This is a genomic window from Nostoc sp. ChiVER01 (assembly GCF_034531155.1).
Taxonomy (GTDB): Bacteria; Cyanobacteriota; Cyanobacteriia; order Cyanobacteriales; family Nostocaceae; genus Nostoc.
In genome coordinates, this window is sequence record NZ_JAVRBS010000029.1 from 1 (window position 1) to 57,671 (window position 57,671).

The following is a 57,671-nucleotide window of genomic DNA, read 5'->3' on the forward strand; positions in this document are numbered from 1 at the left end:
AGCTCTTTTTGAAGCATATCTTGAGCTAAAAGTTCATTTTATGATTCAAATCACAGATGCGATCGTGCGGGCTGACCTCTGCATCGAAGCGATTCGCTTGGGGCAACTGATGCGGCAATTGCTGGCACCCCAACCCCCATCTGAAGTCACAGCACTGGTGGCGCTGATGTTATTGCACGATTCGCGGCGCAATGCGCGTCTAGATGAGGCAGGCGATTTGATTTTGCTAGAAGATCAGGATCGCAGTCGTTGGAACCATCTACAGATTGCTGAGGCGTTACCTCTGGTAGAGGAAGCGTTGCTCTTTGGAACCGGAGTGTATGCCCTGCAAGCGGCGATCGCCGCCCTCCATTGTCAGGCAACCCGCGCCGAAGAAACAGACTGGGCGCAGATCGTGCGGCTCTATGAGGTGTTGGAACGCTTGCAGCCCTCACCCATTGTTACCTTGAACCGAGCAGTGGCGATCGCAATGGCAGACAGTCCTCAAGCCGCATTTGGACTGATTGATAGCCTTGCTCCAGAACTGGACAGCTATCATCTCTTTCATGCCACCCGTGCAGATTTATTCCGGCGTGTTGGAGCATTAGAGGAAACGACCCAGAGCTATACACGGGCACTAGAATTAGTGACAAATGACAGTGAGCGTCGTTTTCTGGAACGTCGGTTGCACGAAGTTCAACCTAACATTCAGTCCGGCTAAGGGTTTACAACAGTTTAAAGAGCCAGCTCGGGTTTTGGGGAAAAGGGGAAAGGGAAAAGGGAAAGAAAAAACCCTTAACCTTTACCCTTTAACCTTTTCCCCAAACCCGATTCCGAGTTAAAAATGCTTTACCCGAGCAGTATTGACATCCACCTCAACTGATAGAAGATTCCGACATGGATAACAATCCCAGCATTCTCTCGCACGTTTCGATTGGTACTAATGATTTTGAACGAGCGATCGCCTTCTATGATGCTGTGTTGCCAACATTGGGCTGTAAGCGATTTATGGAGCATCCGGGGGCGATCGCCTATGGCAAACAGTATCCCGAATTTTGGGTGGGAACTCCCTTCGACGGGCAACCTGCAACGGTTGGCAATGGAACTCACATTGGTTTTATTGCTCCTACAAAAGAAGCAGTCCACGCCTTCTATGAGGCAGCATTAGCGGCAGGAGGCAAAGACGATGGTGCCCCCGGTGGCAGACCCGACTATAGTGAGCCGTATTACGGCTGCTTTGTGCGCGATCCAGATGGACACAAAATAGAAGCCGCCTTCTGGGATGAGCAGCTTGAGCAGCAACTCAACCAGAACAATGCTTGACCAGAGAATGACTCATTTTTAGAGGCAAGATAACACTATGGAATTCCATCGAGGTCGCCTGATTGACCATGTTCATCTACGGGTTGCTGATGTTGCTGCCAGCAAACGGTTTTACCGGGCAGTGTTGCGAAATAAATGTACTCCCGGCTCCTGCTCATCGCCCCACTAATTCTGTTAAAATCGCGTCTTCCAGCACGTAAATTTTGAGGCAGTGCCATGTGTGCAAAGGGATTTGGGCAATCTCAACCTACTAAAATCGATAAACTTATTGAATCTGCGGTGCGTTATTGCCACAAGCGACACCCAGAAGCCTTAGACAGCATCTTTGATTATTTACCTGTCAACCTCAACCAACGAGTAGTAACGGGGATTTTGGCAGCATTGCAGAAAGATATTGACACTTTGAGTTGGTTTTGCGGCTATATGGCATCAGAAATCAACCGCAGTGAGGACAACCAAAAGCCTCATCATCCTATTGCGGAACTTAGCAAAACTCTGATTACATCGGGGATGGAACCCTTTACTGATTTTATGCCTTACCCAGGTTGCCGCATCGTTATACTCAATTCGGAAAAATTTGAATCATTGCCAGAGTCAGTTCAAGCTGTGGTGCAGCAGGCTTTTGACATCAAGGAAAGTACTGGGAAAGAGACACAAAGGATAAATGATGCCTTGCTGCAAGAGTTGGTGGTTCAGGAATAAAAAATTGAATAACAGGAATTGTGGTAAGAGCGCCAGCCATATCGCTCTTCATTGAAGCGAACGCGAGTAGCATCTCGTAGAGACGAAAAAAGAGCGTTCGCACCTACAAATGATTAACTGTGATGCATAAGTTGTTAGATTATTTCAGTTATATATATATTCAATAACCAACAGAGGATCACCTATGAAACTCGCTAATTCACTCAATTTAGCAAATTTTGTTGGTTCTATTTTACTACCTAGAATCGCTAACAATCAAACAGCTACTTCTAACAAGAGTGAAACATCAATTACTTTACCCAGTAATTCCATAAATATCAATTCTCTGCAACCCTTTGATACTGCTGTTATTGCTTATCACATGATGGGTAATGGCAACTTTGAATAAAGCATAGTTTCAGTACAGCCTTTGAAAAGCTACTTTATCTCTCCAACCTTGGAGGGGTTTTTAATTGGTGCATTAATTCTTAAAATCAACATTATATTACTCCAGAAGATAGAGACATCTTAGAAAAGTTAAAGCACACTAGTAAGAGCAACTTTAACTATTCAGTAATGGTGTGGCAATGTGGCTAAAATATGGTGTAAATGAAGAAGGTATCTTGATATGTATTGAAGATATCAACAGGGGCAAGACTTCACTTAAGTGTCCTTACTGTAATAGCAGTCTAACTGCTAAAAAAGGCAAGGTGAAAGAGCATCATTTTGCTCATAATGAAGAAACCTGCCGCCCCATAGCTAACCGAGAATTCCCTACTCTGCCACTCTATGACAATTTCAACGTTCAATTATCCGGCAAGGATTTGGCACAGTTAAAGCTGCTTTGGCAGGAGTACGGAGCCAAAAATTACCCTATTAGTTCCTACTTAATTACTTCTAGTTTACTCAAAGCAGGAGTGTTAAGAAAAAACCTATACTTAACCCCACCTGAGTATGAATTTAGTGATTTGGGTAAAATTCCTGTTGGAGCGCTAGAGTTTGCACGGTTCAATGATGTACAGGAGCCACTATTACTTAAAAAACTGCTGAAATTTGAGCTAGCTTTTAAACACGCCGAATACAAAAATGCTCCAGATTTAGCATATCGACTTACTGATTTAAAACTCTACCGCGCTCAACTTCAACGTATTCTATCCTCTAGCCTATATTTTTTAGAGATTGAAACGAATATTGGCACTCTGTACAAGATAGGAGTAACCCAAAGATCCGTTGTCAAGCGAGTAGCAGAAGTAAAAATTGATTTACTTGCTCATTATTCCAGTGTTGCTATTAGAGTATTAGGAATTTGGGAGCATCGGGGAAACATTGAATTATATTTCAAACACCGCTATCGTAACTTTAATTATCCCATAGGGAGTTTAACTGAGTACTATAAATTTAATGCTGAGGATACCGAAATGGTACTGCGTGACCTACAACAAATGCAACCTAAAATACTTTCTCTTGATGAAAAAAATATTCTTGAGGAGAATTCTAGTTGGGAGCAAATTGCTGTGTAGTATTCTCATAATCCCGTAGCAAAATCTAATTAATTACCAAGCAAAAATAATTATTTTATTGCTTCTAAATACTCTACCACTGATAATGACGCGACTGCCGACTCTTGATACAGTAGTATTTACTGAGGAGCGATGGCGTAACCGCCCAGCGTAGCTGATCGCAGTGGTCAAGTGGTCAAGTGCATTACTTAAGACTATGCACTCATAGATTCAGAAGCCAGCAAACCCGACATCTCCAATACTCGCTGTGACCAAGTAGACGCAACAGATGCAATATCTGTAATTTCCATTGATTTGTCCCAAACATTAATCCAGTTTTGTAATAAGTCTTGGAGTTGATTTAATTCAACATTATTTATTTCACTTTTTTATTGGTACAGTCTTATCCGTGGCGATCGCAAGATTCAAAATGGCTGATCATTCCTTAGCGTAAGTTTCTGTTCGCCTGCTCATTTCACCCCTGTTAGAAGTGATAACTGATACTTTTTTGCGTACCACTCCGGGGAAGCAAGCTACGCGGAGCGTGTCGTTGGCGTAGCCAGAGGCTAGGGTGTTAACTTTGTACCATTTTAGGTATAATATATCCAGAAAGAAAGTAGCTGTAATGCTTGATATATTAGGATTTAGAAAAAGATTATACGGTAAGTTTCCGTATAATAAATAGTTAGCTACACACATTATCGCGATAAAAAGCTTCTAGAGAATATTTCCCTCAGTGACGAGTCAAAATTCATAAAAGTTATCTATACTGTTTTCGTAAACCTATATGTCTTGTAAGCCTAGTCCACTGGTGATGCCTCTCACCGATTTAATACTTTGTAAGTTTCCAACTGGACTAACGACTGCAAGAATCGGCTCTAAATTCCTAATATGCCTATAGTTAATAAACTTCCTATCAATGTCACTTCCCACTTAAAGATTCGTGTAGGAGCCGCAGGTTTACATTTATTCAACCGAAACACTGGCGTGAATTTCTTAGTCGATGAAATCAGTCTACCTTCCAGTCTGTGGTCAACCGCTCCACGCCAAGTATCGATCGCATTGACGAATGCTTGCGATCTTGTATGCTTTCACTGCTACGCACCGAAAAATCCTGCCGCACTGAATTTCGAGCGGTTAACAAGCTGGCTGGCTGATTTAGATGCTAATGGTTGCATTGGTGTGGGCTTCGGGGGCGGGGAACCGACTCTGTATCCTCGACTCGCAGAACTCTGTTCCTACGCAACTGAAAAAACGGGTTTGGCTGTTACCATGACCACTCATGCCCATCATCTTAGCGATCGCCTTCTTGACGATCTATCAGGAAATGTGAATTTCATCAGAGTGAGTATGGATGGGGTTGAAGCCACCTACGAATCTCTCAGAGGAAGACCTTTTGCTACCTTGATTCAACGTATCAAGGCACTTAGTAAACGTTTTCCATTTGGCATCAATTTTGTGGTCAACTCAAAAACTTGTGATGACTTAGATAAAGCTGTTGAATTTGCAGAGGAATTCGGCTGTGCTGAATTTTTACTCTTGCCTGAAGAAGCTACCCTAAAAACTGGCGGGATTGATAGTGATACTCGTAGAATATTGCAAGAATGGGTGGCTAACTACAGTGGAGGTATTCCCCTTGCAGTCAGCGAGAGTGGTGCTGATGGACTTCCGACCTGTAATCCCCTTATTGCGGAAACAGGGTTAGATGCCTTTGCCCATATAGATGCTTCAGGAATTTTGAAACCAACCTCATACAGTATTGACGGTGTTCAGATTCTTGAGGATGGAGTGATGTTAGCACTTCATAAGCTAGCTAGAAGCAATCAGGAGGTAAATTTATGAAAATTTGGGGTGGCTACGGGTCTGAACACTCAATGAACTTAGTAATGATTGGGCAGTTTAAGAGCATTGATGACGCGAGAAAAACCAAACAAACAATTGATCAGCTTACTGAAAAGCTTGCTGACAAAATAGAAGTTGGTAGAACTCAAAACCGATTTGAAGATGAAGTTTTTGCTCTTTTAAAGGATGCAAATATCTATACTCTTGGTCCTCTGGAACTTGAGCAGTTTTTGTATGACGTAAGCACTCGAATAGAAGAAGACAAATTGATTCTAACTACTGATGAATCAGAAGTTTCCGCTTTTATGAAGCTTATGATTGATAGAGGAGCAAAAATTGAGATTTTTTCGGCTCATGATTACCCAGACGCTGAGTATGGGCGAGGTAAATAAACTTTTAAGATACTGGAATGCCTTCTCTAGACTGGACAAAATTTGATTCACTTTCAGGTGAAAATACCCGCAACTTTGAAAATCTATGTCGTGGTCTGATGAGACTGCAACATGGACGATTTGGAGATTTCAAAGCGCTGGCGAACCAACCTGGCGTTGAATTTCATATTAAATTAACTGAATCCTGCCAGCTTGGTAATGCATCAGATTGGTTTGGCTGGCAATGCAAGCTATATCAAAGGAATCAGAGTGGTGATTTAAAGGCGGCTAGTCGGACAGATATTGAGGATTCGTTGAGAAAAACCGAGAAAGTATTGCCATATCTTACAGATTGGGTTCTCTGGACACGCTACACGCTTAGTAAGAAAGACCAGGAATGGTATTACGCGCTCGCAACGAATTACAAGCTTCACTTATGGACTGAAGAAGAAATAGACACTTACCTGAGTGGAGATGGACTAATACTCAGAAGCACCTATTTTGGTGAGCAGGTTTTAACTCCGAATAATCTGGCAGAACGACACAGGATAGCAATTCAGCCAATTCGAGAGCGCTGGCTAGAACCAGTCCACCAAGCCGTTGATGCCGAGCGGATAATTCGGCGAATGCTGGGAGAGGTTGACTCATGGGGACAATTGATTGAAGTCGGGGAGCATTTGAAGAATATATCTGACTTACTATCGTGTGAGTTAGACGACGCTGTACCCAGATTAAAACCCTACATAACCTCTTTTATTGATGCTTGTTCAGCGTTTGCTGATACTCTTATCAATTTTCATCAAATTCTTGCAGATGGAGACCTTGATGTTATCCAGCAAAAATTAAAGGAACGCAAAACATTAATCAATATAGATGTTCGCTCGACCCCTAGACACTTACGGTCTGCAAACCATCCCGCTGCACTACATGCCACTAACGCGCTAGACGATATGTACACAGCGCAAGAACTCCTCGACGAAGCTGAAGAATTTCTCGGAGTTGGTCTGGTTGGAGTTTTAGCCGATGCAGGTGGTGGTAAGACGCAGATGGCTGCCCAATTAACTGCCCCCCAGGAGAAGAGACCTGCTGGTATTTTTCTTCAGGGTCGTAATCTTCATAGGGGGCAGTCTCTTGATGATCTTGCAAAAAACCTCTCAATCAATGGCATTCCTATGCCGAGTATGGAAATTTTACTGGCAGCAGTGGATGCGGCTGGTAAACGCGCCTGCTGTCGATTGCCAATCCTAATTGATGGACTTAACGAAGCTGAGAATCCCGCAGATTGGAAGCCTGAGTTAGCTTCGTTCAGCGAGATTGTAAAGAAATTTCCTAACGTTCTAGTAGTTTGCACATTGAGAACTGGAGAACGGAAAAAGGAAGATTGGCATCAGTATCGAGAGTCACAAACTGAAACTAGAGAATCATTCGCAGTTATGGCTCTTCCTGATGGCATAAAGACAATAGAAAGTGAGGGGTTTGGAGGTGATGTTGATAAAGCAATCGAAAAGTATTTCAGTCACTTCAATATAGACCCTGGCGACTCAGAGGTTCCTACGGAGTTTTTGCAGCACCCACTAACGTTGCGAATATTCTGCGAGGTCACCAACCCGAAAAAAGAATCTGAAGTCAAGATTGATTATTTTCCTACCTCGCTTGCACCACTATTTGAAAAGTATGTTGCTAATGCTGCTGAGCGAATTTCACAGATGACTAACCTCAGCCATACTTACACTGCAAATGAAGTGAAGAAGGCGATTTACACACTTGGAATCGAATTATGGAAGTGTGGAAGACGGGAGATTAGCGAAGCAAGCTTTCGTGTCGCAGCATCTGATACTTCTTGTAGATGGGATAAGTGGGACAGTAATATCTTTAATCTTTTAGCACAGGAAGGGATTATCTTCAGAAATCCAGGTTCTGAGCCGTATGAATATGTAGTCACGCCAACTTATGACGCGCTCGGAGGGTATATTGTCGCTAATGCTCTTCTCATTAAGTACGCGCAGGATGTATCTTTTGCTTGGTTGAATACCCCTGAGACTATCGCACTATTCACTGGGGATACTAGCCACGAATTGGCACCCGACATACTTAGGGCTTTGGTTACACTAACCCCGCGCCGAATGCAAGGGAAACAAATTTGGCAGCATGTCTCAGAGCCGTTAAAGAAAAACGCTATTGCGTTGGCGGCTGAAATAGATGCAGAGTATTTAGACCAAGAGACAGTAAGCGCCTTATTGAGCCTTTTACATGAATCCTCAAGATTTAGAAGCCGCTTGTTCGTTCGATGTCAAGTAGCCCGTGCAGTGCCACTTCACCCACTTAATGCTGCTTTTCTTGATGAGACACTTCGAGCAATGTCAGTTTCTGAACGAGATATTGTTTGGACTGAGTGGGTTCGAGAAACACGCTCCGAGAGATTTAACGATCTACTAGCAATAGAGGGTAGGTGGAAACAACAGCAGGACTTTCGGACTGCTTCTGATCGACTGCGTGCAAAGTGGGTTATGTGGCTTTTGACCACTACAGATCGACAACTTCGTGATGTGGCAACCCGTGCATTGTACTGGTTTGGACGCGGAAACCCCGTAGCACTATTTGAGGAAAGTTTAACAGCACTTGCGATCAACGATCCTTATGTCCCAGAGAGAATACTTGCTGCAAGTTATGGGACTGCAATGGCTCGGCATGTGGATTTAGGCGACCCAACGTTTGTGACCGAAACGTTACTGACCTATGCGCGGAGTATATATGATTCAATGTTTGCAGAAAGCGCACCATTTAGCACTACACATTCCCTTATGAGAGAGTACGGAAGCCGGATTATAGAAATGGCTTCCGTACACCATCCTGAATTTTTTACCTCTGAAGAGATTCAAAGAAGTAAAGCTCCATTTGAAGGGGGACTTCGCGATTGGGGCGAAAGTGAAGCGTCTAAAGAGAAACGTTATGGTGCCGATTCACCATTCCGAATGGATTTTGAAAACGGCACTCTCGGAAGTTTAGTGCCAGGACGCAGCAACTATGATTTCAACAATAAAGAGTATCAAAAGGTCAGAGCGCAAATTCTTTGGCGGATCGAGCAGCTTGGATGGTCAAGTGAAAAGTTTAAAGATATTGAAAGCTCAATAGAGAATGGAAATCGCTGGAATAGGGCAGGAAGTGATGCTCAGAAGATAGAGCTTTACGGTGAGAAATACTCATGGATTGCATTCTATGAGATGACTGGTCTATTACATGATTTAGGAAAAATTGAGAGACCCCGTGAGCGAGATTGGAACTGGGATTTAGATATTGACCCAAGTTTTCCAGAACAACCACTAGAGGATTTCCTGATACAAACAGACTTCCTGGGTGATCCTGATATGGATACAAAGGAATGGATCGCCAATGGAGCATTGCCTGATTTAACCCCCTATCTTCAAATAGCAGAGATTAAAAACGAAGCTGGACCTTGGGTTATGTTAGATGGCTTCGTAGCACAGGAAACTGAAACTCTGGGTCGAAATATTTTCTGCTTTATCAGAAGTTTTCTAGTCCTGGCTAGTGAGGCTGATTCTTTTATCGAGCATCTGTCCAATCAAAACTTAGGTGGAAGATGGTTGCCTGAAAAGCCATCGGTTGGCTATATGTTTGCAGGCGAGATTCCGTGGTGTGAAACATTCCTTGAAAATGGCGCTTGTGAGTTCTCGTTTGTTGTAGAGGAAGAGACTGTTCAAGTTGAGCGGATGGAGCCAAGATTTTTTTTAGATGGTAAACAGCTAGATTTGAGTCATGTCGATATAGTTAGACTTCGCTTATTAGGTACTAATGCACAGGAAGATGGCAAGCTGAAGCTTAGCGAAGAGGAACTTGAACGTCTTGAAACCCGTGAAATACTTGTTGATGCTGAGGAAGTATACCAACATACAATTACATATAACGCATTAATTCCAGTTCGTGATTTTCGTTGGGAAAGTAGTCGTAGCAATGCTAATGATGTTAGTCATGCCACTACATTAGCAAAAGAGATTGCCTCTGATTTGAAGTTAATTGGTCAACCACAAACATTCGATCTAGTTACAAGTAAGGGAGTGAAAGCGACATGTAACGTTTCTGATCGTAGCCATTATTTCAACAACGGTCAGTCACTGTTTTACATGCGAGAGGAATTATTGAGAGACTTTCTTAAGGAGAACGATCTTTCTCTTATTTGGGCTGTCTGGGGCGAACGTCAATATTCATCAAATCAAGTTAACATATTTCATGGACCCGATCACCCAGATCCAGTTTATGTCGTGTACAGTTTTATCAAGCGCTATGAATGACTGAATCACCTCCTAGGCATAGTCCGAGTTTTCCTTCATTGATTAGAATTTGATGGCAACAGACTGTTTAAATTTTTAATTGTAATGGTTTGACGATCAGACGCTGCACCGATAAGATTTGCACCATCTGGACTTAGCACAGCATCATGTTTAAGTCCATCAACATCAGAAATATATTTGTCATTCATCCAATTCCACAAGTTTGTGGAACAACAATCGTTAAAAATGATTGTTTGACTATCAGGAGTAATAGTTAATGAATTTAATGAACTAGAATACCCCGGTAATGTTTTTAAGAGTTTTAAACTTTGAGCATCCCAAACTTTAACCATCCAAATTGTACTGAGTTCTTGACGATCCATCCCGCCAGTGACTATTAATTTACCATCAGCGCTGAGGGCGATTACCTCAACTCCAACAGAATGAGCCGCCCAGCTTTGGATAAACTTTTGTTGACGTAAATCCCAAATCTTGACTCCACCCAGGCTACCAATATATAAATTTTGATTATCTTTGCTGACTGCTAAAGACAAAACATAACCACGAGTATTGACTCGCTGTTGAAGTTTACCCTGAGGTAAATTCCAAACTTTTACAACCGGATCGTTCATACTCCCAGTAACCAAAGTTTGAGCATCAGCACTGATATTTAAGGCTTGGACTTCTCCTAAATGTCCGGGAGAAAAGGTTTTATCTAATGTGATACTTTTATAATTCCATTTTTGAATTACGCCTGTAGATGTACCTACGACTAAAGTTTGATTATCTGGACTTACAGCGATAGATTGAATTTTGCCAGAAAAGACGCTCAAGGTTTGTTGCAGACTCTTGCTGTTAATATCCCAAACTTGAATTTTGTTTTCCCAATTCCCGCTGATGAGTGTTTGGTTATCTGGTGCGATCGCTAAAACTCCAATATGTTCTGGTATTTTCCAGGCTGGGATAGCTGGTGTATGAGTCGAGATATCCTTTTTTGGAGCTTGTTGCTGTGAGTCAGCGTAAATTTGTGGTATTTGCCAAAGTGGTGTCAGCATATACATCACCAGAAAAATCACCACATCGACAATCAAAAACCACTTGCTCCCGCGTGACTTTTTAACTGGTGGATTTGCTGGGTGTATAGTTTGATGTGCGCTAATAGCTGCGATAGCTTCCGGTAACTGATTAGATATGTTTGTCGCCGCCTGAGATGTCAGCTTTAAATATACTTGCTCGCTCAACTGAAGAATTTTAAATTCTAACGGTAGTTCTTGACGATTAGCTGAAATAAAACCCAGCCCATTATAAAACTGTTTATCTTTACGCCAACCTAGACAGTACAGGGGTAAGGTGATTTGCGGCTGAATCCGAGCTAATAACAACCTCGTCATTTCTTGTGGTTGATATTGTGGCTCAATATGTAAGTTAAATAATATCGAACAGTTCGTATTTTTACCAAAATGAACGTAACCTATTGGGCGTTTATCTTTTTCAATTATTAACTCTTGCCATCTAAAAATAAAGCGATTCAAAATGAAGTATAAGGAGATGAACCATAAAGCGATCGCAATTCCCGAAACTGATAGATCTAGTAAAGAATAATCAAATTCCGCTATCCAGGTTAAACCCAAAAGGGCTTTGATAAAGCTTAAAGTTAGACTAATTACCACAAAACTGCCGCTTGCCATCAAAGCAAGCACAGTCAAAATATAAAGTAGAGATTTTCTAAATCTTTGCCGATGCCAAAAGGTTTTGTAGATTTGCCATTGCTCTTTAACATCTTGGAGGGGGCGAATAGAAATCCCAGGTGGTAAAGGTAAACTTGTTGATTGATGTTCGCCGATGGGAATTGGTGGTTGCAATAATACCATTGCAGGTAGTTGATAAAGCTGCAATTCTTTGGGCTTATCTTTCTTGGGAAGAGCGACAAACCCAAATCGTTCATAAAATGATTTGAGATGAGGAAGATAAACTAGATATACAGGTAAACTAACATTTTCTAGGCAATTCCAGAGTAACAGTGAACCAACACCTTGGTAGCGATGCTTAGGAGCAATATAAATGTTAGACAGTATATTATATTTTTTTTTTCGCTACAAAGAATGCCCAGCCAACAATTTGCTTTTGATATTCAACAAAAAAAACTTTATCATTGGCATAATTGCGTGACATTAAATATGCAGAAAGTATGTATATGCCAAATCCAAATGCAACTGCACCACCCATATACAAAAATACAAAAAAATCACTTGGGCTGACTGCTGAAGAAATAATCTGCCAATCAAAGAAGTGATTTGGCGGTTTTCCATACTCAAATAAATATGCTTTATAATTTATCTCTAATCTCTTGACAAATATGTCTAAAACTGTTCGGATACAAAGAACTATCCCTAAGACAGATGTCAAAAGAAATATCCAACCAGAGTATTTAGAGTTGTGCGCTTGTAACTCTGCAACAGTGCCTGTACGGAAGGAGTATCCTGAAGATGGTTTTTCAGATGAAGACATCGATTAATCAACCTATTAATAGTTGCACGCCTGAGAAAATATTTGTGCGATCGCTCTCAGCTTTTCACGCAACTCAGATGATGGAGAACCGCAATTACACCGAAAAAATATAGAAGGCAGAAGGGAAAAATGCCCTGAATCTGCCCTTTGCTCAACATTTATTAACTTGGAGCTTAGGGCGTGTCATCAATTAGGTAAACTGAAATCAGAACTGCTGAAAAAGAATAGACAAAAAACGATGACGCGCCGATACGCACTACGAGATGACCAGTGGGAGAGAATCAAAGACCTGCTACCTGGGCGAGAAGGCTATGTGGGAGTTACGGCTAAAGACAATCGATTGTTTATCGAAGCAGTTTTATATCGTTACCGAGAAGGTATACCTTGGCGTGACTTGCCAGTACGATTTGGGGATTTTCGGGTGATTCACACCCGCTTCAGTCGATGGTCAAAAACAGGTGTGTGGGAGCAGGTATTTCAGCACTTGGCAGACGATGCGGACAACGAATATGCGATGATTGACTCCACGATTGTCCGCGCCCATCAACATAGTGCGGGTGCAAAGGGGGGGAGCCATATATTGAAGCCATTGGTCGCAGCAAAGGGGGATTGAGTACCAAGATTCATGCAGTGGTAGATGCCTTGGGCAACCCTGTGAGTTTTTACCTGACCCCAGGACAAGCCTGCGATCTTGATGGAGCGGACAAACTACTGCCCACTGTGGTTGCTGACACTGTGCTGGCAGACAAAGGATACGATGCTGATGAGCGAGTGATTGAACCCCTACAAGCCCAGGGCAAAACTGTTGTGATTCCGCCCAAACGCAACCGCAAGAATCCCCGTGACTACGACTTGGACTTGTACAAAGCTCGTCATTTAATTGAAAACTTCTTTGCTAAACTCAAACAGTACCGGGCGATCGCAACTCGCTATGATAAACGGGCAATCAACTTTCTAGGTGCAATTTATCTGGCTGCTTCTGTCATCTGGCTCAATTGATGACACGCCCTAAGTTAGCACCTTAACGCCTTTATCTTTAATGGGGAAGTTTGGAGAGTTATCAGAAAATGTAGTTAGCAATGATGTAGTCATTGATTGCTCTAGAAAAGCTGCGATTATTCCCAAAATTATTTATGGGGGAACTCAAAATTGGCTTAGGTATTTAGGCAAGACTCCTCATTACCCGCTATTCCTCCCTACCCTACTAACAGTTGAGGGTGAGGACTCCCGCGACACGTTGAAATCGACTACCTTAAGTTACTAAAGTACTTTGCAACACAACCGAAGCAGCTACCTCCAGCCTTGAACGATCGCGCCGCCGAAAATGCTTCGATTCACCTCGCTGGTGAAGATGCTATAGGGAAAGGCGGGATCAAGGGCACTGCTCTCGTCCAGCGTCTGGATCTGTTCCGGGGTGAGGCGGATGTCCAATGATGCCAGATTGTCATGCAGTTGATCGAGCTTACTGGCACCCAGAATCGGCGAGGTAATGCCAGACTGCGCCAAAACCCAGGCAAGGGCGACCTGCGCCAAGGGGCGATCGACTTCCTCTGCCACCGTTCGCAGGGTATCAAGGACGCGCCAGTTACGATCGGTGAACATCTGGTTCCCGAAAGGATTGGGGCCAATCAGCCGTCCTTGACCGCTCGCCCCCGCCCCCTCGCGCTCGTACTTGCCAGTGAGGAAACCGGCAGCAAGGGGACTCCAGGCACAGATGCCGAGACCGCATTCACGGGCGGTGGGCAGATGTTCGCACTCAATGCTACGTTCAACGAGCGAATACGCCAGTTGCATGGCGATGGGCCCAGGAATGTTATGCGCTGTGGCGATCGCGGCTGCCTTGGCAGTGTACCAGGCTGGTACATTTGAGAAGCCGAAGTAGCGGATCTTGCCGACGCGCACCAGGTCGCCGAGCGACTGTAGTACTTCTTCAACAGGCGTCACCATATCCCAGGTGTGCATCCAGTACAGGTCAACGTAGTCGGTACGGAGGCGGCGCAGCGAACCCTCAAGCGCCCGATGCATGTTCTTACGTCCGTTGCCGCCCGCATTCGCGTTACCCGGTTCGCCGCCGTGAAAGCTGAACTTGGTTGCAAGCACTAGTTGGTCGCGCAGGCTGCGATCGGCGATATAGCTACCAATCAGTTCCTCGCTGCGACCCTTGGCATACACATCGGCGGTGTCGATGAAGTTGCCGCCAGCATCGACATAAGCATGGAAGATGGACTCAGAAACCTCATCGGGCGCACCCCATCGCGGGGTGCCGAAGGTCATGCTGCCGAGGGTGAGCGGGCTGACGATCAAGCCGGAGTGTCCGAGAATGCGGAAGGCGGTAAGGCTGATAGGTTTCTTTTCTGGCTGAAACAACAAAGTCGATGAAGAGTACTGAGTTAAAAGTGCTGAGTGCTGAGTAAGAAGAGGAGTACTGAGTACTCAGAATGGTAAAAGTGTCTTGTATGTGTCAATCAAGCTCATGACGCAAAGAAGGGACACAGAAGTGATGTCTTCAATACCTAGAAGGCGCTGGCTGTCGGGCGGACAATGACTTCGTTGACATCGACATCATCTGGTTGAGACACAGCAAATAAGACAGATCGGGCGATCGCCTGAGGGGTGAGGGCAGTTTTGCGGAGTTCTTTCAAGAAGCCTTTAGCTGCATCATCCGTGATATCAGAGCCGAGTTCGGTCTCAACTACGCCAGGGGATATGATGGTCACGCGAATGTTCTTCGATTCCTGACGCAGCCCTTCAGATATTGCCCAAACAGCGTATTTTGTCGCGCAATAAACTACGCCAGTAGGTGCCACCATGTGTGCGCCGATCGATGCAGTATTGATAAATTGTCCGCCGCCTTGTGCTTCCATTATCGGTAGACCAGCCGCAATGCCGTTCAATACGCCACGGATATTTACATCAATCATGGTGTCCCACTCCTCAACTTTCAGGGCATTCATTGGGGACAAGGGCATCACGCCTGCATTGTTATAGATGACATCGACGCGACCAAATTTGTCTAGTGCAAAGTGGATGAATGCTTTCACATCCTCGCGATCGGTTACATCCACTGCTTTGAATTCTGCGCTGTTTCCCTGCTCGCGGATCTCTTTGACAATCGCTTCTAGCTTTTCTGTACGCCGTGCCCCCAGAACTACCTTTGCACCGTTTTGAGCAAGTAACTTCGCGGTGGCTTCACCGATGCCACTACTGGCTCCAGTAATAACAATGACTTTGTTTTCTACGTTTAACATGATGACTGTCCTTGCTGTTGAGGTTGATTTGACTTAGAGAAACATGCCTCTAGAGACTTCAATGAAGAGGCAGGGGGCACCCATTGACGAGTTATTAACAATCACGCCCGATCCCGTGACTAAAGCAATTTTTGCCTTGTCTTTTTTCATTGCCTCATCCTTTCAGCCTTGTCTTTCAGCATAGGTTCATCATAAGGTTGAAAAGCTTTTCCCTAAATACATAAACCTCGCAGATGATTGCCTAATCCTCTCAAATCAGGCGTTGGCAAGGGAGAAATATTCTCTATAATGAGCGTATGAGGATGGTATCAGTCAGGAATTGAGTATGGTGATTGAAACACTCAACTATGAAGCGGCAATCAACAAGTGTGACGAACTGGCAGCATTAGTGACTCGGCACACTGACGGTAAGGGGAACGGTGTTCATGCAACGGCAATTAATCAGTTAGAATTCATGCGGGAATCTGATACTTCAGCCACAATGCAGGGGGTCACCGAACCGATTCTCGGCATTGTCGTTCAAGGCAAAAAAGAAGTGTTGCTAAATGAGGAAACCTATGGGTATGGTGTGGCTCAATATCTAGTGGTGTCGGTGGATTTACCGCTCTGTGGATGTGCGATCGAGGCGACACCTGCGAAGCCGTATCTAGGATTTAAGCTAGATTTAGACCCCGTTCAACTCTGTGACATTATTGCTCAAACTAACCCAGGCATGGGTAAGAAAGAAAACTCGGTTAGAGGCTGGTTCATCAGCGATGCCGATCCATCGTTGATTGATTGTGCTATCAGGCTGACACGGCTTTTGGACACACCGCAGGATATTCCATTCTTAGCACCAATGATCGTCCGCGAAATCTACTACCGTTTGCTAATTGGTGAACAAGGTGAAGCAGTTCGCCAAATTGCCACATCGGGCAGCAATATGCAGCGCATTGCTGAAGTGATAAAACTTATCAAGGCTGATTTTACAAAGTCACTGCGGGTTGAGGATCTAGCTCTTCAAGCCAATATGTCTCCTTCCTCGTTCCATCGCCATTTTAAAGAAGTCACCTCCATGAGTCCGCTGCAATATCAAAAGCAATTAAGACTATTGAAAGCGCGTCACCTGATGCTTGCCGAGAATGCCGATGCGACCCGTACTGCCTATCAGGTGGGGTATGAAAGTCCTTCACAGTTTAGTCGCGAATATTCTCGGATGTTTGGTGCGCCTCCTATGAAGGACATTGAACGATTACGAATAGCTTGAGCAAAGACTGTGAGTTCGCTACAGCAAACATCCAGACACATAGCTTTTAATTTATAAGAAGTAAGTTGATCAATATAAATTTGTGTATGAGAGCCAAATGTTAAAAGAACTTCACCTCCAACAAGTTGGTCCTGCTGCCCATTTTGATGTCGCATTTGCCGATAGGCTCAATATATTTACAGGTGATAATGGTTTAGGTAAAAGTTTTTTACTTGATATTGCATGGTGGGTGATGACTACAAAATGGGCAGAGCAACCAGCGTACCCACAGCGAGTCAGAGGTGAAAATCCACAAATTACAGCCGTAGTTAGCAATAAAAAAAATATAAGAGAGTATCAGAGCCAGTTTGATTTTTCTGAACAGCAATGGCGTAATTTACAAATGCCTCCTTTATTAAAAGAAGTAGTTATTTATGTGCGGGTTGATGGTAGTTTTTCCGTTTTTGACCCTGCTCGCCAACGCGATATTGCTTATAATTTTAATCCAAATACACTTTGGAATGGATTAAAGTCAAAAGGTAAAGTTATTTGTAATGGTCTAATTCAAGATTGGGTTACATGGCAGAATCAACCCAATAAATATCCATTTGAACTCTTTTCTAATGTTATTAAAAAACTTGCACCTCACCCTTCCGAATGGATAGAAGTGGGAGAAACAACGCGAGTTTCTATTGAAGACGTGCGCGATATTCCTACAGTTAACCTACCTTACGGGAATGTTCCTGTCACTCAAACATCAGCCGGAATGAAGCGTATTTTGGGACTAGCTTATTTACTAGTGTGGACTTGGTACGAACATAAAAAAGCTTCAGAACTGCGACAACAAAAGCCAGTAAATCAGATAGTTTTACTAATTGATGAAATTGAATCTCATTTGCATCCTCGTTGGCAGAGGGTGATTTTACCAGCTATTTTATATGTGGTGACAGAATTACAACCCAGGATGAAGATACAGGCTTTAGTAACTACTCATTCTCCACTTATTCTTGCTTCTTTAGAGCCAAATTTTCATGAGCAAGAAGATCAACTATTTTTATTTAAATTACAAGATAGAGAGGTTAGCCTTGACGAAGTACCTTGGTCAAAACAAGGGGACATAGTTGGATGGTTAACCTCAGATATTTTTGGACTCAAACAAGCCCGTTCCAAAGAAGCAGAAATCGCAATTGAAGCAGCAGAGGCTTGGATGCGTGATGATGATATGAATGCGTTTCCAGAAAATCTGAGAATACCAACACAAATTCATCAGGAACTTCAAAGAGTTTTACCAGGACATGACCCATTTTGGCCCCGTTGGATAGTTACAACGGAGAAAAGAAATTCTGGATTATCAGGGGTATAACACAGATGATGCCATTTAATCCTCCTCCAGAACCACCTGATTTTGATAAAAAAGTGCGACAAACAGGAAATGCTTGGTTGGCAAAAAATCCAAACCCTAAAAAAGGAACCAGAGATTATTGGTCGCCTTTCAAAAGTGATTTAGCTGATGGATTTAATAATCTGTGTGGCTATAGCGTTATGTATGAACCAGTTGGTACAGTAGATCATTATCGCAGCCGTGAAAATTATCGCAATTTAGCTTATGAATGGAGCAATTTACGCTTTGCTTCTGCTTGGATAAATAGTAGTAAAGGTACGCTTGATGACCAGGTACTTGACCCTTTTGATTTGGGAGAAGATTGGTTTGAAATTTTACTCCCTTCCCTACAATTAGTATTAACAGATAAAGTTCCTCCGCAACAACGTCAAAAGGCGCAATTTACTTTGGAACGGTTGCGGTTACGGGATGATGAAAGAGTCTTGCGCCAGCGTCAACAATGGTATCAACTTTATTTGGATGGGGATTTGACTCTACAAGGATTAGAAAAAAAAGCTCCTTTGATAGCGCGTGCGATAAAGAAACAGCAGAAGGCTATTTCTCAACAATAATAATGGGTAAAAGTCCGATGAACTTGTCACAGACTATTAAGTAGCACATCGCGTTATATATTTCTGTTAGAGCAGTTTCTTACCAAAAGAGTTATTTTTCTATTTTTTTAACTCATATATACAAACGTGCTTGCATTCTCAACAGGCAGTATGTAACTTGGCAAGTGTGCAGTTTATTAGGACATGAACTGAAATTGAGTTGTATTTGAGTTGAGCTATACCTGTACTAAACTGACATGATTTGTAAATTATTTTTTAATCTACAAACAGTTTTACAAGGTGCTAGTTTAATTCCCTTTCAATTGATGAAGTCTTTCAGTTGGAATAGAGTTTGATGATATGTGAGAACGTTATTTACACCCAGAAAACACTTGCCGAAAGATATGGGATTTCTATTGCTGCTTTACAGCGGTGGTATCCCTATGCTGGTATAGTTAAACCCCGAAAGCGGGGAGGATATTTTGATGCAACAACAGTCGAGATTGCCGACATTTTCTATGTTGCTATCAAAATTCGGCGGTTGACTTGTGAGGAATATTTACAGCAGGTAATTCCTGCTGGTGGCTTAGATGCTTATTTACAAAAAGTCAATGACGTAAGCCTTTATGATTTTTTGACTAAGCATATATCTGATGAAGAAAAAAATAACCCAATTGTGCAAGCAGTAATTAGGAGAATTGAGCGAAATGAAGCATATCAACAAAGTGGCAGAGACTTTGCAGGTGTCGCCTGATGTAGTACGTACCTGCTGTCGGTTGTTAGATTTAGCTTTGCAGCCAAATGATACGCTTGACGAAACTGTTGAGCAGCAATTGGTTCAACTCAAAGAGATAGCCTCTCGTGAAGGTATGTCCCTTGAAGAAGCTGCCCAGCACTTGATTGCAATGCGCGATCGCAAATCAGAAGTAGGCGAACATAAGTTCGACAAGCGCGAGTACATCAAACAGCGATTTGGCGTAGACCCAGAACAAGCTTCCCCCGACAGCTTTGTAGGAATACTTTACCGAGATGCAGATAGGGGTATTCAGTTAGGGGAATTACGCCATAAGGTGGTGCTTGAATCTTCGACACTTGCTCTAGAAGAATTTGTTTTTCATGGCAGCAGTTTACTTGGTGAAGGTGATACTTCCGTTCCTGCTGGTTACGATGAAGCGCAAGAGCGAATTAACTCGCGCATCGATAACGATTTTTTCGGCAAAGTGAACTGGGGGGAAGAGATTCATCCACTGTTAGTCGGTACATCGACACCGCAGCCGAGACAGTTGAAGTCCTCGCAGCCGAAAACCGGGCAATCTCCGAAGAAATAATAGCTCAAATGCTACCTATCTGCTATCAAATACGGGATGATAGTTTACTCAACTTGAGAAAGACATCTACCCAGGCAGTTGGTATAAATTTACTTTCGGTAGTAGCTGGTACTGTTATTGGGACGTGGGTAGCAGTCCCCCCAACTCAAGAGAGACAGGAAATTCTGAGTATTCAGCCAATTTTGATTGGTGTGGGTATAGGTGAATTAGTTGGTTTGATTCTGGCGCTAGTAATAATTTGGTTTACCAGGGACGAACAAAAAACCTAATTAACCTTTCAAAATCAAGGGAATTACTCATTTTAGTCGCATTATTGCCAGGGAGCAGTTATGAGTGCAGCATTTGACTTTTTGGTTAACACGGCAGGTGGTTTGTTGATGAACCTGGGTGTTTCTGGGATGGTGGGACAATTATTGGGAGTGGGGGCGACCCTTGCCTTGCATCCTCTGTTGCTACTTACTGGGATAGTTGTCGGTGGTGCGGGAATTGCGATCGCGCGAGAGTTAAACAAGCGCCCTCAGTTGCAGTTGGTTGTTGATAATACATGAGGGGTAAATTATGTTTACTCCTACACCTGTGCGAAATAAACAGCCAAGTCGCAGAAAGAAAAAGGTAAATGTTACCCTGTGGACGGTTTGTTCAACTGTTAGTGCGCTGTCTGTTATTGGGGCGGTTGCATTGATGGTTGGATGGAAGCAACAGGTTCCAGGTAATCAAATATCGGAGGTACAGCAGGTAAAGGCGCAAGTTTCCCAAATTCGGGAAGTGTACTTAGAAAAGCTTTCTCGTACTGACTACAATATAGACCATCTTTCCAGTTACTCCTCAGTAGAAGGTGCGCCTACTCTTACAGGCTGGCGACAGTTGGCGGCAGCATTATGGGGACAGCAATTGCGAGGTGAAATATCCAGAATGCAGGCTAATGAGAAATCTGGGTTTTACCGCCTTCACTATATGCCGGCACTGGAGATAGTTAAATTCAACTCGCTGGATGTTTTACTAGAAGCGGCTTCTGGAAATAATACTTTTTATTGGGGATACCGCAAAACCGACGGTACGAAAGTTGAGGAGAAGATACCAACTGGGGCGGCTGCTGTTTTGATTTTGGGTAAATTAGAGGCAATTGATTACGCTCAAAACTTGGAATCTCAACCATCGGTTGATCTGAATCAAATGCTAATTCAGATTAAGAATGCTCAAGAACCATATTCTCTTGCACAGGCACAGCTGTTACGAGCGCGGGGGTATTTAGACCCAGTAGAGCAGATGGCACAGGTGGCAGACATCCGCGAGAGAATACACCAACGGGAGGAGCAAAGGCGGATGTATATCCAACAAATGAAGAAGCAATTACCTCAGCCAGTTCCTAATAAACAGCCTGTTAATAAATCGAGGGGATGATGTCATGTATGTCAAGTTTGCTGCTGCGATAATTTGCATAGCTTTGTGTTCGCTCAACGTTGTAGCGGCAGTCAAACGTACCCCTATTCGTACTACCCTCGAAGGTTCAACTCGCACAACAGTTGAGATGATGCCATCTCCAAATTCAGGAGTGCATTGGATGAGTGCAGTTATATTTCTGGCTGGGTTTGCTTGTTTTTTGGGCTGGGGAATTTCTGACTATAACAATGCAATTGAAGAAACAGATGAACTGTCTGATAAATTGCCTAATCTCAGCAATCAACAACTTTATGTTAGTGTTTCTGATACTGATATTCAACCTTCTTTAATCCCCCCGGTTTCACCTTCTTCTGGGATGAGATTAAATAGCGAGTTCTCTGCTAAGAATGTAGTCCAATTTTCTCCTCGTTCTAGTATTTCTGGATTAGGGCGAGTACATAGTAGTCAGTTTATTAAAGATGGAGTGCAAAATCAACCTGGAATGTTATCTCCAGAAGAGTTTTACGCCCAACTTCAGGATGAAGATTTTTGGGAAGATACTAACTCCCAGGTAAATGATAAACCCGCCAGCTAGTTACTTAATTTGAGGTCATATTATGAGCAGAAATCAGCGCCGCAACTTTGATGTTGATTATTCTGAAGGTGGAGCAATTGTGCCTGCAAACCGCTTGCAAAACATGTTGCAGCAGGTACAGCAACAAGGAGGAATAGTAAATCAACAACCTAATATTTCTCCTCTGACTACTTATGATACTCAACCTGTTGAGGTTAGGTATATTAATGCACCTACTGCCTATAAACCGAGGGTTCCTCAGATAGAAATTCCCTACATCGAGACTTGGAAAGCACATCGGCTGCATCCGCAAAACCCCTGGAGATTTGGCTGGTATCCAGTATATTTTTTATCGGATGTAATTAAATCTCCTGTGGGTGTAGCTGGCGTGGGAATTTGGTTGTTAATAATGCTGTTGAATTTTTTCCTAAATGGTAGTTACACCGGGCCAGGGTATGCGTCTGGGAAGAAGATTGAAGTTGTACCCAAGGAAGTTCCTTCTTTTGCCCTGCCTGTGGTTAAGCAGTTGGAATAATGTGGGTAAAGGCAATTTTTTGGTTCGTACTGCTGGTATGGATTGCAGATATTTTACAACCGGGATATTTGCAGTTTTATAACTGGCGTAATGCTGTGGCATTGGTACAAAAGCTTCAGTTTTCATCGTCAGCTGTTGTACCCACTGCCACACCTGGCGTGAATACGTTTTCTACTCCTGTTCCTACACGGTATTCCCCTAAAGTTAGGGAACCTGCAACATCTGGGGATGGCCTAAATTCTCCTGATTGCCGTGTGGCTAGGAATGATTTTGAGGAAGTATTGAGTACTGCAAGGATTGGTTGTTGGCAGGTTTCTCCTGCTAATGCGAAAAGGCGTTGAGGGAATGCGAATAATCTTTGAAACTGACGGTAGCAAGGAGGTTAGTAATTCGACTGTAACTAATTTGGATGAGACGGTCGATACTAGTTCGAGTGGAAATTGGAGATATGCGATCGCAACCTCAGTTGTCATTGCAGCTATGGTCATTCCCCAGGTTTCTGGATGGATTGAATCTCAACTGTTAGTTAAATCTCTCCAAGGTCTAATATTACCAAAAACTATTCGTAGTAATCAGGTTTTAAATAACGGTCGAATTGCCTTTCCTACTGCGGCTGGTACTCCTGTAACTAGTGAGTTTGGTTGGCGGACACACCCCATTACAGGCGATCGCAAGTTTCACGCGGGGATTGATTTTGGTGCAGCCAAGGGTACGCCAATTTATGCGATTGATGCTGGTCGAGTAGTTTTTGCAGGCGACAAGGGTGGTTATGGCAAAGCGGCTGTTATTCAGCATCAGGGAAGTTTATCTACTCTGTACGGTCATGCCAGTCAGCTGTATGTACAGCAAGGACAACAAGTTGTGCGTGGACAGATGATTGCAGCAGTAGGTAGTACGGGCTTTTCGACGGGGCCGCATTTGCATTTTGAAGTTCAAGTTAATGGTGTAGCGCAGAACCCCCGTCCTTATTTACAAGAATATTTAGCTAATCGTTGAAGTTATTTAACTATTGGCAAGAAAAATGCAAATTGTACCGATTTTTATATCAGGTGTAGTTGGTGCAGTCTGCTCTGTTGCATTTTCTTATGGAGTAGCTTCACTGCCATGTGGGTTGGTATCAAAGGGTGCAGATACTGTTTGTCAGGTGCGTAGTTTTGGTAAGGCACTTGATAGTTGGAAATTTGGGTTTATTGTTGGTGGTTTGGCTGGGTTTATTTTGAGTCCTCGCCATCAATTTATATCCCGTTTTAAACCCATTCATCTGTCAACTACTTCCTTAATTACTTTGGGTATTTATTTCTCAATTTATCAAAGTACTGGTGTTTCTTCATGGTCGTCAAATAGTTTAACAGGAAGAGTTAGTACAGGTTCTTACTCACTACATCCTTATTCACCACGGTTGAGTGCTTTTTTAGCAACAATTCGTTGGGCAGAAACAGGAACCAGTGAGCTAGAAAGTTATCGCAAGTTAGTATTTAATGGAACTTTTAATAATTTTTCTACACACCCGTTAAAGAAACAGTGCGCTCCTATTAATGGTAAAAATATTTGTTCAACTGCGGCTGGTGCTTATCAAATGTTGGATAAAAGTTGGTATGATCTTCAGCCAAAACTAAACTTAAAAGATTTTAGTCCAGCTTCTCAGGACAAGATGGCAATTGAATATATTCGTCGTAATAATGCGTTAAGTGATGTTGAAGCAGGAAAGTTTGATACTGCTGTATGTAAAGTAGGTAGAGTTTGGGCTTCATTTCCTTGTAATAATTACAACCAAAATGCTAAGTCAATAGATCAACTAAGAACTTTTTATCAGCAGCAATTACATAAGTTTAAAATTGCTAGGAGGTGACAACTTAGTGATGTTATCACCATACAAAGACAATAATGGTAATATTGAAGTTCAAAAACAACAGCTTTTGACTGCAATTGTGCAGGCCAAACAAGATGGTTTGGGCAATGAAGAGATTATAGAATATGTAAAGGAAGCTTTACCTAACGCAATGGTTTCTTATGCTGAAACTGTTTTAAAACAGATTGATTTTAGAGCAAAATTATCACATCCAGTTGTTGAATTTGATTTAGATTTTTTATTTCAGGTAATATACGAATCAGTAATTGCAGGTACAGACGATGAAGAGATATTATCAATATGTGCAGAAAACTGTACTTTAAACCAGTATGAATTTGTACGTTATGCACTTGAGTATATTCATCTCAATCGAATGCCATCGCAGTGGGAGCAAAATAACGTATATCAAAAAATGATTGAAATAGTTAATATATCACCTATTGAATCTTTATTTGAATATATTGAATCAATCAAAAATATTTATCTTAAGCAGATTGGATATGAAGTAGTTCAAGAGAACCTTTATAATTTATTTTTAAACAATAAACCAATTAGTTACTTTACTGATTTAGCTAATAAATCTAGAGATAACTGCATTAAAAACTATTGCTGTCGAACGGCAGTGCTTGTTGCGCGTGCCACGCATAAGCCGATAGCTTTAAAGCAGGCGGTAGATGGTTCAATTATTTTAAGAGAACCTAAATATTTAGATAGTGATATTGCTACTAATGAGATTGTTGGTTCAAGTATTTTAACTATGGGGCAAGCAGGAAAACTATTAGTTGATACCTTAGAGGATTTTAATATTAATGCTAAGTATGTTGATGCTAAAAATGGTCCTACTTTTAACCGTATTAGGGTAAAACTAGGACGGGGTGTTAGTTACAAGAAAGTAGAAGACATCGGTAATGACTTAGTACAGCAGCTTGGTGAAGAGTTAGGCTTGAAAGTTGCGCCAATGGTGAGTGTAGTACCTGGGGGAGTTGTATTTGATATACCCCGGTTAGACAGACAATTTGCCTATTTCTGCAATTACTTTACTTTTGAGGGCGAACCTGACATTCATTCGGTATCCATCCCCGGTGGTGTTGATGTTGATGGCACTTATGTCGAAATTCCCCTTTATAGCGACAACGTAACCCATATCTTGGGTGGTGGGCGGACGCGGGGTGGAAAGTCGCAGTTTGAGAAAGCAGCAATCTTGTATTTAGTGCGGCGATATCCCCCTTCTGTTGTTCGGTTGGCACTTTCAGATGTTAAGCGCGTGACATTTGGTAAATTTGACGGGCTACCTCATCTTGTAGCGCCAGTTGCACGTGATGCAGAGTCTACCGCTAACTTGCTTGATTACTTGGTGGAAGAAATGGAATTGCGCTACCAGGAATTTGAGCGCCACAGCAGTATTGAAACGATCGCACATTACAATCTACGGTTTGCACCTGATTTTGTCATGCCGCGAGTGATTTGTCTAATTGACGAGTGTTTTGATCTACTTTCTGATGATAACTACTGCGATCGTATTGAGACTGCGCTGATGAAGTTGCTTGCAAAAGCGGGTGGTGCAGGGATTCACGTACTTTTATACACCCAGCGACCTGATAAGAACGTGATTGATCCGTTGATTCGCTCAAACTTTCCAGCCAAGACAGCCTTTGTTACGACCCGCCCTGAAGACAGTTGTATTATCCTTGGGGACGATAAAGACAAGCGTGCAGTTTATTTGCTGGGATATGGAGATTTCTTGTACAAAACAACTGAGGTGATGCGACTCCAGGCGCTTTATGTAGCTGATGATGAAGACCCTGAATACTTCCAGCAATTACTTCTAGAAGCTAAAAATCAAAACGACCCCTACACAGCTTGGCAGTCTGGGTTAGACTTTGATGAATTTGTCGCTAGTTTGTACGGCGAGCGCAATAGTAAGGACATAGGTAAATCTAAAGCTACTGCTGTTATTAAAACTAAACAGCATAAAACTGATTTTGAGGGCAGTTTTAACTTTAAGGTACAGCTTGACGAGGAAGCAAGAAACTCAATTTTGAATTTGCATCAAAAAGGCTATCAACTTGATGAAATTGTCAAAGCGGTATTCAATTTATCCCGTCAAAATGGTAGGTCATACAAGAAATTTAGAAACGTTGTTGAGGAATTTTTAAATAGCTTTAAAGAGGCTGAAGAAGATGATATTTGAATTAACGATGCCTTTACCTCCTAGTATGAACGAGATTATTAACCAGGCACGGTCAGGTTGGCAAGCCAGCGCTGGAGTTAAGAAGTACTGGACAAAGTTAATTGGTGAATTTGTTCGAGAATGTGAATTTTGTTTAGATGGTGCAGTTTGGATTGAATTTCATTGGTATCTCAAAAATTTTGGACGAGATAGCGATAACGTAGCTGCTGCCGCCAAGTTTATTATGGATGGTCTGGTTACAGGACGAGCAATTCGTAACGATAACTTGACAGTTATCCAATCGCCTGTACTTCATTATTATCATCGCAGTAGTGGTGATGACGGTGTGCTGTTGAGACTTTCACAATCACCTGATTTTCTGTTAGATAATTTTATTGTATCTAACCAATTTTCCCGAAATAGCTTAGAAAAGCATAGTCAAAAAATTACATATTTAGTGTCAATTTAACTTATGAAAATATTGGATTTAAAGGATGACGATAATGTTACGTTATAAAGATTACCGTCAGTTAATCGATCAGGTAAATGCAGGCAAGAATATTAACCTATGGGGCAAGCCAAATATTGGTAAGACTCTTACTGTTAAAAACTGTTTACTCAAGGATATTAATTTAGAGTCTGTTTACCTCAATCTTGAATATCCTTTTAGTGTAGATCATCTATTCAACGTTATTCCTATTAGCTTCAGCCTTTACTACCAGCAGTGTTGGCAAAATATAATAAGCAAATTATCTGATGGTTATAATAGGCTGCTGGTGATAGATAATTTTGATAGATTGCACTTTGTTAGCAATACTTTTAGCCACGATTTATTTCGATTACAACAGTTAGCTCAATTAGAAAACTTTTCTTTAATATTAATATCTCGGATGCCGCTAGAATATTTCCATTTTTCAGGTTTTGCTAACTATTTTGAAAAATTGGAATTGAACGAAACTAATACTTGGACTTTTGGACATTAGATATGTGGCTTAGAGATATCGTTTTTTGGTGATATCCGCTCCGGGTGGAATGTTGGTTTAAGCAATAAAGCAAGTTCGACTCTTGCTATCACTATTGAGGATGAAACTACTGCCGATACTGAAAATTAACCAGGACGAATCTATTAAATAGTTTTGGAGTTGTTAAATAGAGTAAGGGGTAGGTTAGTAGTGTAGTTCTCAGTAAATCCCAATCCTTGCCGGGGCGAGAGTAATTAAAAACCTTGTAACCTTATATCTTTAGCTGATTTATTAGCTTTACTTATGTTGTAAGTCCAACTGAGCGATTCAATTCAACAAATGGGGGAAGAGCTGGTTGTTGAGATTGTTGACCTCATAGGGGCGCAAGCATGAGCGCCCCTACCCCTATCTCTGCTTCACAGCCTGCACCGCAGCATCAGCATTAACTAAACCACGACCGAAGAAATACTCTTGGGCTGACACTGGTTTCGCCTTTGGGAAAATACCGGAAGGTCGTGAAACAGGAGCATCTACAACAGTTCCAAAACCGACTTCTTTTTGCAAACGATAGCGATTAGCATCCGCTTTAGAAAGCTTAAGTCCATCATAGGTAGCAGTCTTATTGAGAATTGAGACAATTTCCTCCCGGCTCAAACGCCGTTTTGGGTCTTCTCCCTTCATTAGGGCCACTACTCCCGATATAATGGGAGCCGAGAAAGAAGTACCTTGTACCTGAACATACTTACCTAATGGGTCTAACGCTACACCCCAAGCGTAATCTGGTACAGACATTCCCTGCCAAAAACCATCCAACCAAGTGCCGCCTGTCGTTAAAATTCCACCACTAAGACTATTTTGGATTTCTCCGCCGGGTGCGACTAGATCTAACCCACCCCCGTAACTGCTGTAGAAGGTGCGATTTCCTGTCATATTTGTGGCACCTACTGATATAACACCTGGAATACCTGCTGGGAATCCGACCCCATCCAGATTTTCATTGCCAGCAGAAGCAACAATTACCAAATTCCGATGAGCATCCAACACATCAAAAATTTGCTCGGTTAATCCCTCATCAGGAAGTAAACCACCCAAACTCATATTAATGACATCAACATTTCTACTGGCAGCATAACCAATTGCTTCTGATAAACTTGCCGTATTAATCGCGCCACGTAAGCCAAAAACCCGCACTGGCAAGATTTGGGTATCAGGAGCAACTCCAAGAATACCTGCTTTATCTTCCGAGTTGGCAGCAATTATACCCGCAGCCCAAGTACCGTGAAACTCACTACCAATTTCAGTCCGAATTAGATTGCGAATGCGATGAGCAATTTCACTGGCAGAAGCTTTAGGGTAACGTTGTTTCAATGTGTCGGAAAGCTGTTGATATTTCTTCAATAATTGGTCAGATGGTAATTTAAAAGTGTCCTGAAATTCTGCTTGGATCTGTGCTAGTTCTTGGGAATTCAAGCGTGTATCAGGGTCGCCTTCACCTTGACTGGAAAAATCCCAGCCATATTCCTCACCAGGTAATTTATCGGGGCGATCGCCAGATTTGTATGTATTCTTCACCAAGTCGGGGTGATCCCATTGAATCAAGCTATCAATTACCGCCACTACAACCCCACGTCCGCCATTGCTTTTGTTCCAGGCTTCTGTAGCGCGAATATCAGTACGCGCTAATAGCTGACCCCGCCGAGGAGTACTATTTAAATGCCATTGCAAGGGCAACAAGTTGGAAGAAATAGGAGTATCTTTTGGTTGGGGTAACTGTGCCAACTGCTTTTGTAAGTGTTCAGCAGCGTGAGGAGTTTCTGGTAAATTTGCTGCTGTTGCCAGCAGTTGCGACATTTGATCTGAAGTCGCTTGAATAAAATTTGGTGTAGCTGACTGCACTCCTGCTACTTGAGTTAGTTGATTAGCCACACTCAAAATTTCAGTGCCAGATACTGACTTAGAACGTACTAAGTAGCGATTTTTGCTAAATCTCAACGGGCGAAGTACTTCTAAATCGTGGCGCAGCAGGATAATTTGCCTTTGACTCTCAGACATCTCACCCTCGAAACTAATTACAATCTCGTTGGGTAGGACAATAACTTGCTCAGATTCTTTTTCCTGAGATGCTGCCTGTGATTTCCGGGACAAAATAGGTAGCATTTCTTTTACGTAAGGCTGTTTTTGAATCTGCTGTTGAACTGTATTGAGGGAAGCACGAGTGCCAGAAGGTAAGTTAACCAGGGCGATGTTTTCTCCCAAAGGTTTAACATCTACATCAACGCTATGATGATTACTGCTAATGCTTCGAGTATTGCCACTACCATCACGTCGTAAATCTTGTTGCAGCTGCAAGTATAAAGGTTGGATAGACCGAGAGCGCGTATTCGCTTTAAAGCTGACAGCCACGGTATCACGGCGCAAATGGAGCGGAATTTTTTGACCGTAAAATGTATAAAATAATTCATCTAATGTTTGTGCCTGCGCGAACTCACGGTATTGCTGAGGGAACAGAGAAAAACTGTTAGCACTGAAAAAACAACCTGCCAAAATAAGACTGGAGAGAAAACGTTTCATAACTGCGAACGTTGAATTAATTTTGCTAGATATGTGTATTTCTCAGGATTTGGAGGATATGCAATTTTTCAGGAGCATAGTTAGGTTGCACAGAAATAACCTGTGTCCAATCGCAAAATTGCATAAGGTCAATTTGCTCAGAAATACTAAAAGGTGATGGTCAAGATAACTGTTAAATCAGGTACTCAGTATGAAATCTCGAAAAATGGCTGGACTTGTGTTAAGGAGCATTAGCAATGTGAAAATTAACAATAACCAATAAATAAAAATACTTATGGGCGATGCTTCAAGATATTGGACATTGGTAAGGATTGATGCGGGAGGGAACCGTAAAATTCAAGAAATACCTGCTGCTAAGTCATTTTACGCGCAAGTGTTTGATCGGTTAGCAGAAGATGATGATGTACCAGATGGGGACATCCACCGTCAATTGCTACATTTGTATCGTCACAGTTCTGACGATACCGTTTTGCTAGCGGAACGTTGTTTGCTTTGCTTTCTATCTTGGATTCTAGAGCAAGGGTGTATGCAATTAGAAAGGAAATTTGGTCAAAACCATAATTTTAGTTGCAGCGATTTGTTCCCTTATGTCCTGGATGATGATGGTAAATTATCAAGAGCAGGTTCCTATGAATGTTTCTCTCGACAAATTCTCCAGAGTTTCGATTCGCAGCAAGGTAGTCTGACTACTTGGGCGATGATGAAGGTAAAACAACATCCTGAATTGAATAGATTTTTGTTGGAATGCGGTGTTTATTTAATTAGTGATTGGGCAATTTTGAATGATACTCAACCGAAACAATTAGAGCGAATCCTGAAAGAGTTTCACCTTTTTAGTGATTTAGCAATTCAAGAAGCCCAATGTCTTTTACGAAGTTATCATGCTGTTTACCGCCTTCAAAGACTGCAACAAATTAGAAGAAAAGTTAGGAGTAAATGTACTGAACCTACTACGCAACAATTACAAGATATTGGTCAACTTATAAAAAGTGATACTGGTCGTTTATTTGACGATGTAACTGTGAGAACAATGCTGAAAAAATTGGCTACTCAATTGCGTGAATACCGAATTCATGTCCGGGGTGGTTCTTTGCCAGCAAAGTCTCTAGACGCTGTGGAAGGAGACAATTATAATTCTTTAATAGAGAAAATTCCTGCGGCTGATACTAATAACATTTTAGAAGAAAACGAGGAGCAAGCAGAATTTTTGCGGTTTTATCACCGTCAAATTCCGATTTGCTTGCAGCAAGCTTTAGCTAAAGTTACAGAATCGAGAATCAGACAATTATCACGTAAAAAGGGCGATAAAGCACAGATGTTTTTAACTGCTCTCGAACTATCTCAATGTCAAAAATTAGTCATGAAGGAAATTGCTGAAATCCTGGGTATGAGAGCGCAAGATGCGGTAACGAAGTTATTAAAGTTAAAAGACCTGCGGACTGATGTGCGACAGGAAACGTTGGTAATTTTAAGGGATTCTGTGAAAGAGAAAGCTAAAGAATATGCTGATATCCAAGCTTTGAAAAACCTAGATGAGCAATTAACAATTGTACTTTTAGAAGCAATTATCAGGATGATGGAAAATTCTGAAAGTCAATCAGGAACGATGAAAGATAATTTAAAATCTGATATGTTCGCCGAACGGTTATGTGAATATCTCCAAACTAGAAAAACAAATTAAAACAAATTTATGACAAATTTATTGAGTAATGTTTCTCCCATGTCTTACCTTGATTTTGATGCTTTACCAATTTCAGCAGTTATTCTCTCACCTGATGATATTGACCAAGCCGCAGAAATCAGCAATCAAATTACTGATGAATCCAAGCAATGGCAAATCTATCTTAATTGTTTAGCTTTATCGGCTTTTGAGCAATGGCTAGAATCAAGAGCAGAATCGCTAACTATTAATCGAGATAAATGTACAATTTTACAACCAATTTTTGCAAATTTTATTAGTAGCGTCGCTAATTTACAAGTTGGGGAATTTAAAGTCTGTTTAATTGCTACTGGTAGCCTGACTGATGAAATGGTGAGTTTACCAAGAGTTGTTGTCGATTTACCAGAGTTTATTCCTCACTTTTATGTTTTAGTGGAAGTGTTGGAAGAAGAAGAAGCAGCGAATGTTTATGCTTTTTTGCCTTATCAGGAATTGCGAGAGAGTGTACAAATAACGTCTTTACAGTCGGATTGGAATTATCAACTACCAATATCCAGTTTTGATGATAATCCAGACCGTTTATTGCTATATCTGCGATGTTTGGAACCATCAGCAATATCTTTACCTGCAATTCCCACAAATCGCACTGCGATTTTAGCAAAAATACAAAATCAATTGGTTGAATTATTACCTCAGTTACAATCACCGAGAAGGGAATTATCTGAAGTTTTAACTTGGGAACAAGCTTCTGCTGTTTTTACTAATCCGGAGTTGCTGAATTGGCTTTACACATTACAGAAACAAAATATAGCTACGGGGAATGTAGAGATGGGTAGCGCCAAGCCAGAATCGTCTGGTTATTTTGCGTCTCTACAAGATTTAATTAAATTAATTACGCAACCTGCTTTAAATGCTGGACGTTGGTTGTGGGACGAGTTGGATGATTTAGCAGCTTCGCTTTCTTGGGTGTTGTTACCAAGTTTTGCTGATGCTTCCCAAATGCGTCCAATACGTAGTCCAGAGGAAGAATTTGAGGTAATAGTCACCCAACTGCGACAAAGGGGTTTAGAAATTCCAGTACAAGGACGGGGTGCGTATCAGGATTTGCTGTTAGCTGGGATACCTCTGCGAATGTATGCTGTGACTTGGCATTTGGTATCGGAATCTGGAAAGCCTGAATGGAGTTTGTTACTAATTTTAGGCGCACCTGCTTTAAGTAGTTTACCGTCTAATATCAAATTTCGTGTCAGCGACCAAACAGGTATTTTGGACGAACGGGGATTAAATGCGGAAAGTGAAGACTTTTACATATTTACCCGTGTGGTTGGCAATTGGGATGAGAAATTTTTAGTAAGTGTAAGTTTGATGGATGACGTTGAGGTGACTTTACCACCGTTTGCATTTGATTTGGGGAGGTAGGTAGGTTTGTAGTGCTTATTTTTAGATTCAGATTCAGAAGTTTGGTTTTGAAGCCTTAGCTAGTAGTAGCTTAGTACATCTCACGATAAATGAGGTACAAATTTACTTTTGGACTGAGTAGCATCCAGTGCGATCGCTTCGCTTGCCAGAGGCATCGCAATTTTCATTTCCAGCCCCTTTTTGCATTTACCTGTACTAAGTACTGGGTGCGATACGAGATTATCCACTAGCAGAACGTGTGTGTATCGGTATGGAGGCGATCGCTTTTATAGTACTAACCAGCAAAGTATGTCAATAACTCCTCACGAGATAATTGCAACAATAGGGTATTTGTTGCGAATTTCCGGTACTCTTTGGCATTTTCTTCACAATATCTTTAATTAGCTAGCGATCGCCAGTATTAATACGGTCTACCACATCAAGGTATCGTAATTATGCTGAGGTCATTTTTAAATTTTGGCATAACCTGGTTTGTCCTCAGAAATATAAGAGATTGAGCAAACAATCTTTTGTAGTTATATAAGAGGAATAACCAATGTCTAACCGTTTGAAGAGTTTCGCTCTAGTTACTTTAGTGTTGTCACTGACTTGTGGTGTTGGGTTCGCAGCCAGCGATGTAATAGTTAGGCATACTTTGGCACAAACTGCAACAAGTTCAGATAGCAAAGCAGAAGGCGATAAGTTGTTTCAGGAAGGGGTACAGCAGTTTCGTCGTGGAGAATATCCGAAAGCATTGCAGACTTATCAACGGGTGTTGGAGATTCGGCGAAAACTGGGAGATAAGGCGGGAATTGGTCAAACGCTGAATAATATAGGTTTGATTTACAGCATTTTCCAGCAAAATGACAAAGCATTAGAAATCTTACAACAAGCTTTAACAATTCGCAGGGAAATTAAAGACCGTGCTGGAGAGGGAGAAACTTTAGATGCTTTGGGTGGGTTGTACTTTAGTTTGGAACAAGATGAAAAATCGCTCTTAACTTTACAACAAGCTTTAGAAATTCGCCGTGAGGTTAAAGATAAAGTCGGGGAAGCAATTACTCTGAGTCGAATGGGTATTACTTACAGTTTTTTAAAACAACAAGATAAAGGTTTAAAGCTTTTACAACAAGCACTAGCGATGCATAGAGAATTGGGGGATAAATACCAAGAGGGCTTGACTCTATTTAGGATAGCAGGAGCTTATGGCAATGTACATGATTATCCCAGTGCTTTGGATTGGTATAGTAAAGCTTTAGCTGTGAATCATGAAGTCGGAAATCGCGCTTGGGAAGGTAGAAGTTTACAGCAAATAGGATATGTTTATTTTAATAAAAAAGAATATGACAATGCATTGAAATTTTTCCAGCAATCATTACCGCTCATTCAAAAATCAGGAATTCGTTCTTTTGAAGCTAGTATTCTTACTAGTTTAGGAGATACTTACTTTAAACAAGAGAAATATGACAAGGCGATTGAATTTTACAAACAAGCCTTACCTGTTGCTCGTGAAGTCAAAAATAAGTCTCTTGAATCTGAGGTACTTACATCTTTAGGAGGTAGTTATAGAAAACAAGAAAAATATGACCTTGCTATAGAATTTTATCAACAGGCTTTACCATTGGCAAACAAAAATACCGAACAAGAAGCCGGAATACTTGCGCTTATTGGAAATTGCTATTTTCTGCAAGGTAAATATGACTTAGCCATAGAAAATTTACAAAAGTCATTAATAATCACTAGAGAAATAAAAAATCCGACAATCGAAGCTCAAACTCTTACTGTAATTGCTGGGAGTTACGATGCTCAGAAAAAATATGAGAAAGCAATTGAATTTTATCAACAAGCTTTAGCTCTCCAACAAAAACCACTAAATAATCGCTCTGCACAATTAACTATTCTGATGCAAATCATGAGCATCTATTTTAGAAATGCTACTGATCTCACGCTTAAAAAAGATTATTCTCCTCTAATAATTCAAGCTAATGAAGCTCTAAAATTAGCTCCAGATACTTTAAAAATTGCAAGAGAACTAAATAATACCACAGCAGAAAAACAAATATTACAAACTCAAAGTCAATCCTACTCACTCATAGGTAATTATCATCTCCAATTAAGGGAATTAGACAAAGCAGAGAAATTTATTCAACAAGGTTTAAATATTGCTCGACAGTATAAAATTTTAGATGCAGAGAGATATGCTTTATCTTTTCTCCCCAATGTTTATAAAGACCAAGGAGATATTAGCAAGGTTATTGAATTAGGTCAGAGAGAATTAGAAATTGCTAAACAACTCAAAGATCCAACTTTTGAAGCACAGGCTTTATTAAGCCTTGCCACTACCTATGGTGTTTTGGGAGATTTTGATAAAAGTATTCAGTTTTCACAACAAGCTTTAAGCAAATGGAATGAAATTGATATTCAAAAATTAACGAAGCATTATCAATCTCATGCTTATAATAAAAAGCTGTCTACTTTGTTTTTTTTGAGTTTAGTCTACAATAATATAGGAGAATATGATAAAGCTTTTGAGTATGCTCAACAACGTTTAACCTTTGCAAAAACTCTAAAAAACCCTGAATTTGAGGCTGGCGCATTGATTGCATTAGGTGATGTATATCAGAAGAAGCAAGAATTTCAAAAAGCAATTGAACTTACCCAGCAAGCTTTAAAAATTGCCAAGGAAATTAATAATATTCAATTGGAGGTAGAAGCCTTAGAAAAACTTAGTGCAGCTTCTATAGAAAAGGGAGACTATCAGCAAGCTTTGGAGTATTCACAGCAGGTTTTGCTGATAGCTGAAAAAACTAAAAATTTTAAGATTAAAATAGATGTTTTAAATATTCAACGGCAGATTTATACTAAGCAAGGCAATTATAAGAAAACTCTGGAATTATTTCAGGAGGCGTTGTCAATTGCTAAACAAAATATTGACCCATACTCTGAATGGTCAAGTCTTATAGAAATGGGATTATTCTATAAAACTTTAGGAGATGAACAAAAAAGCACTGAATATTTACAACAAGCACTTACCCTAGCTCAGAAAATAAAAAATCCTCAGAGGGAGGGAATAAGTTTATTTATTATTGCCTATAGCTATTTTGGTAAAAACCAACCACAAAAAATCATTGAATATGCAAATCGAGGTGTAGCTATTTTACCCAAAACCAAAGAAATTACAGTAGAAATTATGGGAAATCTTGTACTTGGTCTGGGCTATGGTGAGTTAAAGAACGAACAAAAAGCGATGGAAGCAGCCCAAGCTGGCTTAGAACTTGCCAGAAAGTCGAAAAATCCTAGCTATGAAAAGGATGTACTCACATTTATAGGACATTTACAGCGCAGATTTGCTAAAAAACAAGAAGCGATACAAACATATAACCAAGCATTAGCAATCAAAATTCAAGCAAAAGCTGTAGGTGCTGATTCTGGGATTTATGCTGGCTTAGGTCGTACTTTTGCTGAATTAAATCAACCTAATGAAGCAATTAAAAACTATCAAGAAGCAGTCCAGAGAATTGAAGTAGTGCGAAGTAAAGTTCAAGAAATTACACCTGACTTACAAAAATCTTTCTTCCACACAATTGTCGATTTTGATGGATTTACGCCAGCCAAAGTATATCGCCAGTATGCAGATTTATTATTAAAGCAAGGACGTACAGCAGAAGCAACGCCAATCATAGAAATACTGAAATATCTAGAAGCTCAAGAGTATTTTGGCCAAACGAGAGGAATTGATAGTACTTTAAATGATAAACAAATCGCCTTGGGTAAGGAATTAAGCCAATTAGAAACTATCCCACGAGAGAAGCGGGGCAATAAGCAACAACAGCGTATTGTTGAGTTGCGAAAAATGCAAGAAAATCTCATAAAAGAATACGGAGAGTTTGTCAAAAGTCCAGAAGTTGCAAAACGAATTGAAGAATTACGTCAACTTACTGGAGGAAAGAATTTAGACCCAGATGAACAAGCAAGAAGTTTACAAGATAATTTAAAGCGGCTACAACAAGATGCTGTAATTATTTATCCTTTGGTTCTAAAAGAGCGCTTGGAACTAGTATTACTTACTCCTTATGCTCCTCCAGTTCGTCGTACAGTAGCAGTTTCGGAAGCTGAACTTAATAAAACAATTGAAGATTTTCGTCGTGATTTGCAAAGTCCTGGTACTAATGTCAAAGTTAATGCTAATAAACTCTATCAATGGCTAATTCAACCATTAGAAGTGGATTTAGCAGAAGCAAAAACTAAAACAATTATTTTTGCTCCCGATGGAAAATTACGTTATATTCCTTTAGCCGCTTTACATGATAGTAACCAATGGCTAATTGAGCGGTTTAACATCAATAATATTACAGCCCTTAGTTTGATGGATTTAAATACAAAACCTCAAACTAAACGAGAAATTTTAGCTGCTGCATTTACAGATATCAATCGCAATGTCACTGTTCGACTTGGAAAAGAGACAGCAAAATTTAGAGGATTGAGATATGCAGGAAAAGAAGTAGATGAAATTACAGCAACTATTTCTGGAAGCACCAAACTTTTAGATAATCAATTCAATAAAGATATTGTGTATCAAATGAACGATTACTCGGTGGTGCATCTTGCGACTCATGCAGCATTTGTAGATGGAAAGCCAGAAGAATCTGTAATTGTTTTGGGTGATGGAAAATATGTGACTCTGCGAGATGTAAAAGATTGGAACCTACCCAATGTTGATTTAGTTGTATTGAGTGCTTGCGAAACTGGTTTGGGTGGTTTTGGGGATGGTAAAGAGATTTTAGGCTTTGGATATCGGATGCAACAAATAGGTGCTAAAGCTGCGATCGCATCTCTGTGGAAAGTTGATGACCCAAGCACATCTCAACTAATGCAACTATTTTACAAAAACCTCGCCACTGAGAAAATGACGAAATCTGAAGCATTACGTCAAGCGCAACTGAGCTTAATAAATGGGAATAACTCCAGTACAAACCCCGAAAGACGTGGTATTGAAGTGAATATCGGCACGTCCTCAAGAAATGAAAAGCCTCAAAGCGGTTATTCACATCCTTACTACTGGGCACCATTCATTTTAATTGGCAACGGTCTTTGAAAATTAATAGAGGTGCAATTACTTGCATCTCTGCCAACTAATAAATAATCAACCACAAATTATGAATAACTTTCATCTCAAAGTACAACGCATCGAACAAGTTTGCTTATTTGAATTAACTTGGGGAACAGCACAACGTCTCAGCGCCAAAATTACCTATCCCGAAAACCTGACATTACTCTATCAAGAATGGCAACGCACCTATCTAAGTTTTTACAAAACCTCTTTACGAGGACGGGTAGAAGATTCCGGTAGTTTTCAAGCACCAACCCTTGATTGGCACGCAAGATTAGTTCAAATAGAGGCAAAATTTTTATCTGAATTTCATAATTGGTTGCGTAGTAGCAAACTATATGAAATTCGGGCAGCAATTACTCAAGTTTCATTATTATCTGTTAATTCTCGATCTGCAAATATTAACCTTTTCTTGACTTGTGATTCTTTGGAATTAGCACGTTTACCTTGGGAAAGCTGGGAGATTTGCACGGAAGTTACCTTTGCTTTTGGTAAGATTAATATTGTACGCAGCCCTATCAATATACATCAATCAGTAGCGAAGCATAATCATAACCGTCGTGCTAAAACTAGAGTTTTGGTAATTTTAGGTGATGATACTGGTCTAAATTTTGAAGCGGAAAATAAAGCAATCCAAAAACTGAAACACATTGCTGAAATTAAATTTGTTGGATGGCAACCAGGAAAAAATATTGATGAACTCAAAGGTGAACTGAAAGAAACTATTACATCGGAACTGGGATGGGATATTTTATTATTTGCAGGCCATAGCAATGAAACAGCTTTGACAGGTGGTGAAATTTCAATTGCTCCCAATACAACTTTATCAATTAGTGAAATCATACCTTTATTAAATAAAGCCTTAGAAAATGGATTAAAATTTGCTTTATTTAATTCTTGTAATGGTTTGAGTATTGCTAATAACTTAATTGAATTAGGATTAAGTCAAGTGGCGGTGATGCGCGAACCCATTCATAATAAAGTTGCTTCTGAATTTTTGCTGCATTTTCTGCAAACCTTAGCTCAATATAAAGATGTTCAAGAAGCTTTAACATCAGCTTGTCAGTATCTGAAGTTAGAGGAAAATCTGACTTATCCTAGTGCATATCTTATTCCTTCTCTATTTCTCCATCCAGAAGCTACTTTATTTCGCTTTAAACCTAGTTTTATTGATATTGAAAATTTACAAAAAATCAGCCCATCTCGAATTGAAACTTTTGCACTTTCAGCTTTATTTATTATTAGTACACAACTACCTATACAGAACAATCTATTAGCACAACGTTTAAAGATACAAGCTTTTTATCGTCAAGTAACAGGACAAATTCAAGCAATAGAGTCACCTCCAGTTTTATTAGTACAAATAGATGAAAAATCACTTAAAGATGCAACTAAAGACTCAAAACTGTCCAGTGCAAGACAGATGAATAGAAAATATTTTGCAATGATAATTGATAAATTGCGAACAAAAGGTGCTAACATAATCGGCATTGATTATTTATTGGATCGATATCAGGGAGAAAATGATAAAATCTTAGCTGAATCTCTTCAAGCCGGGGTAAATTCATCGAATCCAACATGGTTTGTCCTGGCAGAAACTAAAGCTCTAACTGGAGAGAAATTGACAGTTTTACCTGAAATTGCTAGCCCTAATTGGACTTTACAAGGGGAAATCGAGATTTTACCTGGGTATATGCAACTCCTATCTCCGTTAGATAAATCTCAAGCATTATATTTTTCTAATTTATTAGCAATATCGCATCAATTGCAGAGATTAAAATCACAAATAACTAATATAACAAATCAAAAACAACAAGGATTGATCGCAGTTGCAGATAAGACTGTTGAAGATAATTTAAAACAGTCACTACAACCAAAATTAAATAGTAAAACTGACTTTAGTAAGCAAATTGGAAAGTTTTTGCAAAATAATAATGTTAAAAATATTACTAGCTTGCAACCACCACGAACTCATCTACAGCCTATCACAGAATTTAGCTATTATTTTGGTCAGATGTGGTTGCACCCGATAGTTGATTTTTCTATTCCCCCAAATCGTGTTTATCGTAGTATTCCAGCTTGGCAATTGTTAGAAGGCCAAAATCTACCTATATCTAGTTTAGAAAATCAAATAGTCATCATTGCACCAGGAGGATATGGTGAAGCGGGAATGTCGAAAAATGGTGAAGATAACTTTGATTTACCTCCTGCTCTAGAACTATGGCGACGCTTAGAAAATCCTGAAAATAGCAACGAAGTATTGACAGGCGGTGAAATTCATGCTTATCAAGTACATCATTTATTAAATGATAGAATGGTTGTACCTATCCCTGATTTGTGGATGATTTTAATAGCTATTATGTTGGGGAAAACATTATATTTTATAATGCAGAAAAATCCACGTATCAGGTTACAAATTTTATTAGCTTTAGGTGCGTCTACAGCAGCTTATGGTGTATTAAGCTTGCAAATTTATCTTTCATCAATCGCGGTGATTTTACCTTGGTTTTTACCATCGCTGACAATTTGGCTATACGTTATACCAACGTTTATGAGGAGAAAAGCTTATGAATAAGTTAGATTATATTAAGCCTTGTTTCTTACTTTTGACGATAAATATTACTGGATTATCTTTGTTCTCCAAGGTGGAGTTAAAAGCAGAAACCAAACAAACAAATCCTTTACTATCTTGGGTTAATATTTTTCTGCCTTTATCGAAACCGAAACCTCCTATTAAACCACGTAAAGCTGTCGGTCGTCCTGTTCGTGGTTCATCTGCACCCATATCAAATTCTGTTTGTATGATATCTCCAGATGTACCAGAGGATAAACTAAATAAACCCAGAATTGTTTGGAGCGATCGCCCGCTATTTCTTTGGGAAGGAAATGCACAACAAGTTGGCTTGATGAAGAATAGGCAGACGACTTTATGGCTTCAGGAATTAGCACCAGGGAAAAAATTTATCAGTTATACAGGAGAGCCACTACAACCAGGTGAAACTTATTATTGGGTGGTATTTGACGAAAGTATACCAACTGGAAATATCAAATTTCAGGTCATGGAACCACAAGACAGACAGGAAATAACTAATAATTTAAAAATTTTGGAGGAGGAGCAAAAAGCTAAAGGAGCTAACACGGAAGCGATCGCACTGGCAAAAGCTAACTATTTTATACAGCAGGAATTGTGGGCTGATGCCTTACAGCAAGCTTACTCTGTAGAAAAACCTTCTGCTGAGTTACTGAAAATACTTCAAGATATTCCGCAACAACTTAAGTCACAGTGCGGTAAGTAGAAAGTCTTTAAAAATCAGCAATCATCTTTTTAAGAGATACTCAGATACATTATCTGGGTATTTTTATGTTTGTTTGCAGCACAGTTTCTCAAAATATACTGAAAATCTCCGTTTCCAGAAAAAAATATCTCAAAGTTTAAAATAGTCTCAACTCTTATTGTATAAGCATTCTGGGCTAATTGATTAGCTAGTTCACAACTAATTTCAAAAAAACTCTCCAATTTTGGCATATCCTCTCAAATCCCAGAAATACATATCTATGAACGCACAAAGAGGAACGTCCTCAAGTTAGAAAAAACTCATTTTGGCATATCCTCTCAAATCCCAGAAATACATATCTATGAACGCACAAAGAGGAACGTCCTCAAGTTAGAAAAAACTCATTTTGGCATATCCTCTCAAATCCCAGAAATACATATTCATGTGAGCGAGCAAAACATAGTTGCAACAGATGCATTTATTCATCTTAGTACAACTTCATTCATCCAACATCAACAAATATCAAGGAGCAGACCAAATGAAAGGCTTAAAGTTAGCAGCAGTAATCGCAGTTGTCGGAACAATGTTTTTTACTTCGCAAACTTTGGCTGGGAGCTTAAGCGATTCTAATGCGTTGCTTGTAACACGAGCAAAAACTGAATTGAAACCCCAGTTAAAACTACCTAAAATCGAACCACTGTCCAAACTTAATTCTTCTCTCAAAGCTCACAATGCTAATAATATAGATGCATTATTAACTCAAATATCACAAGATTTAGATAAAGGAGATTTTCAAAAAGCACTCGAAGGTTGTAATGCAGTTTTAAAAATTGATAAAAATAATTTTTCAGCTTACTTCTTTCGAGGATTTACTTATACTCAATTAGGAGAATATCAGACAGCAATTGCAGATTTTGAGCAAGCTATACGTATTGACCCTAGTTCTGCTTATCCTTATTTTGGTAGAGGATTTGCTAACGTTCAACTGGAAAAATATCGTGACTCGCTCACAGATTTTCAGCAAACCATCAAAACGGAACCTGAATTTGCTCACGCTTATTTTTGGCGAGGTATCGCTTTAGCGAATTTAGCTCAAACAGATGAAGCAAAATCTGACTTACAAAAAGCTGCGGAACTTTATCAAAAACAAGGAAATCCTGAAGCTGCTGAACAGGCATTAAATGTGTTTAAAGAAATTGAAACGGCTTAAAAATTGTTTGTGATTGGAGTGTTGATTGTTTTCTATCCTTTTAATTGCCAGGAGTTACTAGCTCCTGGCTAATGAATCAAGCTTACTTAAACTGAGTAAATACAAGTAAATATCGAACATTTTTGCATATCCTCGCAACTCTCAGAAATACATCATCTTGAAACAGTGACAAATTTGTAAACACACAGGAGATATGACAATGAAAGGTTTAAAATTAGCAATTACTTTGGTTGTATTAGGAACAAGTTTTTATAGTGCTAAAGCGGATGCTCAAAACTTCCAAAATCAATTGGTAGTACAAGTTTCAGCTTTGCAAGAAAAACCACAGATTAGAGATTCTCAACTAAAACCAGCTAACACAAGCGGCAATAGTTCCAGCGTTGAAACCCAATTATCGCAGGGTTATGACCTTTTAAAGAAAGATGACTATGAAGGAGCAATTGGAGCATTTAACAAAGTTTTACAGACTGAACGCAATAATGAGAGTGCTACTTACGCTTACTTTGGTAGAGGAATTGCTTATTTGTCTACGGAGAAATATGAAGCAGCAAAATCAGATTTTGACCAAGTAATTGCGCTTGATGCTAAATTTGCACACGCTTATTTTTTCCGGGCTGCTAGTCAATATAAATTAGGCGACAAAGAAGCAGCAGTTTTAGATTTAAATCAAGCTGTTAGCCTTTTTACAGAACAAGGAGAAACAGAATTAGCGAAAAAAGCACAAGACATGATTGAAAACATTCAGACTAGCTAGGACAATTTCGGATTGGATAATTCAATTAGCAAGGTGCGTTAGTCAGTCTAACGCACCATTATTTACCAATATTTTCAACATGGGATGTTTCTGATATATCAACAGTGGCACTAATGAGCGAATTTTATGGTAATTTAAGCAAAAATGCTGATAAAGCAGGTGCGCTACATCAAACGATGCTGGAAACGATGAAAAGTATCCACATCCTAGCGATTGGGCTGTTTTTACGCTGATTGGTTTGCTGTGATGGTGTGGGGTTATGACTATGCGTTCCTGCAAGATTGAACTAAGTGTGTTTATTTGTCTGTTGACTGTTGTTTCGACTTCTTTGGGTTCTAATTTATCATTAATATTTACAACATCACAGGTATTGGCGCAGACTAATAGTGACCGCAAAGCAGAAGCTGATAGGCTTTTGAACGAAGGATTTGATTATCGTCGATTCGGTAAGGTTGAGCTAGCTTTAAAGTCTCATGGACAAGCACTTCAAATTTATCGGGAAATAAAAGACCGCCGAGGTGAGGCTATGGCATTGTCCGCTTTCGGTGACGTATACATCAACTTGGGAAACTTTCCCAAAGGGATTGAATACTTTCAACAGTCTCTGGCGATTATACGCTCGATCAAAAAGCCTGACATCGAATCATTGATACTTTTATATCTTGGTGTTGCTTATTCTGGGCTGGGAAATTACCCACAAGCAATTGAGTATTTAGAACAGAGTTTAATAATGTCAAGGCAATTAAAAGACAAGCTGACGGAGGGTACTGCATTAGAAGACTTGGGTAATGTGTATCTCAAATTGGGAGACTATCCTAAAGCAATTGACTATGTAGAGCAGTCATTGAAAATAGCGCGGGAAGTCCAAAATGATTTACATGAGGGGAGCGCGTTACAACAATTGGGGGAGATTTACTGGTATGTGGGAGACTATCCTAAAGCAATTGAGTATTTAAAACAGGGATTGAAAATTTTTCAGGATATCAAACGTCCTTATGCTGAAAGTTCAGCACTTAGTGGTTTAGGTCGGGCTTATTGGAAACAGGGAAATTACGCCAAAGCGATTGAGTATTTAACACAGGGATTGAGAATTTCACGGGAATTTCAAGACCGTCGAGGTGAGGGAACAGACTTATTAAACTTGGGTAATGTTTACGCTGAACAGGGAAATTATCCAAAAGCTATCGATTATTTACAACAGTCTTTATTAATTGCAGAGGAGACAAACAACCTTGTTAGTAAAGGAAAAATACTAAATAATTTAGGTCATATTTTCTACAAACAGGATAATTTAGCTTTAGCAGAAAGAACTCTAATCGAATCATTGAAGGTAAAAGAATCTCTTCGAGATAGGAAATTGGGTGATAATCAAAAAGTTTCATTGTATGAAACCCAGCGCAATACATATAATACTCTGCAACAAGTCCTCATCGCTCAGAATAAAATCGATGCAGCTTTAGAAATAGCTGAACGTAGTCGCGCTAGAGCTTTTGTAGAATTATTGTCATCTCGATTATCTACTAATAAAAACTTAGAGAAATCTCCACAATCACCAACTATTGCCCAAATGAAACAAACAGCCAAAGTGCAAAACGCCACTTTGGTGCAATATTCAATTATTGCCGATGATTTTAAAGTAACAGATAAATTCCGAACAGAAGAATCAGAATTGTATATCTGGGTCATCAAACCTACAGGTGAAGTAATCTTCCGCAAAGCCGACCTCAAACCTTTGTGGCAAAAAGAAAATACAAATTTAGATAACCTAATTACCACCAGCCGTCAATCAATCGGTGTCAGAAGTCGTGGTATTCAAATATCTTATAAACCCAATCTATCTAAAGCACAAAACAATTTTAAACGACTACATGAATTATTAATTAATCCTATCGCTGATCTGTTACCTACAAAAGAAACTGACAAGGTAATCTTTATTCCTCAAAATTCGTTATTCCTTGTTCCCTTCCCTGCATTGCAAGATGAAAACGGTAAATACCTGATAGAAAAAAATACTATTCTCACGTCACCCTCAATTCAGGTTTTAGATTTAACCCATCAACAACGTCAAAATATAGAGCAGCGAAATTCCACGTCTCTACTAATTGTAGGTAATCCTACCATGCCGAAGGTTGCATTTAAAATTGGGAGTAAGCCGCAACAATTAACTTCCTTACCTGGTGCAGAGAAAGAAGCAAAAGCGATCGCATCCTTATTTAACACCCAAGCTTTAATTGGCAATAAGGCGACAGAAGCAGCGATTGTGAAACGCTTACCCCAAGCGGGAATTATTCATTTTGCTACCCACGGCTTATTTGATGATATTCGAGGATTAGATAGTGCGATCGCGTTTGCTCCTTCTAAAGGAAAGCTCACTCTCACCCCTGAAAATTTAAGCTCTCTCTCATCACCTCTAAGCAAGCAAGATAAAAAGGACGATGGACTACTGACAGCAGAAGAAATTCTCGATCTGAAAATTAACGCTGATTTGGTTGTTCTCAGTGCTTGCGACACAGGTAGAGGTCGAATAACTGGTGATGGTGTTATTGGTTTATCTCGTTCTTTAATTAGCGCAGGTACACCTAGCGTGATTGTCTCTTTATGGGCGGTAGATGATGGTTCAACTGCTTTTTTGATGACTGAATTCTATCAAAATTTGCAACAGAAACTTGACAAAGCCACTGCGTTAAAAAATGCCATACTTGCTGCTAAGAAAAAATATGCGAGTCCATCTCAATGGGCTGCTTTTACTCTTATTGGGGAGTCGCAATAAATTTAATCATAATTGCCTTGGCTATGATTAATGCTCACAAAATAGAGCGATAAATGCTTGTGTTGTGCTAATGAAATTTATTAAAACTTAGGAAAGGTAAAGATGAGAACAGATATTACACCAAAATTAATTTCAACAGGTAATCAATTTAATCTCGCAATATTGAGGTTAGGAGCAATCATTACTATTGCCGGATTATTAAGTGGTATACCAGCAGCTACTGCACTTAAATCTCAGCAAGAAATTATTGCTCAGAAATCACCTTCTCCAACTCCTCAGGCAACATCTACAGATAAATTATTACAAGAAGGAATCACACAGCTACGCGAATATAAACTTAGGGATGCTGAAAAAAACTTTCAACAAGTGTTATTACAAAGACGGCAACAAAATGATGCGGCTGGAATTGCTACCGTTCTAAATTACCTGAGTAAAGTTTATAGTTTATTGAGTGAGCCAACACAGACTTTAAAATTTTCTCAGGAAGCATTGATTATTGCTCAAAAATTAAATAATCGTCCACAAGAAGCAGCAGCTTTAGATAATATTGGTAATGCCTACAGTGGATTTAAGCAATATTCAAAAGCGTTAGATAATTTTCAAAAAGCTTTGATTATTTGGCGAGAAATTAAAGATATTAAGGGTGAGGCAGGTAGTTTAAATAATGTTGGTACAGTTTATATAAACCAAGGTTATTTTTCTCAGGCTGTAGAGGTTTTACAACAATCGCTATCTATTCGACAACAAGGAAAAGATAGTTTTAATGAACCAGAAATAATCGCTTTATTAGGTTTAAGCCACTATACATTAGGTAACATTGACCAAAGTTTTGAAATGTTAAATCAGGCTTTAAAGCTTAGTCGTCAGGTAAATAATCCTAAAGCTGAAAGTATTGCACTAATGTCAGCAGGAACTGTTCATATTTTTTCAAGACAAATTGACAAACAAATAGAGTATATGCAACCAGCACTTCTACTCGCTAGACAAAGCGGTAATGTATTGGAAGAAATGAAACTTCTTGCTTATATTGCAGATGCTTATAATCAGTTAAAAAATCCTAAAAAAGCAGTTGAATACAGTCAGCAATCTTTAGAAATAGCTCAGAAAGGATTAGCTATTTATCAAAACCAAAACAATTCGGCAGAAGCAGCCCAAATATTTATTAATATTGCATCAATTTACAGTAAGCAGCAACAGCATGATAAAGCTTTAGCATCATATCAGCAAGCTTTAAAAATTTTCCGACAACTCAAGCAGCGAGAATTAGAATTAGAAACTATCAGTCAGATAGCTGATATTTATAACCAGCAGAAAAAATTTGATCAAGCTGTAGATTTACACCAGCAAGCACTGATAATTTTTAAAGAACTCAATAATCCACCAGCACAATTAGGTTTGCTTGCGTCAGTAGCACTGGCTTACGACAATCTACAGCAATATCCAAAAGCTATTGATTACTATCAGCAAGGTTTATCAATTGCTCAAGTAAATAAATTACCTTTATATAAAGGTATTATTCTTTATGGAATGTGTAATCTTTACTATGACTGGAAAAAATATAAGGAAGCAAGTGATAGTTGTGAGCAAGCTTTAGCTATTTTGGAGAAAATCAAAAGACCAGAGGAAGAATTGATTAATCTTATCGGCTACATAGGATTATTATATGAAAGTCAACAAAATTATTCTCAAGCAGAATCATATTATCAACAAGTACTCAAACGTCGGCAGGTTTTATATGGTTCAGAGAGTATTGAAATAGTAAAAAATATTAAGACATTAGGTTATCTATACAACAATCAAGGTAAGTATCGAGAAGCTTTACCATATTTTCAACGCGCTCTAGCACTTCAAGAAAAACATCTTGATCAAGAAAATATAGAGGTTGTTAACAGTTTGAATCAATTGACCAGCCTTTATATTAAATTGGTTAATTATCCAGAAGCATTAAAAGTTGGTCAACGCGCTCTTACAATTATTCAAAAAATGCGTGGTTTGGAACATCCAGATGTTGCTTCTTCCTTGAATAATTTAGCTAATATATACACAGGTTTAGGGAATTATCAAGAAGCATTACGACTTTATCAACGTGCCTTAACAATCACAGAAAAAAATTCAAAAAAAGACTTTTGGGATGATTTTAACCTAGCAGTTCAGCTTAATAACCTAGCGTCAGCTTATAGAGACTTAGGTAATTATGATGAAGCTGAGAAAACTTGGCTACGTGCTTTAAAAATCCGCGAACAGCTATACCAAAATGCACTAACTGCTCAACTGAGCGAACATGCCTATAAAATCAACTCGCTAGCTGGTGTGGTAGCTGGTAGTCTTAATAATTTAGCTAACTTATATCAAGATAAAGGAAATTATATTGAAGCGCTCAAACTTCATCAACGTGCTTTATCTCTTAATGAAAAAGCATTTGGTAAAGAACATCCTGATGTTGCTTTAAGTATGAATAATCTTGCTTCCGCGTATAAAGATTTAGGAAGATATCAAGAAGCGCTATCCCTAACAAAAACCGCTTTAGCTATTAATGAGAAAATTCTTGGTGCGGAACATCCTCAAGTTGCTTCTAACCTCAATAATTTAGCCATTATCTACCTAGCACAGGGAAAATATACAGAAGCGCAAGGTTTATTTCAACGCGCTTTGACTATTCGTGAAAAAGTATTTGGTAACGAGCATCCATTAGTTGCTATTAGTCTGAATAATCTTGGTGGATTGTATAGCACACAAGGTAATTATCAGCAAGCAATGGTTTTATATAAACACGCTTTGGAAATCCGTCATAAAATATTTGGTGAGGAACATCCAGATATTGCTAGTAGCTTGAATAATTTGGCAAGTGTATATCAAGACCAAGGTAAATATCAAGAAGCACTTTCTTTACATGAACATGCTTTAGCTATTCGAGAAAAACGATTAGGCTCCGAACATCCAGATGTTGCTAATAGCCTGAATAATTTAGCAGAGATATACGTTACACAAGCAAAATATCAACAAGCAATAGAGTTACATCAACGCGCTCTCACTATCAACAATAAAGTATTTGGTATCGAAAATATTAACAGTGCCAGAAATCTTAGTAATTTGGCTAGTACTTACCATGACTTAGGCAACTATAAAGAAGCCCTTCCTTTATTTCAAAGTGCTTTAGCCATACGAGAAAAAATATTAGGTTCTGAACATCCCGATGTTGCCAAGACTCTTAACAGCTTAAGTCTATTCTATGCAGAGCAAGGTAATTATGCAGAAGCACAAAAACTCAGTCAACGCGCTTTATATATTCAAGAAAAAGCATTTGGTAAAGAACATCCTGACGTTGCCACAAGCCTCAATAATCTAGCTGAAATCTACAAAACCTTAGCTGACTATAAGCAAACTCTGGAATTACACCAACGTGCTAAAGCAATTAACGAAAAAGTATTTGGTACAGAACATCCTCAGATAGCATATAGCCTTAACAATTTGGCTGGTGCATATTTAGCTCAAGGGAATTATCCAGAAGCACTAAAATTATATCAAGAAGCTTTGAAAATTAACAAAAAAGCATTTAATGACGAGCATCCTTTGGTTGCTCAATCACTTCAGAATTTGGCTAATCTATATAGTGACTTGGGGAATGATAAAGAGGCTGAAGCTTTATATGAACAAGCTTTAAGAATCAACAAAAAGGTATTTGGCAGCAACCATCCGATGGTTGCGACAATCGCTAGTAATCTTGCAAATACCTATTATCACCTGGAAAAGACTACTGAGGCAGAAACAGAAACGAAACGTGCTTTAGAAATCCGAGAACAGGTATTTGGAGCAAATCATCCTGATGTGGCTCTTAGTCTCAATAATTTAGCTAATTTGTATAATAACCAAGGCAAGTATAAAGAATCTCTTCAACTTTTACAACGTTCTTTAGCTATTTGGGAAAAAGTATATGGCACTAATCATCCCCAAGTTGCACTAAATTTAAGTAACCAAGGTTGGGCTTATTTTCTCTTAGGAAATAATCAAAAAGCACTGGAACTCTTACAAAAATCGCTTTCGATGAAAGAAAGCTTTTTTGGCTCCCAACATCCAGGTGTTGTTAAGGATTTAAGATTACAAAGTTATGTATACCATGCTCAAGGCGATATAAACCGTGCCATTGAAGTGAGAAATCGCAGTTTAGATATTAGCGATCGCAACCTCAATATTATCCTTGGTATTGGTTCGGAACGCCAAAAACAAAACTATATGATGGCGTTAATTAATGAGTCAACCGACATCACAGTTTCCTTACACCTCCAGTCAGCACCCAATAATCCCGAAGCTGCAAAACTGGCTCTCACCGCAATCCTGCGGCGGAAAGGACGCATACTTGATGTTCTCAGCGATAATCGTAGCTGGTTACGACAAAACCTTACCCCAGAAAACCAAAAATTATTTGACGAACTCACAACCATTAGTTCCCAACTGGCAAGACTCACGTACACTGAATCTAGTAACTTTGGTCAAGAATTTGCAAAACTCCAAGCTGAGTATGACAAATTAGAAGCAGAACTCTCTAAACGTAGCAGCGAATTTCGCACTGTCACTCAAATCACCACAATTGAATCAGTGCAAAAATTAATACCTGCTGATTCTGCATTAGTAGAATTTACGCTGTATCAACCCTTAATCAATCCCAAAGCCGGAAAAAAGAGCGATCGCTATGGTAAACCCCATTATGCAGCATATATCCTGACATCCCAAGGCGCACCACAATGGGTAGATTTAGGAGAAGCGGAAGCTATCGATCGAGAAATTAGTGAATTTGGTGACATCCTGCAAAGTAAATCCCGCGATGTTAAACCAATTGCGCGTCGCTTGGATAGCAAACTCATGCAACCCATCCGCAAACTATTGGGTGATAAGCGAAAACTGCTACTTTCTCCCGACAGTCAGCTGAATCTGATTCCCTTCGCTGCGCTGGTAGATGAAAATAACCGCTATTTGGTAGAAAATTACACTATTAATTACCTTACTACTGGACGTGACTTACTGCGCTTATCAAACCAATCACCCAGCCGTCAAACACCTGTGGTGATGGCAAATATTGATTTTGGCAATGCTGCAAGTAACTTATCTCTGTCGGGAAAAGGCGATCGCCAAGCAAAACGTTCCTCGGAATTTGACAGACTAAAATTTTCATCCTTACCAGGAACAAAGGAAGAAGCCGAAGCCATTACCCCCTTATTAAAAGATGTAAAACTCCTAACAGGCAACCAAGCCACAGAAAATACTCTCAAACAATTACAGTCACCCAGTATTTTACATATCGCTACTCACGGTTTCTTTCTCACCGATAAAAAAATAGACTTTCCAGATATTCAAGATTTAGCTGTGGGAAATCGTGGAATCATCGTCAAACCTGGTTCCAGTCGTCAGGTGAGTAAGAACATTGAAAATCCCCTATTGCGTTCCGGTATTGCGTTAGCTGGATTTAACAACCGTCACAGTGGTGATGAAGATGGTGTACTGACAGCCTTAGAAGCATCTTCCTTAAATTTATCGGGTACTAAATTAGTCGTACTTTCCGCCTGTCAGACTGGTGTGGGCAAAGCAACCAACGGCGAAGGGGTATATGGTTTGCGTCGTGCTTTTGTAATGGCTGGTACTCAAAGTCAGTTAATTAGTCTCTGGAATGTTGATGATTTGGGAACTAAAGAACTGATGGTGAAATATTACGGACGATTAATCAAAAATGAGGGACGTTCCGAAGCTTTGCGACAGACACAATTAGAAATGTTGAATTCCCAAAAATACCAACATCCATTTTACTGGGCCGCATTCATCCCTTCTGGTGATTGGACTCCTGCTAAATTTTAGCCTCATTTTTGGCATATCCTCCCAAAAGCTAGAAATACATATCACCAACCCGCATAAAAGAGACAAACAAATTCATGCAAAATATATCATCTCCTAAAAAATCAGTGAAACCAAACGCTAAATTTAACTTATTAATTCTAAGAGTAGGCACATTTATTAGCCTTACAATTTTATTGAGTGGAATAACCGAAGCTGCTTTTTCCTCAAAACAAGAAATTATTACTCAAAACTCAATTACCTCTACTTTTCAAGCAACATCTACAGATAAATTATTGCAAGCAGGAATCACCCAGTTACGCGAATATAAACTCAGAGATGCAGAGAAAACTTTTCAACAAGTTTTAGCACTGCGACAAAAACAACAAGATTCTTTAGGTGAAGCAGAAGCATTAAATTATTTGGGCGAAGTTTATAACTCATTAGGCGAATATCCAGAAGCGCAGAAAGCATTAACTCCAGCTTTAGCTATTTATCAAAAGCTGAATAATCGCCAAAGTGAAGGTAATGTATTAGATAATCTGGGTGAAACTTATCAGGGATTAAAAGAATATTCAAAAGCACTGGAAACCTTTCAAAAAGCTTTGACTATACGTCGAGAAACAAATGATAAGAAAGGGGAAGGTGAAACACTAACTAATATTGGTGTTGTTTATATTGCTCAGGGTAAAGCCCAAGAGTCAGTAGAACCACTGCAAGAATCTTTAAAAATTCGACAGCAGATTAAAGATAGTTTTTATGAACCTGAAACTATTGCTTTATTAGGTTTAGTAAATAGAGCTTTAGGTAAAACCGAAGCAGGTTTAGAATTACTCAATGAAGCCTTACAACTTAGTCGCCAAGTCAAAAATATTCGTGCAGAAGCAATAGCTTTAACCCTCAACGGCCTAGTTTATCAAGGTTTGAATAAAGATGATAAAGCCCTTCAATTCTATCAAAGTGCATTAATAATCATCAAAAAAGGCGGAAATCTTTCTGAAGAAGCTTCTATACTCAATTACATGGGATTATCTCACCACAAGTTAAAACAATATCCCCAAGCAATAGATTATTTTCAGCAAGCTTTACCCATTCATCAAAAACTCAAAAACCGCGAAGGTGAAGTAGAAATTTTAGTTAGTATTGGTTTAAGTTATTATGAACAAGAAAAATCACAATTCGCCTTGGATTATTTTAATAAAGCATTAGCAATCTATCAAGAGCTTAGAAAACCTACGTCACAAGAAACAATTTTATCTTTAATAGGAGGTATTTACAGAACTCAATTAGAAGATTATCCCAAAGCATTAGAATATTATCAGCAAGCTATAGCTATTGCACGACAATTAAAAGAACCTAAAGATATAGCTGGTAATCTTGGCGCTCTTTGCGATACTTATTCCTTGATGACACAACATAAACAAGCAATAGATAGTTGTCAGGAAGCTTTAGCACTTTATGAAAAAATACCCAATCAAAAAGAACGCGAAGCTTCAATGCTTCTCAGTCTTGGGCAAATAAATGAATTACAAAAAAACTACGCTCAGGCTGAGTCATTTTTTCAACGTGCTTTAGCAATAAATTCTGAGTTACATGGTCAGGATAGTATAAAAATTGCAGATAATGTCTTTAATTTAGCAAATTTTTATCGCGATCGAGGCAAATACAATCAAGCATTATCCTATTATGAACGCCTTTTAGCAATCAGAGAAAAAAATCTTGGTTCAGAACATCCAGATGTGGCACTGAGCCTTAATTTTGTTGGTCATGTTTATACAGATTTAGCTAAATACCAAGAAGCATTAAAGTATTATCAACGCGCTCGAAAAATTTATGAAAATAATCTTGATTCTCAGGCAGATAAATATTCTAGTGTTCTAAATAATATCGCTATTGTCTATAGTTATTTAGGGAACAACAAGGAAGCAATTATTTTGTATGAAAAATCTCTACAAATAACGAAAAAAACTTGGGGTGATGAAAGTTCTCAAATAACTAAAGCCTTGAGTAATCTTGCTAATTCTTATGAAGAGTTAGGAAATTATCAGAAAGCAGAAGAACTATATAAGCGTTCTTTAACAATAGCTGAGAAACGATATGCAAAAGCAGTAGATGCTAAACTTTTAGAGGAAGCAGCATATCTCAGCTATAGCGCTGAAAATTTTGCATCATCTCTGCAAAAATTGGCTGGTTTATATCAAAACCAGGGAAAGTATCAAGAAGCAATTCAATTATATAAAAAAGCGCAAACAATAAGTGAAAATCAATTTGGAACCGAACATCCTCAAGTTGCTACAATTATCAATGGTTTAGCTTTGGTTTATAAAAAGCAGGGAAAATATCAAGAAGCGCTACAACTTTACCAACGTGCTGAGAAAATATTTGCAAAATCTTTTGGTACTGAACATCCTGAATATGCTACCTATCTTGGCAATTTGGCTAATTTATACCAAGAAAAAGGTAATTATGCAGAATCATTATCTCTATTTGAACGTGCTTTAAAAATTAAAGAAAAGATATTGGGTTTTGAACACCCAGATGTCGCTCTTAGCCTGAATAATTTGGCTTTTTCTTACCAAATACAAGGAAGGTACTCAGATGCAATTAAACACTATCAGCAAGCTCTAGCAATTAACAAGAAGGTATTAGTACCCGATCATCCTCAAGTAGCTCTTACTCTCAATAATTTGGCGATTTTATATCAAGAGCAAGGTAACTACTCAGAAGCACTGAAAAATTATCAACGTGCTTTCGCAATTCGTCAAACAATATTTGGCTCAGAACACCCATCTATTGCTGAAAGTTTAAATAATTTAGCAGGTATCTATAAAGAGTTGGCTAACTTTCCTCAAGCTATCGATTACTATAAACGTGCCCAAGTAATAACTGAGAAAGTATTTGGTTCCCAACATCCAAGTGTTGCTAGAATCCTTAATAATTTAGCATCTGTCTATCAAGAACAAGGTAACTATGCAGAAGCATTAAAACTGTTTAAAGATTCTTTAGAAATTCGCCGTCAAACATTTGGTGCAGAACATCCAGAAGTTGCTGGTAGTTGGAATAATATTGCTGTTCTCTATAAAGAGCAAGGAAATTACACAGAATCATTAAAATTATTCCAGTCAGCTTTGAAAATTTATGAGAATAAATTCGGTTCCCAACATTATTTTATTGCTCAGAATTTAAATAATATTGCTAATGTGTATCAGGATTTAGGTAATTATCCAGAAGCTATAGATAAATATCAGCGTGCTTTAGAAATTCGCAGTCAAGTATTTGGTTCTGAACATTACTTAGTTGCTCAAAGTTATAATAATCTTTCTGGAGTATATAAAGAACAAGGTAATTATCCAAAAGCTCTTGATTATGCTCAAAAATCTTTAACAATAAATCAGAAAACATTTAGCAATGAGCATCCAGATATAAGTCAAAATTTAAATAATATAGCTGCGATTTATGAAAATTTAGGAAATAATCGAGAAGCTGAAATTTTATATAATCGGGCTTTAATTATTAATAAAAAACTATTTGGCAAATTTCATCCTAAAGTCGCTATTAATCTTGATAACTTGGCGGTGCTATACTACAACAAAGAAATATTTGGTGAAGCAACAAAAAATATTCAAATTGAACCATTTATCAAACGTGCCTTAGAGATTAGAGAAAAAATATTTGGCTCTAATCATCCCGATGTTGCTCTCAGTCTGAATAATCTATCAAGTTTATATAATGTGCAGGGTAAGCATCAGGAATCTCTTAAACTCTTACAACGTTCTTTAGCAATTTACGAGAAAGCCTATGGTACTAAACATACCCAAGTAGCAATTAACCTGAGCAACCAAGCTTGGACATACTTTCTTTTGGGTAACACTCAAAAAGCAGTGGAACTCACGCAAAAATCTCTTGACATCACAGAAAGTATCGTTGGTTCTGAACATCCTGATTTTGCGAATAACTTGGGAATGCAAGCTTTGTACTACAATGCCCAAGGTGATACATCTCGTGCAATTGAGTTGAGAAAGCGCGGTTTAGAAATAGGCGATCGCAATCTCAATATTATCCTTGGAATTGGTTCGGAACGCCAGAAACAAAATTATATGGCATTACTTGTGGAATCAGGTGATACTGCAATTTCTTCTCACCTCCAGTCAGCACCCAATAACCCCCAAGCAGCAAACCTAGCTTTAACTACAATCTTCCGTCGCAAAGGACGCATACTTGATGTTCTCAGCGACAGTCGAAACTGGTTGCGACAAAACCTCACCCCAGAAAACCAAAAATTATTTGATGAGCTTTCCAGCACGAACTCCCTGCTTGCAAAGCTTTTATACGATAAACCTAGTAATTTTACTAACGCACAATATCGCCAAGAAGTTGCCCAAATTAAGGCTAAAGCAGAGAATTTAGAAGCAGAACTCTCTAAACGCAGTGCTGAATTTCGCATCGCTACCCAACCTGTAACTATTGAAGCAGTGCAAAAACTAATACCTGCGGATACAGCTTTAGTAGAATTTGTTCAATATAAACCCTTAACCAATCTCAAAGGTGTAAAACGAAGCGATCGCTATGGTAAATCTCGCTATGCTGCCTACATTCTTACATCCCAAGGCTCAACCCAATGGGTAGATTTAGGAGAAGCAGAAATTATCGATCAAGAAATAGCCGAATTTGGTACAGTTCTGCAAAGTAAATCCCGCGATGTTAAACCAATTGCGCGTCGCTTGGATAGCAAACTCATGCAACCCATCCGCAAACTATTGGGTGATAAGCGAAAACTGCTACTTTCTCCCGACAGTCAGCTGAATCTGATTCCCTTCGCTGCGCTGGTAGATGAAAATAACCGCTATCTTGTAGAAAATTATACTATTAATTACCTTACTACTGGACGTGACTTACTGCGATTATCTAATCAGCCATCTAGTGTTCAACCACCTGTGATGATGGCGAATATCGATTTTAATAACGCGGCAAATAACGCACCTATACCCGTAGGTAACAAAGAAGATTTAAAACGCTCCTCAGAAATCAACAAACTCACATTTAGTCCCTTACAGGGAACAAAGCAAGAAGCAGATGCTATTTTACCTCTGCTGAAAGAAAGAGGTATAAATGTAAACATTTTAACAGGAAGTCAAGCCACAGAAAACGCCCTGAAACAAATGCGATCGCCTAGTATTCTCCATATCGCTACTCACGGTTTCTTTCGCACCGATGAAAAAATAGAAGTTCCCGATACTTTTGATTTAGCTGTAGAAAATCGTGGAATTATAGTCAAACCTGGTTCTAGCCATCGAGTGAGCAAGAACATTGAAAATCCCCTACTGCGTTCCGGTATTGCTTTAGCTGGAGCTAATCAACTTCGCAGTGGTAGTGAAGATGGTGTACTGACAGCCTTAGAAGCATCTTCTTTA

At 39.5% G+C, this 57,671-nt stretch carries 44 protein-coding genes (1 of these 44 running past the window's edge); 37 read left to right on the forward strand and 7 right to left on the reverse strand.

Annotation, left to right across the window (positions count from 1 at the left end; translation table 11 throughout):
• Positions 1-700 (forward strand): RNA polymerase sigma factor (locus RMY00_RS28435; protein WP_322650753.1); only part of this gene is annotated, 700 nt, incomplete at its 5' end.
• A 176-nt stretch (positions 701-876) separates the two neighbouring features.
• Entirely contained in the window at positions 877-1,302 is a 426-nt protein-coding gene (locus RMY00_RS28440; protein WP_109013315.1) for a VOC family protein, read from the forward strand.
• A 35-nt stretch (positions 1,303-1,337) separates the two neighbouring features.
• On the opposite strand, the gene RMY00_RS28445 is transcribed toward RMY00_RS28440, so the two are convergent.
• Positions 1,338-1,520, reverse strand: a complete 183-nt coding sequence (locus RMY00_RS28445) for a hypothetical protein (RefSeq protein WP_221704736.1) — start codon at positions 1,518-1,520, stop codon at positions 1,338-1,340.
• Between RMY00_RS28445 and RMY00_RS28450 the strand changes: the two genes are divergently transcribed.
• The 6 genes from RMY00_RS28450 (at position 1,519) to RMY00_RS28475 (ending at position 10,002) form a co-directional block, all read left to right on the forward strand.
• Complete coding sequence (locus RMY00_RS28450) at positions 1,519-2,004, forward strand: hypothetical protein (RefSeq protein WP_322650754.1); 486 nt, start codon at positions 1,519-1,521, stop codon at positions 2,002-2,004. The genes RMY00_RS28445 and RMY00_RS28450 overlap by 2 nt on opposite strands.
• A 184-nt stretch (positions 2,005-2,188) precedes the next feature.
• Entirely contained in the window at positions 2,189-2,392 is a 204-nt protein-coding gene (locus RMY00_RS28455; protein WP_109013317.1) for a hypothetical protein, read from the forward strand.
• Positions 2,393-2,570: 178 nt separating this feature from the next.
• Positions 2,571-3,503: a GIY-YIG nuclease family protein gene (locus tag RMY00_RS28460; RefSeq protein WP_322650816.1), complete on the forward strand. Its 933-nt coding sequence runs from the start codon at positions 2,571-2,573 to the stop codon at positions 3,501-3,503.
• Positions 3,504-4,373: 870 nt separating this feature from the next.
• A complete protein-coding gene (locus tag RMY00_RS28465) occupies positions 4,374-5,324 on the forward strand; it encodes a radical SAM protein (protein WP_322650755.1) in 951 nt (316 codons plus the stop codon).
• Positions 5,321-5,716 carry a DUF6375 family protein gene (locus tag RMY00_RS28470; RefSeq protein WP_322650756.1) on the forward strand — a complete coding sequence of 132 codons (396 nt, stop codon included), beginning with the start codon at positions 5,321-5,323 and terminating at the stop codon, positions 5,714-5,716. Before RMY00_RS28465 ends, RMY00_RS28470 begins: the two co-directional genes overlap by 4 nt.
• A gap of 17 nt (positions 5,717-5,733) precedes the next feature.
• Positions 5,734-10,002 (forward strand): hypothetical protein, encoded by a 4,269-nt coding sequence (locus tag RMY00_RS28475; protein WP_322650757.1) that lies wholly within the window; start codon positions 5,734-5,736, stop codon positions 10,000-10,002.
• A gap of 35 nt (positions 10,003-10,037) precedes the next feature.
• On the opposite strand, the gene RMY00_RS28480 is transcribed toward RMY00_RS28475, so the two are convergent.
• Positions 10,038-11,852 (reverse strand): WD40 repeat domain-containing protein, encoded by a 1,815-nt coding sequence (locus RMY00_RS28480; protein ID WP_322650758.1) that lies wholly within the window; start codon positions 11,850-11,852, stop codon positions 10,038-10,040.
• Between the two features lie 205 nt (positions 11,853-12,057).
• A complete protein-coding gene (locus RMY00_RS28485) occupies positions 12,058-12,489 on the reverse strand; it encodes a hypothetical protein (RefSeq protein ID WP_322650759.1) in 432 nt (143 codons plus the stop codon).
• Here RMY00_RS28485 and RMY00_RS28490 point away from each other — a divergent pair.
• Both RMY00_RS28490 and RMY00_RS28495 read left to right on the forward strand, forming a co-directional pair.
• On the forward strand, positions 12,480-12,602 hold the full coding sequence (locus RMY00_RS28490) for a hypothetical protein (RefSeq protein WP_276512104.1): 123 nt from the start codon (positions 12,480-12,482) through the stop codon (positions 12,600-12,602). The genes RMY00_RS28485 and RMY00_RS28490 overlap by 10 nt on opposite strands.
• A 125-nt stretch (positions 12,603-12,727) precedes the next feature.
• Positions 12,728-13,488 (forward strand): IS5 family transposase gene (locus RMY00_RS28495; RefSeq protein WP_416212109.1). Its coding sequence is split into 2 segments (ribosomal slippage): positions 12,728-13,064 and positions 13,064-13,488, totalling 762 coding nucleotides; the frame shifts between segments, so codons are not numbered across the junction.
• Positions 13,489-13,779: 291 nt separating this feature from the next.
• Here RMY00_RS28495 and RMY00_RS28500 read toward each other — a convergent pair.
• On the reverse strand, positions 13,780-14,856 hold the full coding sequence (locus RMY00_RS28500; RefSeq protein ID WP_322650761.1) for an aldo/keto reductase: 1,077 nt from the start codon (positions 14,854-14,856) through the stop codon (positions 13,780-13,782).
• Positions 14,857-15,002: 146 nt separating this feature from the next.
• Entirely contained in the window at positions 15,003-15,737 is a 735-nt protein-coding gene (locus tag RMY00_RS28505) for an SDR family oxidoreductase (RefSeq protein WP_322650762.1), read from the reverse strand.
• A 325-nt stretch (positions 15,738-16,062) separates the two neighbouring features.
• Here RMY00_RS28505 and RMY00_RS28510 point away from each other — a divergent pair, with 325 nt between their 5' ends.
• The 16 genes from RMY00_RS28510 (at position 16,063) to RMY00_RS28585 (ending at position 27,713) form a co-directional block, all read left to right on the forward strand.
• A complete protein-coding gene (locus tag RMY00_RS28510) occupies positions 16,063-16,983 on the forward strand; it encodes an AraC family transcriptional regulator (protein WP_322650763.1) in 921 nt (306 codons plus the stop codon).
• Positions 16,984-17,080: 97 nt separating this feature from the next.
• The gene (locus tag RMY00_RS28515; protein ID WP_322650764.1) at positions 17,081-18,325 is read left to right on the forward strand and encodes an AAA family ATPase; all 1,245 of its coding nucleotides are present in this window, start codon (positions 17,081-17,083) and stop codon (positions 18,323-18,325) included.
• A 5-nt stretch (positions 18,326-18,330) separates the two neighbouring features.
• Positions 18,331-18,915, forward strand: a complete 585-nt coding sequence (locus RMY00_RS28520; RefSeq protein ID WP_322650765.1) for a hypothetical protein — start codon at positions 18,331-18,333, stop codon at positions 18,913-18,915.
• A 334-nt stretch (positions 18,916-19,249) separates the two neighbouring features.
• Positions 19,250-19,648 (forward strand): hypothetical protein, encoded by a 399-nt coding sequence (locus RMY00_RS28525; RefSeq protein WP_104899257.1) that lies wholly within the window; start codon positions 19,250-19,252, stop codon positions 19,646-19,648.
• A 22-nt stretch (positions 19,649-19,670) separates the two neighbouring features.
• On the forward strand, positions 19,671-20,222 hold the full coding sequence (locus RMY00_RS28530) for a hypothetical protein (protein ID WP_322650817.1): 552 nt from the start codon (positions 19,671-19,673) through the stop codon (positions 20,220-20,222).
• Between the two features lie 8 nt (positions 20,223-20,230).
• Positions 20,231-20,491: a hypothetical protein gene (locus RMY00_RS28535; protein WP_322650766.1), complete on the forward strand. Its 261-nt coding sequence runs from the start codon at positions 20,231-20,233 to the stop codon at positions 20,489-20,491.
• A gap of 60 nt (positions 20,492-20,551) precedes the next feature.
• Positions 20,552-20,770, forward strand: a complete 219-nt coding sequence (locus RMY00_RS28540) for a hypothetical protein (RefSeq protein ID WP_011316696.1) — start codon at positions 20,552-20,554, stop codon at positions 20,768-20,770.
• 10 nt (positions 20,771-20,780) lie between these two features.
• Positions 20,781-21,623, forward strand: coding sequence for a phage terminase large subunit family protein (locus tag RMY00_RS28545; RefSeq protein WP_069072465.1), 843 nt, complete (start codon positions 20,781-20,783; stop codon positions 21,621-21,623).
• Between the two features lie 4 nt (positions 21,624-21,627).
• Positions 21,628-22,197 carry a hypothetical protein gene (locus RMY00_RS28550; protein ID WP_322650767.1) on the forward strand — a complete coding sequence of 190 codons (570 nt, stop codon included), beginning with the start codon at positions 21,628-21,630 and terminating at the stop codon, positions 22,195-22,197.
• 22 nt (positions 22,198-22,219) lie between these two features.
• Positions 22,220-22,711: a hypothetical protein gene (locus RMY00_RS28555; protein ID WP_322650768.1), complete on the forward strand. Its 492-nt coding sequence runs from the start codon at positions 22,220-22,222 to the stop codon at positions 22,709-22,711.
• The gene (locus tag RMY00_RS28560) at positions 22,711-23,052 is read left to right on the forward strand and encodes a hypothetical protein (RefSeq protein ID WP_322650769.1); all 342 of its coding nucleotides are present in this window, start codon (positions 22,711-22,713) and stop codon (positions 23,050-23,052) included. The genes RMY00_RS28555 and RMY00_RS28560 overlap by 1 nt, the downstream gene beginning before the upstream one ends.
• A 4-nt stretch (positions 23,053-23,056) precedes the next feature.
• Positions 23,057-23,707, forward strand: coding sequence for a M23 family metallopeptidase (locus RMY00_RS28565; protein WP_322650770.1), 651 nt, complete (start codon positions 23,057-23,059; stop codon positions 23,705-23,707).
• A 25-nt stretch (positions 23,708-23,732) separates the two neighbouring features.
• Positions 23,733-24,560, forward strand: coding sequence for a lysozyme (locus RMY00_RS28570; protein ID WP_322650771.1), 828 nt, complete (start codon positions 23,733-23,735; stop codon positions 24,558-24,560).
• Between the two features lie 10 nt (positions 24,561-24,570).
• Positions 24,571-26,751 (forward strand): DNA translocase FtsK, encoded by a 2,181-nt coding sequence (locus RMY00_RS28575; protein WP_322650772.1) that lies wholly within the window; start codon positions 24,571-24,573, stop codon positions 26,749-26,751.
• Positions 26,741-27,199, forward strand: a complete 459-nt coding sequence (locus RMY00_RS28580; protein ID WP_322650773.1) for a hypothetical protein — start codon at positions 26,741-26,743, stop codon at positions 27,197-27,199. Before RMY00_RS28575 ends, RMY00_RS28580 begins: the two co-directional genes overlap by 11 nt.
• Positions 27,200-27,233: 34 nt before the next feature.
• Positions 27,234-27,713, forward strand: coding sequence for an AAA family ATPase (locus RMY00_RS28585; RefSeq protein ID WP_322650774.1), 480 nt, complete (start codon positions 27,234-27,236; stop codon positions 27,711-27,713).
• Positions 27,714-28,097: 384 nt separating this feature from the next.
• Here the strand turns inward: RMY00_RS28585 and RMY00_RS28590 are convergent, their stop codons facing one another.
• Positions 28,098-30,263, reverse strand: a complete 2,166-nt coding sequence (locus tag RMY00_RS28590; protein WP_322650775.1) for a S8 family peptidase — start codon at positions 30,261-30,263, stop codon at positions 28,098-28,100.
• Between the two features lie 274 nt (positions 30,264-30,537).
• Between RMY00_RS28590 and RMY00_RS28595 the strand changes: the two genes are divergently transcribed.
• The gene (locus RMY00_RS28595; protein ID WP_322650776.1) at positions 30,538-31,944 is read left to right on the forward strand and encodes a hypothetical protein; all 1,407 of its coding nucleotides are present in this window, start codon (positions 30,538-30,540) and stop codon (positions 31,942-31,944) included.
• 9 nt (positions 31,945-31,953) lie between these two features.
• Complete coding sequence (locus RMY00_RS28600; RefSeq protein ID WP_322650777.1) at positions 31,954-33,342, forward strand: DUF1822 family protein; 1,389 nt, start codon at positions 31,954-31,956, stop codon at positions 33,340-33,342.
• An 80-nt stretch (positions 33,343-33,422) separates the two neighbouring features.
• On the opposite strand, the gene RMY00_RS28605 is transcribed toward RMY00_RS28600, so the two are convergent.
• Entirely contained in the window at positions 33,423-33,569 is a 147-nt protein-coding gene (locus tag RMY00_RS28605) for a hypothetical protein (RefSeq protein WP_322650778.1), read from the reverse strand.
• Positions 33,570-33,877: 308 nt separating this feature from the next.
• Here RMY00_RS28605 and RMY00_RS28610 point away from each other — a divergent pair, with 308 nt between their 5' ends.
• The 9 genes from RMY00_RS28610 to RMY00_RS28650 form a co-directional block, all read left to right on the forward strand.
• A complete protein-coding gene (locus RMY00_RS28610; RefSeq protein ID WP_322650779.1) occupies positions 33,878-38,416 on the forward strand; it encodes a tetratricopeptide repeat protein in 4,539 nt (1,512 codons plus the stop codon).
• Positions 38,417-38,477: 61 nt separating this feature from the next.
• Entirely contained in the window at positions 38,478-41,006 is a 2,529-nt protein-coding gene (locus tag RMY00_RS28615; RefSeq protein ID WP_322650780.1) for a CHASE2 domain-containing protein, read from the forward strand.
• Positions 40,999-41,727: a hypothetical protein gene (locus RMY00_RS28620; protein WP_322650781.1), complete on the forward strand. Its 729-nt coding sequence runs from the start codon at positions 40,999-41,001 to the stop codon at positions 41,725-41,727. The genes RMY00_RS28615 and RMY00_RS28620 overlap by 8 nt, the downstream gene beginning before the upstream one ends.
• A 451-nt stretch (positions 41,728-42,178) precedes the next feature.
• Positions 42,179-42,916 carry a tetratricopeptide repeat protein gene (locus RMY00_RS28625; RefSeq protein ID WP_322650782.1) on the forward strand — a complete coding sequence of 246 codons (738 nt, stop codon included), beginning with the start codon at positions 42,179-42,181 and terminating at the stop codon, positions 42,914-42,916.
• Positions 42,917-43,115: 199 nt separating this feature from the next.
• Positions 43,116-43,670 (forward strand): tetratricopeptide repeat protein, encoded by a 555-nt coding sequence (locus RMY00_RS28630; protein ID WP_322650783.1) that lies wholly within the window; start codon positions 43,116-43,118, stop codon positions 43,668-43,670.
• Positions 43,671-43,783: 113 nt separating this feature from the next.
• Positions 43,784-43,903, forward strand: coding sequence for a hypothetical protein (locus RMY00_RS28635; RefSeq protein ID WP_322650784.1), 120 nt, complete (start codon positions 43,784-43,786; stop codon positions 43,901-43,903).
• A 32-nt stretch (positions 43,904-43,935) separates the two neighbouring features.
• Positions 43,936-46,440, forward strand: coding sequence for a CHAT domain-containing protein (locus RMY00_RS28640; protein WP_322650785.1), 2,505 nt, complete (start codon positions 43,936-43,938; stop codon positions 46,438-46,440).
• 102 nt (positions 46,441-46,542) lie between these two features.
• Complete coding sequence (locus tag RMY00_RS28645) at positions 46,543-52,284, forward strand: tetratricopeptide repeat protein (RefSeq protein ID WP_322650786.1); 5,742 nt, start codon at positions 46,543-46,545, stop codon at positions 52,282-52,284.
• Between the two features lie 74 nt (positions 52,285-52,358).
• On the forward strand, positions 52,359-57,671 hold the 5' portion of the coding sequence (locus RMY00_RS28650) for a tetratricopeptide repeat protein (protein ID WP_322650787.1). Its footprint extends 324 nt past the window's final position; only the first 5,313 of its 5,637 coding nucleotides appear in the window; its start codon is at positions 52,359-52,361; its stop codon lies beyond the right edge, outside the window.

What these genes read in the sequence shown, in the direction of transcription:
- RMY00_RS28440 (WP_109013315.1), top strand. Translation starts at nt 877, where the DNA reads ATGGATAACAATCCCAGCATTCTCTCGCACGTTTCGATTGGTACTAAT.
- RMY00_RS28450 (WP_322650754.1), top strand. Translation starts at nt 1,519, where the DNA reads ATGTGTGCAAAGGGATTTGGGCAATCTCAACCTACTAAAATCGATAAA.
- RMY00_RS28445 (WP_221704736.1), bottom strand. Translation starts at nt 1,520, where the DNA reads ATGGCACTGCCTCAAAATTTACGTGCTGGAAGACGCGATTTTAACAGA.
- RMY00_RS28455 (WP_109013317.1), top strand. Translation starts at nt 2,189, where the DNA reads ATGAAACTCGCTAATTCACTCAATTTAGCAAATTTTGTTGGTTCTATT.
- RMY00_RS28460 (WP_322650816.1), top strand. Translation starts at nt 2,571, where the DNA reads ATGTGGCTAAAATATGGTGTAAATGAAGAAGGTATCTTGATATGTATT.
- RMY00_RS28465 (WP_322650755.1), top strand. Translation starts at nt 4,374, where the DNA reads ATGCCTATAGTTAATAAACTTCCTATCAATGTCACTTCCCACTTAAAG.
- RMY00_RS28470 (WP_322650756.1), top strand. Translation starts at nt 5,321, where the DNA reads ATGAAAATTTGGGGTGGCTACGGGTCTGAACACTCAATGAACTTAGTA.
- RMY00_RS28475 (WP_322650757.1), top strand. Translation starts at nt 5,734, where the DNA reads ATGCCTTCTCTAGACTGGACAAAATTTGATTCACTTTCAGGTGAAAAT.
- RMY00_RS28480 (WP_322650758.1), bottom strand. Translation starts at nt 11,852, where the DNA reads ATGGTATTATTGCAACCACCAATTCCCATCGGCGAACATCAATCAACA.
- RMY00_RS28490 (WP_276512104.1), top strand. Translation starts at nt 12,480, where the DNA reads ATGAAGACATCGATTAATCAACCTATTAATAGTTGCACGCCTGAGAAA.
- RMY00_RS28485 (WP_322650759.1), bottom strand. Translation starts at nt 12,489, where the DNA reads ATGTCTTCATCTGAAAAACCATCTTCAGGATACTCCTTCCGTACAGGC.
- RMY00_RS28505 (WP_322650762.1), bottom strand. Translation starts at nt 15,737, where the DNA reads ATGTTAAACGTAGAAAACAAAGTCATTGTTATTACTGGAGCCAGTAGT.
- RMY00_RS28510 (WP_322650763.1), top strand. Translation starts at nt 16,063, where the DNA reads ATGGTGATTGAAACACTCAACTATGAAGCGGCAATCAACAAGTGTGAC.
- RMY00_RS28515 (WP_322650764.1), top strand. Translation starts at nt 17,081, where the DNA reads ATGTTAAAAGAACTTCACCTCCAACAAGTTGGTCCTGCTGCCCATTTT.
- RMY00_RS28520 (WP_322650765.1), top strand. Translation starts at nt 18,331, where the DNA reads ATGATGCCATTTAATCCTCCTCCAGAACCACCTGATTTTGATAAAAAA.
- RMY00_RS28525 (WP_104899257.1), top strand. Translation starts at nt 19,250, where the DNA reads ATGATATGTGAGAACGTTATTTACACCCAGAAAACACTTGCCGAAAGA.
- RMY00_RS28535 (WP_322650766.1), top strand. Translation starts at nt 20,231, where the DNA reads ATGCTACCTATCTGCTATCAAATACGGGATGATAGTTTACTCAACTTG.
- RMY00_RS28540 (WP_011316696.1), top strand. Translation starts at nt 20,552, where the DNA reads ATGAGTGCAGCATTTGACTTTTTGGTTAACACGGCAGGTGGTTTGTTG.
- RMY00_RS28545 (WP_069072465.1), top strand. Translation starts at nt 20,781, where the DNA reads ATGTTTACTCCTACACCTGTGCGAAATAAACAGCCAAGTCGCAGAAAG.
- RMY00_RS28550 (WP_322650767.1), top strand. Translation starts at nt 21,628, where the DNA reads ATGTATGTCAAGTTTGCTGCTGCGATAATTTGCATAGCTTTGTGTTCG.
- RMY00_RS28555 (WP_322650768.1), top strand. Translation starts at nt 22,220, where the DNA reads ATGAGCAGAAATCAGCGCCGCAACTTTGATGTTGATTATTCTGAAGGT.
- RMY00_RS28560 (WP_322650769.1), top strand. Translation starts at nt 22,711, where the DNA reads ATGTGGGTAAAGGCAATTTTTTGGTTCGTACTGCTGGTATGGATTGCA.
- RMY00_RS28565 (WP_322650770.1), top strand. Translation starts at nt 23,057, where the DNA reads ATGCGAATAATCTTTGAAACTGACGGTAGCAAGGAGGTTAGTAATTCG.
- RMY00_RS28570 (WP_322650771.1), top strand. Translation starts at nt 23,733, where the DNA reads ATGCAAATTGTACCGATTTTTATATCAGGTGTAGTTGGTGCAGTCTGC.
- RMY00_RS28575 (WP_322650772.1), top strand. Translation starts at nt 24,571, where the DNA reads ATGTTATCACCATACAAAGACAATAATGGTAATATTGAAGTTCAAAAA.
- RMY00_RS28580 (WP_322650773.1), top strand. Translation starts at nt 26,741, where the DNA reads ATGATATTTGAATTAACGATGCCTTTACCTCCTAGTATGAACGAGATT.
- RMY00_RS28585 (WP_322650774.1), top strand. Translation starts at nt 27,234, where the DNA reads ATGTTACGTTATAAAGATTACCGTCAGTTAATCGATCAGGTAAATGCA.
- RMY00_RS28590 (WP_322650775.1), bottom strand. Translation starts at nt 30,263, where the DNA reads ATGAAACGTTTTCTCTCCAGTCTTATTTTGGCAGGTTGTTTTTTCAGT.
- RMY00_RS28595 (WP_322650776.1), top strand. Translation starts at nt 30,538, where the DNA reads ATGGGCGATGCTTCAAGATATTGGACATTGGTAAGGATTGATGCGGGA.
- RMY00_RS28600 (WP_322650777.1), top strand. Translation starts at nt 31,954, where the DNA reads ATGACAAATTTATTGAGTAATGTTTCTCCCATGTCTTACCTTGATTTT.
- RMY00_RS28610 (WP_322650779.1), top strand. Translation starts at nt 33,878, where the DNA reads ATGTCTAACCGTTTGAAGAGTTTCGCTCTAGTTACTTTAGTGTTGTCA.
- RMY00_RS28615 (WP_322650780.1), top strand. Translation starts at nt 38,478, where the DNA reads ATGAATAACTTTCATCTCAAAGTACAACGCATCGAACAAGTTTGCTTA.
- RMY00_RS28620 (WP_322650781.1), top strand. Translation starts at nt 40,999, where the DNA reads ATGAATAAGTTAGATTATATTAAGCCTTGTTTCTTACTTTTGACGATA.
- RMY00_RS28625 (WP_322650782.1), top strand. Translation starts at nt 42,179, where the DNA reads ATGCATTTATTCATCTTAGTACAACTTCATTCATCCAACATCAACAAA.
- RMY00_RS28630 (WP_322650783.1), top strand. Translation starts at nt 43,116, where the DNA reads ATGAAAGGTTTAAAATTAGCAATTACTTTGGTTGTATTAGGAACAAGT.
- RMY00_RS28635 (WP_322650784.1), top strand. Translation starts at nt 43,784, where the DNA reads ATGAGCGAATTTTATGGTAATTTAAGCAAAAATGCTGATAAAGCAGGT.
- RMY00_RS28640 (WP_322650785.1), top strand. Translation starts at nt 43,936, where the DNA reads ATGCGTTCCTGCAAGATTGAACTAAGTGTGTTTATTTGTCTGTTGACT.
- RMY00_RS28645 (WP_322650786.1), top strand. Translation starts at nt 46,543, where the DNA reads ATGAGAACAGATATTACACCAAAATTAATTTCAACAGGTAATCAATTT.